Genomic DNA, 57,671 nt, shown 5'->3' with positions numbered 1-57,671 from the left:
TGGTGGTGGATTTGCCGTTGGTGCCGGTGACCAGCACGGTGGGGCGGCCGCCGCCGAGGGTGGCCATGATGTTCGGGTCGATCGCGCCTGCGACGAGGCCGCCGATCATGCCGCCGGCGCCGCGTCCGGTGGCGCGGGAGGCTGCGGTGGCGAGGTTGGCTGCGGTCGTCGCTAGGCGTGCCCGGGCTCGGGAGATGGGTCCTTGCATGCGCACAAGGCTACTCTGCGGGGGTCATGTCTCCTAGTAGGCGGACGAATTCGTCGCCGGAGACGACGGGGATGTTTTTGCGGTCGGCGTGCATGGCTTTGCCGCGGAGTTCGGCGCCGTGGAGTTTGGCGTCGGAGACGGCGACGGAGGTTTCGCGGGTGAGTTTTTCGCGGTAGGTCAGGCCGGCGCGCATGGCGGCGTCGATGAGGTCGTCGGGGTTGCGGGTGATGTCGTCGGAGATGACGAATTCCATGCCGGGTTTGAGTCCGTCGTTGCTGAGTGTGCCGGGGTTGGTGGTGAGTGCGGGGGCTTTTTCGGCGTCGACGCGGATGGCGCTGCGTTGGAGGCTGAATTTGTCGCCTGTGAGGTCGGCGGGGTTGTAGGTGGCGGGGTTGTCGGCCATGTGGAGGTACATGGCGATGAGTTTGAGGGTTTGTTCGCGGGAGAAGTCGGCTTCGGGGATTTGGGCGCGTTCGAGCGAGGCGGTTGCGGGTGGGGATGCGACGCCAATCATGTTGGCGACTGCGTTGATGCGGGTGTCTGTGGGGATGTGGCCATTCCGTTGCGACGACGCCAGCACGTCCACAATCATCTCCGGCCGCGGCACGTGTCCGACGCGTTGGCGTCGTTTGTTGCCTCGGCCGCGGCGTGAGCGGTTGGCGCGGGCGGCGGCGTTCATGGCGCGTTTCGCCTCGGAGACGATGAAGCCCCAGGTGGTGGGGGCGTCGTGGACGATGAGGGTGCGGCCGTCGAGAAGTTTGTCCAGTGTGCGCAGGTGGCGGGAGAAGCGTGGCGCTTGGGCGAAGTCGTGTGGGGTGAGGCCGTGGGTGTGGGCGGGGCCGGGGTCGGTGCCGGGGTTGATCACGGCGTGGAAGTCTTCGCCGATGCGGCCGGAGGCGTCGAAGGTGACTGCGTCGATGGTGAGCAGGCGTGCGGTGGCCGGGTGGATGCCGGTTGCCTGCACGAATACTGCGACGAAGGGGTAGTCACTCATTGTTCAGAGGGTACTACGGCTCGGTGACCTCATACAGTGGGCGGTCGAGCGGGGCGTTGGATCGGACTTTGAAGCCGCCGATGGAGTATTCGTATGGGCGTGGGTCGGGCGCCGGGGCAGGTGCGGGTGCGGGGGCCGGTGCTTGCTCTTGTGCCGGAGCGGGTGCGGGTGCCGGGGCAGGAGCAGGCGCTGGTGCCGGCACGGGAGCGGGAGCGGGCGCGGGAGCGGGTGCCGGTGCGGGCACTGGCAGTTGTTGCTGTGGGGTGGGTACGCGCACGGCGGGGGCGCTTGGCGCAGCGGGCGATTCGGACGGCTCGGGCGGCTCCGAAGGCTCCGAAGGCTCGGTCGTCTCGGGCGTCTCCGACTCAGACGATTCCGACGATTCCGACGTGGTCGTGTTGGTGACGGTTTCGGGGAAGGGGGAGACGGAGCTTTGGTCTTCGCGCCAGGATGCGCTGATCATGGTGGTGCCGACGACGGTGACGGCGACGGCGATGACGGCGGCGCCTGCGGCGACGAGTCGGCTGGCGACGCTGCTGCGGCCTGCGGTGTCGAGTTCGGCGTTGTCTTCGGTGTCGGCTGCGAGGGCTGCGGCTTCGGCGTCGACGGTGGCGAAGAATCCGGTGTCGTTCTCGCGCGGCAGGGCGGGCAAAGATGGCAGGGGTGAGATGTTGAGGTCGCCGGTGTGTGGTGCGGCGTCGATGGTCAGCGTGTGGCCGTCGGCGGTGCCGCGGGCGACGACGGTGAGGTCGCGTGCGGTGAGGTTGGCGATCGTGTCCTCAAGATCCGGGGCCTCTAGCTTTGCGACGACCCGCCCATCGACCGACACGTCCCCACCCGGAGCGATCACTGCCAGGACTTGGGCGGGGTGCCGGTCGGTCTCAAATGGGCCCACCGCGTAGGTCTGGCCGCTGGGGAGGAGGATCCAGGGGGCGCGGGGTGGTTCGTTGGTGGGGATGGACAGGCTGGGGACGGCGAGGTCGAGGACGATGTCGTCGCCGTCGATGCGTGCGCGCACTTGGGGTGCGAAGCCGTGGCGGGCGATGTGGTCGAGGTCGGCGCGGCGTCCGGCGCTGAGTGTGCCAACCACGGCGTCACCGTGCAGTACCTCGAACCCGCCTCGGTCGAGGGGGTTGAGGGTGGCGGTGAAGGGGGTGGCGGTGGGGTCGTCGATAAGCGGGTGCTCAATGGGGACGTCAAATCCGCCACCGGGTACCGCGTAGGTTCGCATCCGTTCTCCTCACCGCCTGCAAAGGTGTGCCCAAGTATAGACCTCTTGGGCAGGGCGGCCTAGTTCTTGACGTAGGAACGGTTCACAGCCGACACGATCGCTTCAAGCGAGGCACGTGTGGTGGAGCCGGCGATGCCCACGCCCCAGGCGGAGGTGCCGTCGACGTCGGCGTAGATGTAGCAGGCTGCGTCGGCGTCGTCGCCTGCGGTGCGGGCGCGCTGCGAGTAGTCCTGTACTTCGAAGTCGATGCCGATGTGCTCGAGTGCGTTGGCGAACGCCGCGATTGGGCCGTTGCCGGAGCCCTGCACTTCTCGACGAGCCCCCTCGTACGACACCACCGCCGACACGCGCGTGTCTTCGCCTTCTTCTTCGGCGGCGTCGATGCGGTAGGACGCCAGGTCCAGTGGGGTGTCCAGGTCGAGGTACGTCTGGGCGAAGATGTCCCACATGTTCTTGGAGTTGACTTCGCCGCCTTCGGAGTCGGTGATGTTTTGCACCACGGCGGAGAATTCGGGCTGCATGGCCTTGGGTATGTTGATGCCGTGGTCGGTCTTCATGATGTAGGCAACGCCGCCCTTGCCGGATTGGGAGTTGACGCGGATGACGGCTTCGTAGGTGCGGCCGACGTCCTTGGGGTCGATTGGCAGGTAGGGCACTTCCCAGGTGGTGTCGCGCAGTTCGTCCCAGGTGACGTCTTCGCTGGTGGCGTCGGGGCGCACGGTTTGGGCGAGCGCGTCGAGGCCCTTGTTAATGGCGTCTTGGTGGGAGCCGGAGAATGCGGTGAAGACGAGGTCGCCGCCGTACGGGTGGCGTTCGGGTACGCGCAGTTGGTTGCAGTATTCGACGACGTCGCGGATGCGGGTGATGTCGGAGAAGTCGATTTGGGGGTCGACGCCTTGGGTGAGCATGTTCAGGCCGAGGGTGATCAGGTCGACGTTGCCGGTGCGCTCGCCGTTGCCGAACAGGCAGCCTTCGATGCGGTCGCCGCCGGCGAGGTAGCCGAGTTCGGCTGCGGCGACGCCGGTGCCGCGGTCGTTGTGGGGGTGCAGGGAGAGGATGACGCTGTCGCGGTGCTCCAGGTTGCGGTGCATCCATTCGATGGAGTCGGCGTAGACGTTGGGGGTGATCATTTCCACGGTGGCGGGGAGGTTGATGATCATCGGGTTGTCTGGCGTGGCACCCATCTTTGCGACGACCGCGTCACAGACCTCCTTCGCAAACTCCAACTCGGTGCCCGTGAAGGATTCGGGGGAGTATTCCCAGCGCCAGTTGGTGTCGGGGTAGTCGGCGGCGATGGTTTTGATCAGTTCGGCGGCGTCGGTGGCCAGGGCCTTGATCTGGTCGCGGTCCTTGCGGAACACCACGCGGCGTTGCAGTTTGGAGGTGGAGTTGTAGAAGTGGACGATGACGTTCTTCGCGCCTGCGCAGGCTTCGAACGTGCGGCGGATCAGGTGCTCGCGGGCTTGGACGAGGACCTGGATGGTGACGTCGTCGGGAATCATGTCCTTTTCGATGATCTCGCGCACGAAATCAAAATCCGTCTGGGATGCGGAGGGGAAGCCGACCTCGATCTCCTTGAAGCCCATTTCTACCAGCAGGTTGAACATGCGGCGCTTGCGTTCGGGGCTCATGGGGTCGATCAGGGCTTGGTTGCCGTCGCGCAGGTCAACCGCACACCACTGCGGCGCGTGGGTGATCTTCTTGTCGGGCCAGGTGCGGTCCGGCAGGGTGATGTCTTCTACCTCTTGGGCGAACGTCAGGTAGCGGTCGACGGGCATTTGGGAGCCGCGCTGCTTGTTCCAGGCGGGTTGGCCTTCGTTGCGTGGGCCGGATGGGGTTTGGATTTCGCGGGGCGCAAAGAAGTCGGACATTGTTTGGTTCCTTCATTGTCGGGGTGGGGGTGTCCACGGCCGGCAATGAGAAACTCCGCGACGGGGTGCCGGCCGTGTTAGTGGGCCTGATTCCCGCCGCGGCGTAGAAGGAGAAGCGTCCGTTGCGACATGCGTCACACCCTACATCACTTTATGGAGACGCGTGTGAGGAATGCCGCCGAGATGAGCATCACGCTTATCGACGACCCCACCAACACGTACCCAAGCACCGACTGGTGCCTGAAGCTTTCACCCAGCAACGTCAGACTGAGCGAGAACGCCAGCAGGGGTTCGACGATCTTGGAGGCTGGCAGGGAGGTGGCCAGGTTGCCGGCGGCGAAGGCGTATTGCTGCACGATGGTGCCGGCGGTCGCCGCGACCAACATGGCCCACAGTTGCCAGGAGGCGAGCAGTCCAGAGATGCCGCCGTGGACGAACGCGTCCACCGCCACCTTGGAGAACACGGCCTGGAAGCCGAACATGGCGCCGCAGATGATGCCGTCGATGAGTGCGCGGGTGTTGGGGCGTCGTCGAGAAGCAATGGCCAATGCGAGTATGGAGACCACCGCACCGACCCCCACCACGGTGGCCCACTCCCAGGTCGCGGGCTCGCGCTCGCCGGGGATGGGGCGGCCGAACACGATCACACTCGCCACACTCGCGGTGAGGACGATCGCCCAAAACGCCTCCGCCTGGTGCATCCGGCGATGCTCCGCGCGCGCCGAAAACACCAGCGTGAGCATGAGGGAGAGCGCCAGGATCGGCTGCACTACCAGCAGGGTGCCAAACGCTAACGCCGCGGCCTGGAAACCGTAGGCGAGAAACGCCAGCCCCATCGACGCCCACCACGCCGGCCGACGCATGGATTTCACTACCGAACTGCCGTCACGCATGATCCGGTGGCGCCACACGGTGCCCGCCGCCATCGTCGCCGCCGAAAGCAGCGCGAACACAACGGCGAGAAAAATACTATGCACGGTGAATGATATTAGCGAGAGACGCCAACCAACGCTTTTGGGACGCTATTCTTGACCGTTGGAATGCACGAAGGATCCGTGGGAGGCTGACATGGCACTGATTGTCCAGAAATACGGAGGATCTTCGTTAGAAAGCGCCGAGCGCATCAACGCGGTCGCCCGGCGCATTGTGGAGACGCGCCGGGCAGGAAACGATGTGGTGGTGGTCTGCTCGGCAATGGGTGACACCACCGACGAACTGCTCGACCTGGCAGCACAGGTCAACCCGACCCCGCCGGCGCGCGAGATGGACATGCTGCTCACCGCAGGCGAGCGCATCTCCAACTCGTTGGTCGCCATGGCGGTCGACGCGCTGGGGGAGAAGGTGCAGTCCTTTACCGGCTCCCAGGCCGGCGTGATTACTACGGAGCGCCACGGCAACGCCCGCATCATCGAGGTCACGCCCGGGCGTGTGAAGGAAGCTATCGACGAGGGCAACATCGCCATCGTCGCCGGCTTCCAGGGCGTGAACCGTGAAACGAAGGACGTCACCACCCTCGGCCGCGGCGGCTCCGACACCACCGCCGTCGCGCTCGCCGCCGCATTGAACGCCGACGAGTGCGAGATCTACTCGGACGTCGACGGCGTCTACACAGCAGACCCGCGCATCGTGGCCGACGCCCGCAAACTGGACAAGCTTTGCTTCGAGGAGATGCTCGAGCTGGCCGCCAGCGGTTCCAAAATTCTTGTACTGCGCAGCGTCGAGTACGCGCGTGCCTTTAACGTGCCCCTGCGGGTGCGCTCGTCTTACAGCAACGACACCGGCACCCTGGTCGCCGGAGCATTGGAGGATATCCCCATGGAAGAAGCAGTTCTCACCGGTGTGGCCACCGACGACTCGGAAGGCAAGATCACCATCCTGGGCATTACCGACGAGGTGGGCGAGGCCGCCAAGGTGTTCCGCGCGCTCGCGGACGCTGAGGTGAACATCGACATGGTGATCCAGAACATCTCCAACATCGAGGACAACAAGACGGACATCACCTTCACCCTGCCGAAGGCCAGCGGCGCCGCCACCATGGAACTGCTGCGCGCCATGCAGGTCAACGAAGGTTGGGACGACATTACGTACGACGATGAGATTGGCAAGGTCTCGCTCGTCGGCGCTGGCATGAAGTCTCACCCGGGCGTGACCGCTGATTTCTGCGACGCGCTGCGCGACGCGGGCATCAACATCGAGATGATCACCACCTCCGAGATCCGCATCACCGCCGTGGTGCGCAAGGCTGATGTGGCTGAGGCGGCGCGTGCGATCCACACGAAGTTTGACCTCGGCGGCGACGAGCCGGCCGTGGTGTACGCAGGCACTGGACGTTAAGGAGTTTTGCAAATGACCACGCTTGCAGTTGTTGGCGCGACTGGCCAGGTTGGTCGCGTGATGCGCGACATCCTCACCGAACGTAACTTCCCGGCCGATACGGTGCGCTTCTTTGCGTCGCCACGCTCTGCCGGTACGACGATTGCGTTCCGTGGCGAGGACATCGTCGTCGAGGACCTCACACAGGTCACCGAGGAGTCCGTCGCGGACGTCGACATTGCCCTGTTTTCCGCCGGTGGTTCCACGTCGCGCGAGTGGGCGCCCGTGTTCGCCGCAGCTGGTGCGACCGTGGTGGATAACTCCTCGGCGTGGCGCAAGGACACCGACGTCCCGCTCGTCGTGTCTGAGGTGAACCCGGAGACGGTGAAGAACCTGGCCAAGGGCATCATCGCCAACCCGAACTGCACCACCATGGCTGCGATGCCGGTGCTCAAGCCGCTTCACGACGAAGCCGGGCTGCGCACCCTCCGCGTCTCCTCCTACCAGGCCGTCTCCGGCTCGGGGCTCGCCGGTGTGGATGCGTTGGCCAACCAGGTCGCCGAGTTGGGCGACCCGCACGTGCTGGTGCGCGACGGCGCCACCGACAAGAACAAGGATTTCGGCCCGTACGTCGCCCCGATCGCGTTTAACGCCCTGCCGTTGGCGGGCTCGATTGTCGACGACGGCACCCTCGAAACCGACGAAGAACAAAAACTGCGCAACGAATCCCGCCGCATCCTGGACATCCCGGAACTCAAGGTCGCAGGCACCTGCGTACGTATCCCGGTGTTCACGGGTCACACGATGGTGGTGCACGCGGAGTTTGAGAAGGAGATCACCCCGGAGCGCGCCGCCGAGGTGCTCGAGGGCGCGCCGGGCGTGCGTGTCGTCGAGGTGCCCACCCCGCGCGAGGCAACGGGTATCGACGACTCCCTTGTCGGCCGCATCCGCCAGGATCAGACCATCGACGGCAACCGTGGCCTTGTGTTTGTGGTCTCGGGCGACAACCTGCGCAAGGGAGCCGCGCTGAACACGATCCAGATCGCCGAGCTGCTGGTCTAGCCGCTAGAGGCGGCGCTCCTCTTCCTCGCGCTCGGCGGCTTCGGCTGCCTCCTCGGCGGCGATCATGTCGTCGACGGTGCTGTCGTTCCACGGCTCGTCCGGGTTCGCCTTGTACTCCTCGGCCGACACGGGCTCCGTGTAGGAGATGTAGACCAGGTCGGAGGGGCTTTCGCGGTCTTCTTCGTCGTAGTCGATCTCGTCGTCGTCGAGAAGCTCTTGCGCAACTTCCTCCTCGAGTGCCTCGACGAGTTCCTCCTCATCCACGTTGGACTTGGACGTGATGTAGTCGAGTTCGCGCTCCTCGTTCTTGGTAAAGCGCTCGCTCGGGTCCATCTTCTTGCGCGTCAGTTCGAGTGCGCGGCGGCGACGGTCGCCTTCCTTGCGCAGTTTCGGGATGCCGCGAAGCCACGCCAGGGTCATCACGGTGATCAGCAGGATGCCCAGGTAACCCAGGATCGGGTAGACGGTGGACACCAGCGACTGGAAGCCCACAAACGACAGCGCGAAGCCGATCAGGCAGGCGGCGACGAAGATGAGGCGGAATCGTTCTTCGCGGCCGCGGGCGAGGCGCTTGCCCAGGGCGTAGAACATGCTCAGCGAGGTGGCGAAGATCATGCCGAAGATGACTAGGGCCATGATGGTGCCCATGGTCGGGTTGATGTCGGTGATCAAGGTCAGCAGCGGCATGTCGTCGCCTTCGACGGTCTCGATCTTCACCAGCAGCGACAGCGCCAGCAGGATCAGCATGACCAGGTAGCCCACGCCGCCCAGCAGGCCGCCGAGGCCAGCAGCGCGGGTGTCCAGTTGGTTACCGCCGATGACGATGGCCATGGACGTCACGCAGATGATGTTCAGGCCCGTGTAGTTCAGGGCGGCGACCCACCAATTCGGCAGTGACGTCTCCACGTTGGATGCGGCGATGTTGAGGGCGTCCCAGTCGGGGTGGCCGTTGACCAGGGTCCAGCCACAGCCGACGATGACGAAGATGAGCAGGAACGGGGTCAGCGCACCGATAGCGCCGGTGACCTTGTCCACGTCCAGCATGCCGAAGCCAAGCGTCATCAGCAGCATGAGCACCGCGCCGATCCACACGGGCAGGCCGAACTGTTGGTTGAGGTTGGCACCAGCACCGGCGAACATGACAAAGCCGATGGAGAACAGCGTCACAATGGTGGCGATGTCCAAGATCCAGCCCATGACTTTCGACGAAATCATGCCCAGCACTTCCATATGCTCCTTGGCTTGGAAGAACGAGCCGAGCTGGAGGATGGTTACGCCTGCGATCAGCATGAGGGCGGAGGAGAGGATCGCTCCCCACAGGCCCTGGGTGCCGAAGGCGGAAAAGTACAGCATGGCCTCCTGGCCGGACGCGAAGCCTGCGCCGACCACGGTGCCGATGAACGCGGCAGAGATAAGTAAGGCTTTTTTCAGCATGTAGATAATTTACTCGGTGCCAGCGATGATGTCGCGACGGGCACGCGCAACGCGGGACCGGATGGTGCCCACGCGCACGCCTGTGATCTTCGCGGCTTCCTCGTAGGTATAGCCCAGGACCTGCGTTAATACGAGTGCTTCGCGGCGTTCGGCGGGGAGTTCGTCGAGAAGCGAGCGCGCGTCGATAACGTCACCCCACGTGTTGGGGTTGTCGGGGCTGGGGTCGGAGGCGGCGACGGTTTCGTATTCGGCGGCGGACTTGCGGGGGCGTGCCATGTCGTGGCGGACGGAGTCGACCCAGGCGCGCCGCGCGAGCGAGAGCAGCCACGTGCGGGCGGATGAGCGTGCCTGGAAGCGCGGCAGGGAGCCGAGGACGCGCAGGTAGGTCTCTTGGGTGAGGTCGTCGGCGTGTTGGGGGCCGGCGAGGTGGGCGAGCAGGCGCCATACGTCGTCTTGGGTGAGGCGGATGAATTCGGTGAGCGCGGCTTTGTCACCGCGGCCGGCGCGTAGCGCCAGTTCGGTGATGTAGCCTTCGTCGTTCCTGCTCACAACCTGTAGAGATTACAGTTTGTCGGACACCGTCACGCCGTAGAGGGAGCGGCCCATGATGAAGGAGGCGACGGAGCCGACGATCCAGACGCCGAGGATGGCGATGATGGCGCGGATGAAGTCGTTGAGGTCGAAGCCGGTGGTGGACCAGGAGTAGATGAGTTTCGCGATGATCAGGATCGGAAACGCAATGACTACCAGGGGGCCGAGCAGGTTGACGCGGGTCAGCGCGTCGGGGGCGCGTAGTTGCAGGATGGTGGCTGCGATGACGCAGATGGTGGCCAGGATGACCAGGGCTGCGACGATGATTTCGGGGATGGTCATTAGCGGCGTCCTCTCGAGATGATGCGGGCCATGGAGATCGTTGGGACTACGCCGCAGACGATGCCGGCGAGGATCGGGATCTCGTAGGCGATGGAAGAGGTGTTCCACAGGGTCCAGACGAGGAAGATGGCGATCATGCCGTAGAAGACCATGTCGGCCATGACGGCGCGCGACAGTTCGTCTTTGGTCAGGATGACCGCTGCAAGGGAGATGAGTAGGCAGATGGCCATGATGATGAGGCAGGCCTGCATGATGGTGACAAACATTTAGCTCATCCTTTCTGCGGGCGGGACGGTGTCGTCGTCAGGCGTGGGGCCGTGGTCGACGTAGGGCTCCCAGGTGACGGTTGTTGGGTCGATGGGGCTATTGCGTAGCGACGGCCGCACGTGCTCCTCCATATCCGCCAGCCCAGCGATGATGTCTTCCGGGTCGGAGCCGAACGCGGCTTGCACCAGCAGGGTGATGGGGCCGCCGGGCTCGGTGGGGTGGCGCAGGCCCATGGAGAGGGTGCCTGGGGTGGCGGTGATGGAGGTGGTGAACCAGAACACTTCCCAGTCGGTGTGCAGGCGCATGGGGTAGTAGATGACGATAGGTTCGATCTTGGCCGCTGGGTTGAATGCCTTGAGGACGGCGTCGAGGCCGGCGGCGAAGATTTCTTTGATGATCCAGCAGGTGTAGCCCGCGGCGTGGATGATGCCTCGCATTAGTTATCGCCTCCGATGGAGTCGTCGCCAAGTACGGCGCTGGTGTAGGCGTCGACGTTGAGTAGGTCGTCGACTGCGGTGGTGGTGATGTCCCACATTTGGCCGGCGAAGATGAACATGCCGAGCGAAAGGATCATGAGGACCGCGGACGGCAGCATGAAGCTCACGCGCACGTTGAGCGCTTCGGGGTAGTGCTGCATGGGTCGGCCCCAGAAGACGCGTTGCCAGAGGCGCATCATGGACAGCAGGGCGCCGAAGGAGGCGACGATGATGGCGGTGATGGCTACCCAGGAGCGCCAGTCGCCGGGTGTTGCGGCGGCGAGCACGATGGTGACTTTGCCGAAGATGCCGGAAAATGGCGGGAAACCGACGATGGAGAATGCGCCGGCGACGAAGACCGCAGAGGTCCATGGGTCGCGCCGGGCGATGCCGGAGAGTTTGGCCATGGTGCCGGTGCCGTAGGTTTCTTCGATCGCGCCGGAGTTGAGCACCAGGGCGGCGATGGTGACCATGTGGTGCAGCGTGTAGAGCAGGCCGGCGGCCAGGGCGTAGCGGGCGTCGTCGTTAGTGAATGCCAGCATGATGAGGATGAACGGCATGCCGTTGACCATCTGGTAGGCGAGCACGCGGCGCATGGTGGATTCCGCCAGGCCTGCGTAGCCGCCGATGATCATGGAGATGACCATGACCACGATCAGCAGGGTGTTCCAGCGTGGGTCCATGTCGAACATGATCACCCAGATGCGGAAGAGCATGTAGACGGCGACTTTGGTGTGCAGGCCGGAGAACAGGCCCATCACGGCGGCCGAGGTGGACGGGTAGGTGCGCGGCAGCCAGGTGTAGACGGGGAACACGCCAGCCTTCGCGGCAATTGCGATGACGACGATGCCGGCCGCCACCGTTGCCGGGCCGTTGCCCGCAGCCACACCTTGCAGGGAGGCGAGGTTGACCACACCGGTCACCGCATAGAGGTAGCCCACGCCGAGCACCAGCATTGTCGACGCCGCCAGGTTGACCAGCACGAACATACGCGCCGACAGCAGGCGGTGGCGGGTGCCCGACATGGCGATCAGGCCGTAGGAGGGCAGGAGGCAGACCTCGATCATGACGAAGAAGTTGAACAGGTCCGCGGTGAGCAGCGCGCCGCACACGCCGGTGATCAGCACCAGCGACAACGGTGTGTAGAAGCGTGCTTGGGTTTCGCCGACGGCGATGGCGAACCAGTTGGAGGTCAGCGCCACGATCATGGTGGTCACGATCATCACCGCGGAGAACGTGTCCGCGGCGAACGAGATGCCAACGCCGCCCTGGTACAGGCCGATGACGTGGGCGATCGTGCCGTGCTCAGCGGTGTAGAGGTAGAGCCACACGCCCATTGCCAGGTTGATCGCCGGGATGGCGATGGCAAGCGTGTTGTTGAGCTTCCTCCAGGGGCTCAGCGCCGTGACCGCGGAGACGATCAGCGGTAGCGCAACGAAGATAGGCAGGATTGCGTCGACGGCCATTAGTCTTTCACCTTCAGATCATCGTTGGTGACGTGGCTGATCTCGCGTGCGCGGATCTCTTCCAGTTTCTTGGGGTTGAGGCGCGCGTTGCGGCCGGCGGTGGACAGTGCGGAGGGGCTGAGCCACATCTTGGAGTAGCCGGCGTCGGTGCCGGTGGGTTGCTCTGCGGTGTCGTCGTTACGCCCGAGCGATGCGAGCATAAGCAGGATCGTGGTGGTTGCCATTGCGATGACGATGGCGGTCAGCACGAATGCCTGTGGCAACGGGTCGCCCATGTCTTCGAAGGGGACGCGGGAGGGGAATGCTTCGCCGCGCCAGGAGCCCACGCCTGCGGCGAGCAGGGTGAGGTTGGAGGCGTGGCCGAAGAGGGACATGCCGAAGACGATGCGCACCATGCCGCGTTGGAGTACGAGGTAGACGGATCCCGCGACGAGGACCGCGATGGTAAGTGCCATGACCATGGGTTAAGGCTCCTTCGTGATAACCGGCTGCGGGTCGTGTGCCGGGTTGATCGGGTCGGGGTGTGCGTCCACCGGGTTTTCCGGCGGTAGTGGCTCGGGGATGGACGGCAGTGGGTTTTCGGCTTCGTCGCGCGAGTAGTCCAGGTCGGACAGGTCGGCGCCGGGGCGCAGGTAGCCGCCGAGTGCGTTGATGGCGGCGGTGACCATGCCGAGCACGGCGAGGTAGATGCCGAAGTCGAAGATCAGGGAGGTGGTCATGTGTTCGCCGGCGATCTCGCCGTGGATGGCGTACATGAACCCGCCTTCGATGAAGCCGAGGAAGCCGGAGGAGATTGCGATGATGATGCCCCAGCCGGTGAGTCGGATTGGGGTGAAGTTCTTCACCACGTCGGCGTCCGAGCCGCGGGAAAGGTAGTTGATGGCGAATGCGGTTGCCATGACCAGTGCTGCGACGAAGCCGCCACCTGGTGCGGTGTGGCCGCGGAAGAAGATCAGTACCGACAGCACGACGAGCACTGGGGCGACAAGCGCGGCGGCCTTGCGCAGCGGGATGGAGTTCAACTGCGATTGGCCGAACGGGCGCGGGCGTGTGCCGGCTTCGAACACGTGGCGTGGCATGGAGGCGACCACGGCGGCGATGACCACGGCGGCCATGCCGAGGACGGAGAGTTCGCCGAGGGTATCGAATCCACGGAACTCCACGATGATCACTGCGACGATGTTGTCGGCGCCGGTGAGATCGCCGCCTTCGGTGAGGTACCACTCGGCGAGTTCGGAGCGGCCGCGGCGGCCGGTCAGCCCGTAGACGCCGAAGAAGGCAACGACGCCGGCGAGCAGTGCGAATACAGCAGCGAGTGCTTTACGACGAGCCTTTGTCTCCGGGAACATGCGCGGCTGGTAGCGCAGCACAACCAGGATGACCACGACGGTGAGTGCCTCGACGAGGAACTGGGTCAGAGCCACGTCCGGGGCGCCGAGCATGAACATCTGCAGGGTCATGCCCACACCTACGGTGCCCAGCAGCACGGCGGAGGCCAAGCGGGAGCGGGTGAACACCATGCCAAGCACCGACATGGCGATGATGGCGAATGGGATGAGGTCCCACCACACGTCCAGGCCTTCGGCGCGGTCAGCTGGGGTCACACCGTCGATGCCGTCGGTGAGTGCGATGACGCACAGGCCCATGGCGGTAACGGATGCCAGTAGCGGGAAGAGGTGGCGTGACGGGTTGAAGCCGTCGGCCAGCTTGCCCAGGTGTTCACCGAAGTCGGACAGGCCGCGGGTGATCCGGAAGAGGACCTCGGGGCCGTCGGTAGGCAGGAGTTGCTTGTTGCGCAGTGCCTCGAAGACGGGTTTGCGGAAGGCAACTGCGAAGATCACGCCGGCGACCAGAACGATCAGGGAGACGATGAACGGCGGGGTCAGGCCGTGCCAGATGGCGAGGTGGGTGGTGAAGGTGTCGTCGCCAGTAATAGCGCGCACGCCTGCGGAGACGGGGTTGTCTACCCAGAACAGCATGAATGGCAGGACCGCGGAGGTCAGGCCTGGCAGTGCGGCCGGCAGCCAGAGGGCGACGGGTGCTTCGTGGACGTGCGACATGTCCTTCGGGCCGTCGACGAACGCGCCGAAGACAATCTTCAGCGAGTACAGGAACGTCAGGAATGCGGCAAACCCGGCGATGATGAGCAGGGCCATGCCGTAGGGCGCCTCGTGGAAGGCGTCCAGGATGGATTCCTTGGACACGAAGCCGAACAGCGGCGGTACCGCAGCCATGGAGGCGGCCGCGACCACGGTGGAGGCGAACGTGAACGGCATCTTGTCGTAGAGCTTGCCCAGACGTCGCATGTCGCGGGTGCCGGCCTCGTGGTCGACCACACCGATGAGCATGAACAGCGAGGACTTAAACAGTGCGTGCGCCAACGTGTGGGTCAGCGCGGCGGCCAGGCCGATGGGGGAGCCAACGCCGATGGCGGCGACGATCCAGCCGAGGTGCGACACAGTGGAGTAGGCGGTCAGGTGCTTCAGGTCCGTCTTGGTGATGGCAAAGCACGCCGACATGATCGCCGTGAACAGGCCGATGATGACCAGCAGGTAGTTCCAGGCCGCGACGTCCGAGAACACAGTGGAGAAGCGCAGCAGCAAGTACACGCCGGCTTTGACCACGGCGGCGGCGTGCAGGAACGCGGACACCGGGGTGGCGGCCGCCATGGCTTCGGGCAGCCAGAAGTGGAACGGGAACTGCGCAGCCTTGGTGAATGCGGAGAACGCGATCAGCAGTGCGACAACGACGGTGACGCGGTTGTCGCCCCACACGTCCGCAGCCAAAATATCCGTCAGGCGCGTCGTGCCTGCTTGGATGGCGGCGACCGCAAGGCCCGCCAAAAGCGTCAGGCCGCCGAAGAAGGTGAGGATCAGGGTGCGGTACGAGCCGGCCTCACCCGACGAGCCGGAGCGGGCGATCAGCATGAACGACGCGATGGAGACGAGCTCCCAGGCGATGAAGAGCAGCACGGCGTCGTCGGCAAGCACAAGCAACAGCACGGACAGCGTGAAGGCCGTCATGATGGTGTAGAAACTCGTGTTGCCTTGCTTTTCGGGCAGGTAGGCGGCGGAGTAGACGAACACTACACCGCCGATGACCAGCGCAAGCAGCGCGAAGAAGATGCCTAAGCCGTCGGCGCGCAGTGCGAACTCGATCGCGGAGCCGGTACCCATCACATCGCGCGCCCACACAAACGACCACAACAGGTCGCTGCCTTGGGAAACGTCGGTGAAGTTGGTGCCCAGCACACCTGCGGCAGCGAACAGTAACGCCGCGAGCGGGTACCCGGCTTTCCTGTCCATGACTCGCACCAGCAGCGGCGAAAGCACCACCGTTGCTGCAACGAGCCCGATGACGAGGGGGAGAGTCATGGTGAACCCTTTTCAAAGGTTTGTAAGGGATTGGCAATGAACGTTAAAGACAGTATCAAGCTGCACGAGCGGGCGGTGCGCCTCCCGCAGAACACATGTGACTGGTGATAAGAACAGTTGCATGAAATCGGACAACGCGTTGCGGTTGGTGTGTGCTCTGTTGGCGCTGGTGGTTGGCGTGTTTATGCCGTTATCTCCGGCGTCCACGTGGGCGAACGCCGCGCGCGATGCGGAGGTGTCCGGCGCCCCGCAGGTTGGTGCGGACAACCTTGGGGATGCACGCCGTGCAGCCGGTGAGGCGGGCCAGCAGGCGAAGGTGCTCAAGGAAGGCGCCAGCAAGTTAGCAGAAGGTGTTGGTGAGGCGCAGGGCCAGACCCAGCAGCTTCTCGACGCCCTCGCCGCCGCCCAGGCCGGCTCCCAGCAGTTGTCCGACGGCATGGTGCAACTCCAGGCAGGCACCGGACAGTTGGGGGCGGGCGCGACCCAGCTGGCGGATTCCATCGGCGAGGTGGTCAACCAGGTCACAGGTTTTGAGGCGGTGCGCGGCCAGGTGGTCGGCGCGATTGACCGCTCGCTCGCTGAGCTGAAGGATGCGAAGGATCCGGATGCGGTCCAGGCCCGCGACTCGCTCAAGGGTCTGCGTGAGCAAGCCCAGACCGCCCAGTTGCCGCCGGATGTGGTGGCGAAGATGAACCAACTGCGCGACGGTTCCCGCGACCTTGCCAACCAGCTCGCCGTTCCGGGATACAGCTACCACGACGGTATATATACAGCCACCAACGGCGCTGCCGAGTTGGCCGCGGGCCTGCGCGAGTTGCAGGGACAGACCGCACAGGCCACCGGTGGTATCGACGAGTTGGTCGCCGGCGTGCAAAAGATCGACCAGATGGCCGGCATGAACGCCGACAAAGTCTCCGCGGTACGTGCGGCCCTTCCGGTGCCCGCAGCCGCGCCGGGCACCCCGGGTGCGGAGCAGACCGGATCGACGCTTGCGCCAATTGCCGCGATGTTGCTCGCCGCGATGGCGGTGCTGGGCGGTACGGCGCTCGCAGCAGCATTTTGCCTATCGACGCGCACCCGCCGGTGGATCATCCTCCCCGGCGCAATCATTATCGCGGCGGCCGGCACCATCCTGGCCGGTGTCCTCGGCGCAGGCCTTGGCGCGCAGGAATACGCGGTGGTCGCCGCTGGACTGTTGGCTGGCACGCTGGCATCCGCGGGGCTTGCCGCAGTGTTGATGCGTTTGTGTGGTCTGGCTGTCGGGTTGGGGGTTGCCGCGGTGGTCGCGCTGACACAGACCGGTCTCGTCGGTTGGGTCTGGCGTACCGCCACCACCGCGCAGGTAGACGCGGTGTGGGCCGCGCTTTCGCAGGCAGTACCTATGCATTGGACAACTGTCGCGGTGTCTGCCGCCGGCAATGGCGGGGACTACCGAGGCGTGGTCGCCGCACTGTTGCTGTCCGCGTTGCTTGCCGCAGCGGGGCTGGCGGGGGTGTGGCGCCGAACCGCCGAGCAAACCGCCACCTAGACATGCGTCCGGTACGCCTCTAAAATGTGATGTCATCTATTGCTTAGCTGTCTGGGCTAAGCGAAGGTTACAAAACAGCTACCTGATCGAGAAGCCGCTTTCACGGCCCCGTCGAGTGGCTTAACAGAGGAGTATCACATGGCCGAATCATCTCGGCGTTTTCGTAAGTCAACGTCTACTAGCATCGCGGCAACATCTGCGATTGCGCTCGCGCTTGGTGGCCTGAGCGTCGTCGGCCCGGGCCCGCTGGCACCGTACGCCGCGGCTGCCACATTGTCCGGCGGCATCCGCGACAAGTCCGGCGCGGTAGAGAAGGGCGCCCAGAAGGCCTCCGACCTGCCGGCCGGATCATGTGTTGTTTCAGAGACCGACACCGCTAACCACAGCCAGGCTGGTTTCAGCTGGAACACCCTAGAGCCAGGTACAGATAGCCCCGACAAGACCCTGTGGGGCTTAAGCGTCTCCTTTGATAACTCGAAGGACCGCACATTCGCCGATTGGTCCTTCACCAATGGCGCGAACCTTGGCAAGGTCTTGGGTACCGGCAATGTGCCTTCCATGGAGGCCGGCCAGACCTTCCTTGACAAGAGCGTCACGCACAAGGCTGACGAAAGCATCGAAATTACTGGTTCTCGCGACCAACGAAACCTAAATCTCTACGCAGATCTCACTGCTGAGAAGGTCAAGCAGTTCGCTTCGGCCACTGCCGAGAATCCCGTGCGCTACGCCTGGCAGAGCAACTACAAGAAGGACAATCCTTCGGGCCTGAAAGCCACGGAAGGTGACAGCTCTGTATTCAGCGCTACTGTAAACCCGTGGCCGAGCGAGAACATTGAATGTAACCCGATTACGGTGTCGTGGGAGAACTGGGAGAAGCACGTCATCGTGCCCGGTGACGAAACCAAGGTCGGTACCGTCAACATTCCTGCTGTGCAGAACGACGGCGAGGACGACTCCATGTCCCGCATGGTCGTGGAGGCCTATGACGGCAACGGCAAGTTCATCGGCACCACCGACCCGGAAGCCTCCGGTGGTACGCAGAACCTGCGTATCGACGAAAAGACCGGTGACATCTACTTCACCTGGCCGGAGTACCGCGGTACTGACCTGGCGACCGACAAGAACGTCAACTTCTCCGTTCTGGCGAAGCCGCGCAGCGTGGACCAGCTCAAGGCTGCTGCTGACCACAACAACGAATGGGGCAAAAATAAGGCCTTCGACAGCTCCAACTCGCTGAATCGCTACAGCAAGGCGAACGTCATCGACTCCAAGGCGTTCTCGCTGGATGACACCGAGTACCACGCCCCGAAGTACGACAAGACGGACGCGTCGATCATCTCCGGCGTCGATAGTGCTACCGGTCCGATTGCTACCGAGCCGCAGAAGGTCACCTTCACCCAGACCCCTGACCTGATCAAGGAACTGGCGAAGAAGAAGGATCAGAAGGGGTTCGAAGCTAAGGCCACTCTTGACGAGAAGTACGTCTACGAAGGCTGGACCGTGGAGATGGACGAGGACTACAACGTCACCGTCACCGCCCCAGAGAACCCGAGGCCGGGCACCTTTGCTCAGGTCCAGGTTGTGGTGGAGTACTCGAACGGCTCTACCGACGTACTTCAACTCATGGTGGTTGTTGATCCAAACAACACCCAGGTCACTGACCTGGTACGCCCGGGCCTGACCAAGGGCAAAATCGGTGAGGACCTCACCGCTCAGGTGGGCACCAAGTCCATCATGAAGGGCCACAAGCCAGTCCACCCGGCCAAGTTCGAGATCGACGAGTCCACCGTGCCTGAAGGTTGGAAGGTCACCGTCGATGAGACTGGCAAGGTCACCGCGAAGGCGAACGACACCGTCGCACCGGGCACCGTCATCACCCCGAAGGTGAAGGCGACCTACCCGGATGGCACTACAGATCCGATTGAGGTCCAGTTCCAGGCGGTCGTCGACATCAAGATCCCTGAATACGACACGGTGACGAAGAAGCCGAACGAAGAAGCCTCGCAGACGCCAACGCTCCCTGAGCGTGGCTTGAGTGGTAACACGACCGACGAGGCTCCGTTCAAGTACACGCCTGACAAAGACACCATGGAGATCGCTAAAAGAGTCAGCACTGTTGACGAAGAAACCGGCGAAGAAAAGGTGACGTGGACGTGGCCGTTTGAAGACGAGGGGGGCAAGTGGACCATCACGCTCGACGAGAAAACCGGTCGGATCGACACGAAGATTCCGCGTACCGCGCCCGAGGGGCACAAGCTTGATGTCCCGGTCCTTGCGCACTACAGCGAGGAAAGCGAGGCAGATCCGCAGGACGTTAAGGCCACCTTTGTGGTACTGCGTGGCGACAATGCTCCAACATACGACGTACAGGTCACTGGCCCGAACCAGGCTGTGAACCATAACGTTCAGGACGCACCAAAGGGCTCCAAGTACTCCTTCGGCATCGACGAGAACGGCGCGCCGATCACTGAGCAGGAAGTTGACGGTTGGAAATACAAGGTTGATCCGAACACCGGTGTTGTATCTTCCACCCCGCCGGCAAACTCCAAGCCGGGTGACAAGAAGACCATCAACGTCACGGTGACCACCCCGAACGGCTTGACCCCGCTGGTGCCAGTCACCACCGTGGTGAAGCTGACCAACAGCTGGGAAGCTGAGCCGGTTGTTCCGTCACAGACCGTCTACCCGGGTGATACCGCAACCTCGCCGATCTCCGTCGAGAAGCCAAAAGAGATCAACCTTCATCCGGACAAGCCGTTCACCATCGACCCGGAGGGCCTCGAGGCCACCGGCGAGAACAACGAGTTCGGCAACCCGACCTACACGGTGAAGACCGACAACGGTGACTGGATCGTCGGCCTGGATGACAAGGGCAACGTCATCTCCACTTCCCCGGATACCGCTGAACCGGGCGACAAGATCGACGTCCCGGTCATCGTGACCTACGAGGACGGCTCAAAGGACAACACCACCGCGACGGTCAACGTCGTCGACGTCCCGGAGCGTGAGCTTCCGTTCGAGGTCGAGTACAAGTTCTCTGATCAAATCCCTGCCGGCAAGTACAAGGTGGAAACCGAAGGCAAGCCTGGCAAGGAGAAGATGAACAAGGACCGCAAGTGGGAGCGCGTCGTTGATCCGGAAACCAAGAAGCCGATGGACCCGGTCAACGAGGTCGTCCTCATCGGCACCAAGCCTGCCGAGAGCGTCAAGGACGTCAAGTGGACGTTCCCGATTCCGTACCCGACTGAGGTTCGCGAGAATCCGGAGCTCAAGCCTGGCGAGATGAAGACCGTCCAGGAAGGTGAGAACGGCGAGAAGACCTACACCGCCAAGTTCACCTCCAAGGGCTCTGAAGCACAGGTTGCTGAGGATGAAACCACCAAGGAGCCAGTCACTCGCATCATCGAGGTCGGCCCGGGCATCCCGGATGAGGAGTTGACCAGCAAGAAGACTCAAGAGGTTCCGTTCGAGATCGAGTACGTCTACGACGACAACCTCGAGTCCGGCAAGCAAGTTGTCGACGAAGAGGGCGTCCCGGGTGAGCAGACGATTACCTCCACCCAGAAGATCAAGGACGGCAAGCCGGACGGCGAACCGAGCATCAACATCGAGCAGACCAAGGCCCCGAAGAAGGCCAAGATCCGCATCGGCACCAAGACCACTGGTGAGAACACCGAGACCTACAAGGCTGAGGCCCCGTACAAGGTCGTCGTTAAGTACGACCCGAACATGCCTGCCGGTGAGTCCAAGGTGACCACCAAGGGTGAGCTGGGCGAGAAGACGGTGACGATCAAGCGTGACATCACCAACTCGAAGCCTGGCGATCCGCAGATCACTGAGAAGATCACCAAGGAGCCGGTAGATGAGGTCATCACCGTCGGCACCAAGCCGTCCGAGGCCTCCGAAAAGGTCACCTGGACTGCCCAGGTTCCGTTCGACGTTGAAACCCGTCCGAACCCGGAGTTGAAGCCGGGTGAGATCAAGGTAGCCCAGAAGGGCGAGCCGGGTGAGAAGACCTACACCGCAGATTTTGCGGCCACGGGCGACCAGGCAACGGTCACGCCGGAGGAGAAGCAGACCAAGGATCCGGTTAACCAGATCATCGAGTACGGCCCGGCGGCCGAGGACACCTCTGTGGTGACCAAGGTTGAAAAGCCTGTTCCGTTTGAGACTGAGATTGTCTTCGACAACACCCTTAAGGAGGGTGAGCAGGTCGTCGATCAGCAGGGTGAACTTGGCACTGAGGTTGTCACCTCTACCCAGAAGATTGTCGACGGTAAGCCGTCCGGCGATCCGAAGGTGACCTCTGAGCAGACGAAGGCTCCGAAGAACGCGAAGATCCGTGTTGGCACCAAGACCACCGGTGAGACCAAAAAGACCGTTGAGTCTGAGGTTCCGTTCGGTGTGAAGATCGAGTTCGACCCGAACCTGCCTGCTGGTACCTCTGAGGTTGTCACTGAGGGCAAGCCGGGTAAGAAGACCACCACGGTGACCCAGAAGGTCACCAACTCTCAGCCGGATGGCGAAGCCACCGTTGAGGAGAAGGTCACCGAGCAGCCTGTCGATCAGGTGATCAAGGTTGGCACCAAGCCAGCCGAGGCATCCGAAAAGGTCACCTGGACAGCACCGGTTCCGTTCGGCGTTGAGACTCGTCCGAACCCGGAGCTGAAGCCGGGTGAGATCAAGGTCGTCCAGAAGGGCGTACCGGGTGAGAAGACCTACACGGCTGACTTCACTGCTAAGGGTGACCAGGCGACTGTGACCCCTGAGGAGAAGCAGACCAAGGACCCGGTCAACGAGATCATCGAGTACGGTCCGGCAATCGAAGACGGTGAAATTGTCACCCAGGTGAAGAAGCCGGTTCCGTTCGAGACCGAGATCGTCTACGACGATACCCTGGAATATGGCACGCAGAAGGTTGACCAGCAGGGCGAGCTTGGTGAAGATGTTGAGACCTCCACCCAGAAGATCGTCGATGGCAAGCCTTCCGGTGATCCAAAGGTGACCACTGAGCGCACCAAGGAGCCGGTCAAGCAGATCATCCGCGTTGGTACCAAGAAGGCAACGACTCCGCCGACCGACGAGCCGACCCCACCGGTCGAGCCGAAGGAAGTCGAGCTTCCGTACACTACGAAGATCATCTACGACGAGACGCTCGAGCCTGGTCAGGAAATCGTGGACCAGGAAGGTGCGAACGGCAAGGTCGAGGTGACCGTCGAGAATGGTCAGCCTTCGGTGAAGGTCGTGAAGGAGCCAGTCGAGAAGATCATCCGTGTTGGCACCAAGCCGCCGGCTGGTCAGGAGTGGAAGGAACGGATCCCGTTTGAGGTGAAGGTCAAGCTTGACCCCACCATCCCGGCGGGTGAGCACAAGGTTGAACAGGAAGGTAAGCCCGGCCTGGTTCAGCACAACTCTGACGGCACCGAAGAGACGCTCGTTGAGAAGCAGGATCACGTCATCCTCATCGGCACCAAGCCGGCCGACCCGACTGACCCGGAGAACCCGGATCAGCCGACGCCTGAAGGTGAGCTCGATATCAACGTCCGCTACACCACCCGGATCGTTTACGACCCGAACCTGAAGCCAGGCGAGGAAGTCGAAGATGTTGCTGGTAAGGACGGCCGCTACACCATCAAGGTTGTCGACGGCAAGCCTGTCGCCGAGATGGTGGAGAAGCCAGTCGAGCGCGTAGTCCGCGTTGGCACCAAGCCGCCGGCGGGCACCAGCTGGACTGAGGAGATCGCCTACGACTACGAGGTCATCGAGGACTCCGAACTTGAAGCTGGCAAGCACGAGGTTGTGCAGCCGGGTAAGCCTGGCGAGCGCATCCACCGTGAAGACGGCAGCTTCGTCGAGGTTCCTGCGCAGAAGCTGATCATCAAGGTTGGCACGAAGAAGCCGGCTGATCCGAGCGAGCCGACCGACCCGAGCAAGCCGACCGACCCGTCGACGCCTGCCGATCCGAAGGACCCGCAGGGCTCTTCCGATAAGGCGAAGCGCTGCGTGGCCAACGCGTTTGCGAAGAACAGCCCGATCCTGTGGCTGCTGCCGATCGGCGTCCTCGCCGGCATTGGCTACGGCGTGAACGAGGCGTTCGGTCCGCAGATCCAGAAGGCATCCGCGGAGCTCAACGCTCGCTTCCAGGAGTCCATGCCGAAGCACGATTGGGGCCACGGTAGCCGCGGCCGCCAGTGGGAGCAGCCTGAGTGGGCTCGCGAACTGCAGATGAAGGCAGACGCCATCAACCGCCAGTTCGCAGGCTACGGCGAGCAGCTCCAGCCGCTGGGTATTGCGCTTGGTGTCATCGCTGCAGCCAGCCTCACCGGTGTGCTGATTGCACAGGCCTGCCGCGAAGAGGGCTTCGACAACGGCATGACGGTGCTGGGCTCCTCGGAGCGTGTGACGTCCTCGGGCGAGACGGGCTCGTCGTCAAGCAAGGGCTCATCGGAGAACGCAGGTTCGTCGGAGAACGCAGGCTCCTCCAGTAAGTAGTCTGAACGCGTAAGCGAAGGGCGGTACCCGGTTGGGGGCCGCCCTTTTCGCATCTGCAGTTACCTAAAATTCACCTGAGCGTTCCTTATTAGAAATTTGCTGTGTTTAGGGTGTGCAGCGGTTCAAAAACCGTTTCATATTCTTCGGCTTCTCGTTATAAGGAACCCAACATGCGTTTCTCGCTAAAAGCAGCTACCGCGGTAGTCAGCGCTTCTGCGTTGGCTATTGCGAACCTGCCTACCTCCCTCGCACAGTCGGCGGAGCAGTCCTTCAACGGCAAGGACACCTGCATTTCCATCGATTCCAACGGCAACATCGTCGCCCCGCAGCCGGGTGACTGCACACAGTTCGGCAAGGGCGGCCAGGGCAACACCGACGCCCAGGCACGCAACGTCATCTTCATCCTGGGCGACGGCATGGGCCACCAGGAGATCACTGCTGCTCGTAATTACCTCAAGGGCGCTAACGGCCGCTTCGAGGGCCTCGACGAGCTGACCGCGGCAGGTGCTTACACGACCTTCGCTATCGGTGAGGATGGCAAGCGTCAGTACGTCACCGACTCCGCCGCGTCCGCAACGGGCTGGTCCACCGGCACGAAGACCTACAACGGTGCGCTATCCATCGATATCACCGGCAAGCCGCACGAGAACCTGCTGGAGATGGCGAAGAACGCCGGTATGCGCACCGGTAACGTCTCCACCGCGGAGATCCAGGATGCGACCCCGGGCGCGATGCACTCGCACATCTCCAAGCGCGGCTACTACGCGCCGTCCGGCGACGCGAAGCCGGTCAAGGGTGCTGAAGCTCGCGAAAACGGCGGTCTCGGCTCCATCTCCGAGCAGATCATCGACACCCGCGCCGACGTCACCCTGGGCGGCGGCCGCAAGTACTTCGACGCCGAGGTTCAGCAGGGTGGCGAGAACCGCAACCCGTTCCTGACCGACAAGAACGACGGCGGCGCCGACTGGGAGGCCGGCAAGTCCGTCCGCGAAAACGCGATTGCCAAGGGCTACCAGGTTGTCGACGACAAGCAGGGCCTCGAGGGCATCACCGTCGCGAACCAGGACCAGCCGGTGCTCGGCCTGTTCCACGACAAGAACATGACCCGCAAGTTCGAGCAGACCGTGCCGGTGAAGTCCGACGGCACCACCGAGCCGGAGGTCTGCAAGGAAGCTGATCGCGGCGACGAGCCGTCCGCAGCCGAGATGACCAAGAAGGCCATCGAGCTTCTCGACGACAAGAGCGCCGACAAGGGCTTCTTCCTCCAGGTCGAGTCCGCATCCATCGACAAGGCAGACCACGCAGCCGACGCCTGCGGCATGATCGGCGAGACCCAGCAAATCGACGAGGTTATTAAGGAAGCCCTCGACTTTGCCAAGGCGGACGGTGAGACCATGATCGTTGTCACCGCCGACCACGCGCACACCGCGGAAATCATCCCGGACGGCCGCCCGTCAGTGTCCGCCGTAACTCGCCTGAAGACGCCGAAGGACGGCACCACCATGTCCATCGGCTTCGGCACCCAGCCGTGGCTGGATGAGAACGGCAACCCGGTCTTTGACAAGAAGGCCAACGGCGACCCGTTCGACACCCCGAACTTCTCCATGATGCACACCGGCACCCAAGTGCGCATCGCAGGCTTCGGCCCGGGCTCCGAAAACGTCAACGGCCAGCTCGACCAAACCGACGCCTTCTACGTCATGGCGAATGCGCTCGGCCTCAACGGTGGCACCGAGGGTGGCCAGGAGCCGTGGAAGATCAACAAGGGCAACAAGGTCATCTCGCTGGCCAACCGCTCGAAGGCGAAGCCGGGTGACGAGCTGTGCTACCTCGTCTCTGCAGGCGAGGCCCCGAAGGTCGGCGACTGTGCCCAGTTCGGCACCGAGGGCCAGGGCATCGACAACGCCAAGGCGAAGAACGTCGTCCTGCTCATCGGCGACGGCACCGGCGACTCCGAGATCACCGCAGCGCGTAACTACCTTAAGGGCTCCGCAGGCCGCTTCGAGGGGCTCGACGACCTCGACTACACCGGCTACCTGACCACCTTCTCCCTGGACAAGGAAACCGGCCTGCCGAACTACGTCGGTGATTCCGCTGCGACCGGCACCGCCTGGAACTCCGGTGTGAAGACCTACAACGGCGCGGTCGGCGTGGACAACGCCGGCAAGCCGGTTGCCACCCTCGGCGAGATCGCAAAGGCCAAGGGCCTGAAGATCGGTAACGTCACCACCGCCGAGATCCAGGACGCTACTCCGGCAGCCTTCGCTGCACACGCAATCAAGCGTTCCTACTACGCACCGTCTGGCGACAAGAAGGTCGCAGAGGGCGAGCAGCTGCGTGAAAACGGCGGTCTTGGCTCCATCTCCGAGCAGATCGTTGACCTGCGTGCAGACGTCACCCTCGGTGGCGGCCGCAGCTACTTCAACACCGAGGTCGTCCAGGGCGGCCAGTGGGGCGAGAACGGTAACACCTGGACCGCAGGTAAGACTGTCCTGGAAAACGCGAAGGACAATGGCTACCAGGTTGTCACTAACGCCTCCGAGCTCGACGCGATCGCAGAGGCAAACGCCGACAAGCCGGTCCTCGGTCTGTTCTCCGAGGGCAACATGCCGCGCACGCTGAACCAGTCCATCCCGACCACTGACGGCGGCGATCTCGAGCCGGCCACCTGCGTGGCTAACCCTGAGTTCACCGAGGAGACCCCGCGTCTGGCAGCAATGACCTCCAAGGCGCTCGAGCTGCTGCAGAACGACAACGGCTTCCTGCTCCAGGTCGAGTCCGCATCCCCGGACAAGGCTGACCACCAGGCTGACGCCTGTGGCCTGATCGGCGAGGTCGGCCAGCTCGACGAGGCCGTCCAGGCTGTGCAGGACTGGGTTGAGAAGACCGGCGAGGAGACCCTGATCGTCGCCACCGCCGACCACGCTCACACCGCACAGATCACCTACGAGAACCAGAACACCGCTGGTCGCGTCACTCAGCTGACCACGGTTGAAGGCTCCACCATGGCCGTCAACTTCGCCACCTCCAAGACCAACGAGGACGAGGATGCGCTCGGCGGCCAGCAGCACACCGGTGCGCAGCTGCGTGTCGCAGCCTCCGGCCCGGGTGCCGCGAACCTCACCGGCCAGATCGACCAGACCGACCTCTTCTTTGTCAGCCTGAACGCGCTGGGCATCGATCCGGTCAACCACAATCTGACCTTTGAGAACAAGATGCAGCCGGTGGAGGAGACCACCGACGAGAACACCGCCGCCGGCTCCTCCGTCGACTCCCCGGCGCTCATCGCCACCCTGGCCATCGCAGGCATCGCGGGCCTCATCTCCTTGATTGCCCTGCTGGCCCCGTTTGCTGTCGACCGCGCCCTCGGCCCGATCGCGAAGTTCTAGCCAGAACTCGAAACCAAAAATAGCCACCGAGAACAAGATGTGTTCTCGGTGGCTATTTGCTAACTGCCAATCGGTGTGGGGAGATTGGCTAGCCTTCACTTTCCGAGATGGCTTCGGCTGCAGCAATGTAGCCAGCGATCATTGTCTTACCTACGTTTGACAGCGCCTCGTCGGACGGGAGAAATGATGGATCGTGCAGAGACGCCGTTTCGTTGTCGCTGTCTGCGACACCGACAAAGCACATAAGGGATGGGCAGATCTCTCCATAAAATGAGAAGTCGTCGGCGCCCATCGAACGCATCGTCTCTGCATTCGCGATGCCGAGGGAAGCGGCGTAGGCATCGAATTTCTCTGACAAAACTTCGGCGTTTACGAGCTCTGGTTCGCCTGGTTTGTATTCCACATTGACGGTGCAACCATATCCAGTTGCGATACCGGTTGCCATCGTGCGGATTGCCTCAACGATGTGCTCATTAATCGCAGATGTAGTGCTGCGGACAGTAGCGAAGATCCGTCCCGATCGTGGCAAAACATTCGCTGCACCCTGTCCTACCGCGATAGTGCCGATGCTTACCAAAGCAGGTGACATTGGGTCGGCGATCCTGCGTACAACCTCCGAGATGCCTACAGCGATTTGCGCCGTGGGAACAGCAGCGTCACACCCGTTGTGTGGGTACGCGCCGTGACCTCCCTTACCGGTTACCGAGATTGCAATCTCGCCAGCAGCAGCATTGACAAATCCAGAGCCTGCGGCAACTGCACCCGTGGGAATTGAGGGGTGAACGTGTGCGCCGATGACATGGCGGACGCCGAGTTGTTGAAGTTTTCCGGACTCTGCGATGTCGAGCGCACCGGATGGGTACGTTTCCTCACGCGGCTGCAGGATTGGTACAAGGCCATATGGCAGATCGAGGTTCTTCGCTGCTCTGATCACACCGGCCAAGGCTGCAAGGTGTACGTCGTGACCACAGGCATGCATCGCATCGTTTGTTGATGACCATTCCACCCCCGTCTCCTCTGTTACCGGCAGTGCGTCTAACTCTCCTCGGATGCCGATGGACGCACCCTCTGTCGGCCCGATTCGGCCGACCGCGCCAGTTTGAGCAACCGGCTCGAGTCGTACGCTCATCGTTTCGATCATCAAGTCAGTAGTGGGCTGTTCTTCGCCACTCACGAAGGGAGAACTGTGAATTTGTTTCCGTAGCTCCACGACATCGCTGAGGTACTTGTTGAATTCAGAAACCCACTGTTCCGCCAGCTGTTGAAGGTTTTCGCGCATCCTTAGCTTGGCTCCTTTTCGTTGCTGCTAGTTGTAGATACACCGTACAAGCGCTGTGCGTTTTCGAATCCGATCATTTGCGCGACGCGGATGCATTCATCGATTGGCCATCCGTTGTGTTTGTGAAACTCTTCAAGCACTGACAAAAGTCCTTCACGGAACAGCAAAGTACCGATGTAATAAAGCTCGGGTAGGCCGAACGCATCTGTACTGAACAGAATCTTGCCGAAAGGTGCCAGTTCCAGTGACTCCGCAATTACTGCGCGTGACCGGGCACCGGTGTAGTTGATAGCCAGTCCAACATCGAAGTACACGTGTGGGAAAACATCTGCAAGGTAGCCCGCCTCTCGATGGAACGGATAGCAGTGCAGCAGGGTGAAGCGGGCACCGGATTCTAGAGAGGCGCGGAACAGATTCGTGAGTAGTAGCGGATTGCAGCGATGCAAGTCCACATCGTCGTCACCGTAGCCGATGTGGAGTTGGATCACCTGCGCACGATCGATGGCGAACCACAGCAAATGGCGAATGAGAGTGCTGTCCTCTAGTCGAAGCTTCCCGGAGGTTCTTACAAACCTTTCCGCCGCTGCAAGTACCTCCTGTTCAGAGGGGCGATCTGCATCGAAATCGAGACCAGTTCGGTATGCAGCGATGGACTTCACACCAGCTGCTGTAACAAGATGCTCGTCAAGCGTTACTCCGAGCTGGGTGAGGAATTCAGTGGCTTTGTCACCAACGGCTTCACCATCACGAACAGCTTCTGCCACTTGCTCTGCGACACGCTCGAGTCGGACAATCTCGTAAACAGTGCCTCCAGATGTTCGTCGAAAAGCATCCGGGTCAGTGATCGTGTCAGCGGCATGTCCGGTCTCCACGCCGAACTCCGCGATACCGGTCCTGCGGATGAAGCGTTTGTTGACTTCTTCTGATTCGAGTTCAGCACGGGCGGCGATGTAGTCGTCAGGACTTGCGAACGGATCAAGTCCCAGAACCGGTGCACACAGGTTGCGGACCTGGAAACCGATCTGCGAGTCGAACCGTGTCGTACCTGGAGTGGCCGCGCTTGAAGACTCAGAGATGAGCGCCTCGAATTCCTCGCGGGTTAGAGTGTCTGTGACCACGCCATGGCAATGGTGATCAAAGAGGGGGATCCGATCGATAGCATCTTGCAACTCGTTGTTAGTAGACATTCGCGTAAACCTCACACTGCTCAACGATGCTCTTGTCCTTCAGATGCTGGATCTCGTCGCGCTTGACCTTCAAGAATGTTTCTACCCAGGCATCTGAGAACCAAGAGCGTACGACCTCGTTTGTTTCAAAACGGTCTAGGGCTTCTTTAAGGCTCGCAGGTAGGTTTTCGTTGTCCTGCGATTCGAGCTCAGAGTAATCGTCGCCAGTCACTACCGGCACTGGGTCGAGGTTTTCCTCTATTCCGGCCATCCCCGCTCGGATAATCATGCCCATCAGGATCCAAGGGTTAGCGCCGATATCGCCGCCGCGGAATTCGAAGTGGAACTGTTTATCCGGTGTGCGTCCGTCGGCTTCGTTCGTCGGACAAATGCGTACCAAAGCCTCACGGTTCTGTTCGCCACAGAATGCTTGGGCAACCGACCAATTGTGTGGCTTGAGGCGCTCGTAGCTAACTGTCAATGGGGCAAATAAGCAGGTCATCGGCGCAGCGTACTTAACCAGTCCCGCGTTAAACTGACTCGCAATGCGCGACATCCGTCCGGGTCCGTCCGGATCAAATGCGACAACTTCGCCGTCGGTGCCGTACAACCCGTAATGGACATGAACTCCAGAACCGCCCTCGGAGGCAACCGGAACAGGGGAGAAAGTGACCTCACGGTCGTAGGCCTTAAAAACAGTGCGGACAATATCGCGAACCAAAATTGCACGATCCGCAGCAGTAACAGGGTCTGTCGGCTTGACAGTCAGCTCGTATTGATACGGCGCATACTCCGGCAGCCAGCATTCTGGGTTTACACCTGCGTTTTCCAGAACATTGAAGAGTGCACTCCCCACTGGCTCTCCGTCGACGAAGCTAGCGAACGAAAATGGGTGTGTCGCTTCTTTCGCGTGGCGTTCGGTGAACTCATGCTCAAACGCTGCGGTCATGACTAACCCATGTCGGTCGCGAAGCTCGTCGACCGCTTCCTTGAGGAAGTTACGAGCGCAAGATTCCCACGGAGTGCCATCGGTGTTGATCAGGTTTGCGAAGCTCAAAGAAAACGTTGGGATTTCCGGGATACCGGCGATTTCATAGGTTGCATCAGCATCTGCCACAAGACGAATATCACCAGTGGCATCGTAGGGAATTCCATCGACAATGTGACCGAGTGGCCCGATGCCTAGATTCGCTGGAACCCAGCCAACGCTCGCACCTTTTTCAAAATCTTTGGTGCTTATCGCCCGTCCTTTAGTGCGTGCGGAGATATCTGTGGTTGCCAGGAACGTGAACGTGCCGTTGTTGTGGATGCTCATGCGTCAATGTCTTCTTTCGTAAGTTTCTGCCCAATGTTCTGGGCAAGCTTGGGATTGAGGATGATGATTGAGAGGCCCAACAAGCACCACGCGCCAGAGAGCCAGGGGAAATATGTGTACGGTGCAACCTGTCCCACGACTTGGATGAGGTAAACGTAAACGAGGTAGCCCAGCGCCAAGATTGGGAAAACGATTTCCCAGACGGGAATGGAGGATTCCTTTTTCAGGATGAACCGGATCGCGCCAACAGAAGCCATGCCATAGGCGATGACCATGCACAGCGTCGCAATAGTTGCGTACCAGTAATAGACCTCAACATTGGTTCGGCCAGCGAATGCCATTCCAAGCGCAAACACCAACGCGATAATGTTGGTCGCCCATACTGCTTGTTTCGGAACACGAGTGTGCGGATCGCGGTTTGCAAAAACGGTCGGGCCGAAACCATCGCGGGCGAGAGTGTAAATGAGGCGTGACGTCGCAGTACTCGAGCTGAGGAACGCGCCAAATGCCACCGAGAACGCAATGACAGAGATCAGCACCGCGAACCATTGGCCGATGTACGCGGAGCCGAGCTCGGTCAGTGTCGACGATGCACCTGCGAAGCGTTCAACGCCGGCTTCGTCAGTGCCGAAACCGATTGTCTGAGCAAACATGACGAATACATAAATGACACCGCCGGTAACCACCGCGAGCAAGAGAGCCTTAGGGACCGTCTTTTTCGGCTCCGTTGTTTCCTCCCCGAGTGAGGAACCAGACTCAAATCCGGCCCAGGACAAGAAGGCGAAAACCGATGCGGTCATGATCGCGGACCATGAGTTTCCTGCAGGAGTGAGTGCTCCAAGATCAATCGATGTTTCGTACGGCGCTGTGCCGGCACTTACCTTTGACAGGATCACGACGGAGAGAATCAACATGGCGATGATGCCGATCAGGCCGATTACCAGTGTGACTCTCGCGGCCGAAGTGGAGTTTCGCAGGTTGAGGTACAGTCCTAGCGCTCCGATGAACAACGGAACCAAAATGCCGACGAACTGTGAAGATCCGGAGGAGAGCTCCGTCAGCATCGCTTCGAAAAACACCGAGCATGCGCCGAGGATGCATGTAGTCATGAAAATGTATGTGCCGAGCAACGCGAAACCACTAAAGAACCCGGCTTTTGGTCCGACTGTCACGCCAGCGAGGGCGTACACCGAGCCAGCGTGCGTAACTCGTTGCAATAGCCGTACAAAAGCGTAAGCAACGAACACTGCGCCAGCGAATGCCACTGCGAATGCGAACGGAACGGCTTCGCCGACAAGCCCCGCCACACCGATGCCGTTCAGTGACATTGCCATCACCGGGGCCATGAACCCCACCGAGATGGCAGTCACCTCCCATGTAGAGAGCATTTTCCGCTCAAGAGGAGGAGAAATATCTGCAGTTGTCGTCATCGATCATTCCTTCCAAAAAGCGGGATGAACGAATGCTACAAAAACTATGACTTAGGTCGCAGTAAATCATTGAATATGATTCAAAGCACACCAGATGCGAGATAGTAAAAGGCCCTGCCTCCAACGTGGATAAGGAGACAGGGTCGGTTTGGGGGGAGAACTACATGCCCAGCATCGGCAATGTGATGCCGAAGTGGGGCAGCGCGAAGACGAGGCCTGCCATCACCAGCAGTGCCGCAATCACCCCACCGACAATGGCCGGCACGTTCACGTCCGCCTTGGCGGTGGGGTATTTCACATCCGCCTGCATGCCCTTGGCGCAGGTTTCGGCGGCGGTGGCGTTGGCGTCGTCGATAAGCATGCGCTTCGCAGCGACCTTGCCGGACGGCGTTTCCGCCCACGCCTTGTACACGTCGCCATCCTTCGCGGTCAGCGGCGTCTCCATGTGCTTCGTGTCCGGGCCAACGCGCCACGAATTCGTATCAATCGCCTCCAGCGTGCGATTCACAGTCGGCTCCGACTCCTTCATCGTCTTCTGCGCATCCGCATACTTTGCGACGAGCCCCTCCGGCAACAACTTGCCAAACTCCGCCTTCTCACCCTTGAGCGCCTTCTCGTTCTCCGCGACAACGCCCGGGTAGACCTGCTCGACCGCAGCGATGAGGTCACGGGCCTGCTCGTAGTCACCGATCGCCTTGGACTCGTCGAACCACGACTCGATGAAACGCTTCTCGGCCGGCGCAAGCTTCACGGTGCACACGCCGTCCTTGTCCTTTGCGGCGACGGTGGCGGCGTTCGCCGGGGTGGCTGCGCCGGTCGCGGCGACAGCGCCAAGTGCGAGCGTTGCTGCAGTCGCGTACGCGGCGATACGGGTGGTGGTGCTGGTCATGGTTTTCCTCCTCGGAGTGTGAGTGTGTGTACGGGCTGTACAACCTCAGTGTCCAGGAAGACGTGTTGCGACAGCGTTAACGCGCGATGGTGGGGGCGTTGCCGGGTAGGATCCTGGGCGAAAACACCGTGTCAGAAGCAATGTGATGAACCAGGGGTGAATGGAAATTTCACAAATGCAGTTAGCCGCTTTGCTAGGCAATGGAGTTTCTCCATTGGAACCATCACCGGTCGATTACATTTTTATGTTGCTCACGTTGGTGGCTGTGGTGCTACTAGTTACCAGCTTGGTTGTATTTTTCAGGCAACCTAACAGACGACCTAACAGACGATGGTCGGATGTCTGGATCGTGCTCTTTCTGGTGTTCATACCCGTGGTAGGGCCGTTGGTGTATCTGCGGCATGTGCGGTCCAGCAAAAAGAGCGACAAAAAATCGTAGATGTGTGAGGCAAGGCCTAGTTTTGGGTTAAGCGTGGGGGCGTGGCCTGGGCAAAATAAAGAGTGGCCCCCGCATCCCACTGAAGGGATGAAAGGCCACTCAAGTTTGAAGCGCGCAACCACTTGCGCTTTCCGGGACTGCGAACTTAATCCCAGCCGGCTCGAGAGGTGGTGGGTTTTAGCCCAAATCCCTCGAGAACCCCAGTATAGAACTGGCATCAGTTAAATCAAGCATTTTCTGACCCAATCGTCACAATATAGAAACCGTGAGACTGGCGAAGATGGAGGATACGGGCACTCGATCAGGGAGCGAAAAAATCTTCGTGGCGCTGCCGACACGGACTATCGAATGCGAAAACCCGCCTCGGAAGGCGGGTTGTGTTGGTCGGGATAACAGGATTTGAACCTGCGACCTCTTCGTCCCGAACGAAGCGCGCTACCAAGCTGCGCCATATCCCGGTGGTATCTCGGACTGTTGTCCGCGGTACTCGAAACACAATACCCCTGGGGTTCGGTTTGGCCAAAACGGCAGGTTGTGTGCGTTTTGTTGCCGGTGTGGGGGCGTGGCGGTGGCGCGGTGGCGGTGTGGCGGCGGCGTGGCGGTGGCGCGGTGCGGCGCGGTGCGGCTTGGATCCAGCGCCACAAAAGACGATATCGGGATTTGCGTCCTCGTTTTTGCAAAAGCCCAGGTCGCGTTCCGGGAAAATCGCCAAATCCCGATATCGTCTTTTAGGCAGTTCGCGCGACCTGCGGCGGAGCAGGCAGAGCAGACGGAGCAGACGGAGCAGACGGAGCAGGCAAAGCAGCGGAGCGGCAGACGAACGGACGGGCCGACCAGCCCGCAACCGACCACCCCGCAACCGACCACCCCGCAGCCGGTCTACCCGCGCTCGACGACCCGGATCAGCGACGCGGACGGCGGGCAGAACAGGCGTACGGGCGCGTACTTGGACTGGCCGAGCCCGTTGGATACCTCCATCCACATGCGGCCGTAGCGGTGGAGGCCGGAGGCGCGTTCGCGGTCGATGTCGGCGTTGGTGACCAGGGCGCGGCCACCGGGTAGGCAGATCTGGCCGCCGTGGGTGTGGCCGGCCAGGGCGAGTTGGTAGCCGTCGGCTTCGAAGGCGTCGAGTACGCGCCGGTAGGGGGCGTGGAGCAGGCCGATGGCCAGGTCGGCGTCGGGGTTCGGCGAGCCGGCGATGGATGGGTAGTCGTCGAGGTCGTGGTGCGGGTCGTCGACACCCGCCAAAGCAAGGCGCACGCCGGAGGCTTTGAACTCCAGGCGGTTATGGGTGGCGTCGTGCCAGCCGCGCTCCATGAACGCCGCGCGCATGCCCTCCCACGGCAGGTCCACGTACGAGGGCTCGCGTTTGGCACCGGTGAGGTACTTCAGGGGGTTGACGGGGCGCGGCGCCCAGTAGTCGTTGGTGCCGAACACAAACGCGCCGGGGCGGTTGAGCAGCGGGCCGAGGGCGTCGAGCACCCAGGGCACGCCACCAAGGTCCGACAGGTTGTCGCCGGTGTTGATCACCAGGTCCGGGTCGAGCGCATCCAGCCCGGAGACGAACTCCACCTTCTCCTTCTGTCCGGGGATCATGTGGAGGTCGGATACGTGGAGGATGCGGAACTCGTTACGCTCGCGCAACACGCCTGGCTCCAGCAGCGGCAGGGTGTATTCGCGCAGTTGGAAGTTGTTGCGTTCGGTGAACCCCCAGGCGAGTGCGGAGGCTCCGGCGGCGAGGGTGGCTGCGGCGGCTTTCTTCAACGTCTTCACTCGCACCACTGTAATCTCGCAGGCATGAGTGCATTGAAAGACCAGATCCGCGCAGACCTCAAGGAAGCCATGAAGGCGAAGGAGAAGGAGCGCACCGGCACGATCCGTATGTTGCTGGCGGCGATCCAGACCGCTGAGACCGAGGGCACGAAGCACGAGGTCGATGATCAGGAGATTCAGAAGATCATCGCGCGTGAGATTAAGAAGCGCCGCGAGTCGGCCGAGATCTACCAGACCAACGGCCGCGACGATCTCGCTGAAACCGAGCTCGCCGAGGCGAACATCCTCGAGGCGTACCAGCCAAAGCAGTTGACGGACGATGAGCTCGCAGTGCTTATCGACGACACCGTGGCCGAAACCGGCGCCACCTCCATGGCGCAGATGGGGCAGGTCATGAAGGCCGCCACCGCCAAGGCCGCCGGCCGTGCTGATGGCAAGCGCATCTCCGAGGCTGTCAAGGCCCGCCTGAGCTAGCCAGCCGCGTTAGTTGTTGCCGAAGGCGTTGGCGATGGCGTCGCGGGCGTCGTTAAGCGATTGCTCGATGCCGCTGAAGTCCGGCGCCGGTGGGGCAGCGGGGCTCGGGGGAGCAGACGGGGACGGGGATGGGCTCGGCGCGGTGCTGGAGGGGGCCGAGCCGTCCGAGACATTCAGGGTGATGGTGGAGCCGCGCGCGAGCGACTCGTCCGCCGGGGTGATGGACACAACCTGGCCGGCCGGGGCACCGCCGCCCGGCACCGTCTTCAACACGACCTTGTAACCCTGGGCCTCCAGCTGGGATTTCGCGGCGGAGGAGTACTGGCCAACCACGGAGTCCACGGCCGCGCGGCGCGCACCGGTCTGGTACTTCGCGCTCGCCGCCGGAAGGCCTGAGGCCGCGCCGGGCACACCCGCGGCGGCCTGGAACCAGGTGTTGGCTGCCTCGTTGCCGCCGAAGAGGTTGCCCACGCCGCACTGGCGGACCGGGGCGGTGCACAGCGGGGTGGTTTGGGTGCCGTCGTTGAAGATGTACGGCGCCGCAGACATGCCCAGCGTGAAGCCGAGGAACGCGGAGGACTGGTGCGACTCGGTCGTGCCGGTCTTCGCGGCGGTGGGTGCGCTCCAATGGTTGCGTTTTGCGGCGTCGGCGCCGGTGCCGTCGACAATGTCGTGCGACATGCCGGCAGCCAAAGCGGCAGCGATCTCCGGGTCGATGGCTTGCTCGCAGGCGGGCCGGTCGATGAAGACCTCACGGCCGTTCTTATCGGTCACGCTCGCGATCGGGTTCGGCTCACACCAGCGCCCGTTGGAGGCCAAGGTGGCGCCCACGTTGGACAGTTCCAGCGCGTTGACGGCCAAGGGGCCGAGGGTGAACGAGCCCATGTTTTCTTCCTTGGCGGCCTGGGCGATGGAGCGGCCGTCCCCAAACGAGTTGTCGTCCTTGTAGGAGCGCAGGCCCAAGCGAACCGCCAGATCCACGACCGGGGCAACACCGACGGTCTGAATCAGCTCAATGAACGTGGTGTTCGGCGATTGTGCAAGCGCGTCCTGCAAGCTCATCTTCGGTGCATAGACGCCGGCATTTTCTACACAATATGCACCCGGCGGACAGTTCGCGGCGCCGCCTGCGCCCATGCCGTACACCACGGAACGCGCCGGTGTGTTCAGCATGGAGTTCAGCCCGTAGCCCTGCTCAAGCGCGGCGGCCGCGGTGAAGATCTTGAATACGGAGCCTGCACCGTTGCCCACCAGCGACACAGGCTGCGGCAGGATCGTCTGGCTTTGGTCCAGGTCCAGGCCATAGAAGCGGGAAGACACCATCGCCTTGATGTTGCGCGAGTCCGCGCCGGGCTCCACAATGTCCAACACCTGCGCCACGCCTGCGGTGTGCGGGCTGACGTTGTTGCGCACCGCGTTAAGCGCGACCTGCTGGATGTTCGGGTCCAACGTGGTCTTGATGGTGTACGACCCGTTTTTGATGGTGTCCAGGTCCAGGCCCTTTTCCGCCAGGTAGCGCAGGGCGTAATCGCACATGAAGCCGTTGTCGCCAGCGGTGATGCAGCCTTCCGGCAGTGTCTTCGGCTTGTCCAGAATGCCTAACGGTGCGCCCGCCCAGCGGTCGGCCTCGGACTGCTCGATGTAGCCCTGAGCGGCCATGTTGTTGAGCACTACGTTGCGACGACGCACCGCCCCTTCCGGGTTCGTATACGGGTTCAGCGCCTCCACCGACTGCAGCAGACCCACCAGCATCGCAGCCTGTGCCGGGTTGAGCTTGGCGGCGCTGGTGTCAAAGTAGGTCCGGGCGGCGGCCTCGATGCCAAAGGAGTGCTGACCAAACGACACCAGGTTCAGATACCGGGTAAGGATCTCGTCCTTCTCCAGCGTCTTGTCTAGATCGGATGCCATGCGCATTTCGCGCAGTTTGCGGGGGATGGACTGCTCGGTGGCGGCGAGCGCTTCTTCTTCGTTCTCAGCATCGATGAGCCACAGGTAGTTCTTCACATACTGCTGGTTCACGGTGGACGCGCCCTGCTCCACACCGCCGGCCAGCACGTTGGTCACCAGCGCGCGGGCAAAGCCCTGCATATCCACGCCCTCGTGGACGTAGAAGCGGCGGTCCTCCGTAGAAACCAGCGCGTCCTTGGCGTACTGCGAGATCTGCTCGCTGGGTACCTCGTAGCGGCGCTGTTTGAAGATCCACGCCATGGGTTTGCCGTTGACGTCCGTAATCGTGGTCACGCCCGGCACGTCGCCGTGGGTGAGGTCGGAGAGGTTGGACTGCATGGTCTCGTCGGTACGCGCAATTGCGGCACCCCCAAGACCTGCGATCGGCGCCAGGCATAACGCCATGACGAGCGCTGATGCGACGACGGCGACCAGCAGGTTTCCTAAGCTTTTCAGGGCAGACACGCCAACACCTTAATTCAATCTGTGGCGTGGGGGAATACCATGCTCCCCCCAAAAATGTGATGCATTCGACATGGAATTTCCTGTGTGATTCCATTTACATGGGATCGCTAATATGCGGTCGATTGTATAAAAGGAGTCCGCTCCGCTTCCGGATAGGGATAGGACGTCTAAGGAGACGCACGATGACCACGAGTTTGAAAAAGGCACCGGCAACCAACCTGCGACCGACCACCTCCAAGAAGTGCGACTCCACGGGAACACTGGTCTTCGACCGTGGCGAGTGGGTCACCCAGGCCCAGTGCCGCGGCGGCGACCCGGACGCACTCTTCGTCCGCGGTGCCGAGCAGCGCAAGGCAGCAGCCATCTGCCGCGCCTGCCCGGTGATGACTGAGTGCCGCGCAGACGCACTGGATAACAGGGTGGAATTCGGCGTATGGGGAGGCCTGACCGAGCGTCAGCGCCGCGCAGTACTGCGTAAGAACCCGCACGTGAAGGACTGGGCAACCCACCTGTCCAGCGGCGGCGAAATTATTGGCCTCTAGGTAGGGTGAATCCCATGAAGAAATGGGAATACGCAACCGTTCCGCTGTTGTCGCACGCCACCAAGCAGATTCTGGATTCTTGGGGTGAGGACGGCTGGGAACTCGTCGCAGTCACCCCGGGTCCGAACCCGGACAATGTTGTCGCCTACATGAAACGAGAGGTTGAGTAAATGGCACAGTGGTCTGAGCGCCTGAAAGAACTGGGCATTGAACTTCCGACCGTGGCCGCACCCGTGGCCGCATACGTCCCAGCAACGCGCACCGGCAACCAGGTGTGGACGTCCGGCCAGCTGCCGTTCGTGGACGGCAAGCTGCCGGCCACCGGCAAGGTTGGCGCCGAGGTATCCCAGGAGGATGCATACGGCTACGCCCGCCAGGCTGCGCTGAACGCGCTGGCTGCAGTGGACGCACACGTGGGCATCGACAACGTCGCCCGCGTGGTCAAGATCGTGGGCTTCGTGGCCTCCGATCCGGCATTCACGGGGCAGCCCGCCGTGATCAACGGTGCATCCGAACTGGTGCAGGAGATCTTCGGCGAAGCCGGTGCACACGCACGTTCCGCAGTCGGTGTTGCTGTCCTTCCGATGGACACCCCGGTTGAGGTTGAGATTGTCGTGGAGCTCGAAGGCTAGTTTGCCCATCGGCGCAGCCGTGACGGGGTAGGGTGGGAGCCATGAAACATCCCGCATACAGCCAGCTGCGCCCTGTGACCCCCAACGCCGCGGTGGTCCTGGTGCCGAACCCCAGCTACGCGGCGCTCGAGGGCACGAACTCTTGGGTGATCCGAGGTGAGGGCGACGAGGCGAGCATCGTCGTCGACCCGGGCCCGGCCGATGAGGGCCACCTCAACGTGCTGCAGGCAAAGGCCGACAAGGTCGCCTTGATTCTGTTGACTCACCGTCACCACGATCACGCAGACGGCGCGGAACGGTTCCGCCAGCTCACTGGCGCACCGGTCCGCGCCCTTGATCCGTCCCATACCTCCGGCGCTGAGCCGCTCACCGACGGCGAAGTGATCTCCGTTGAGGGGGTTACCCCGCGCGTGAAGGTCGTCGCTACGCCGGGCCACACCAGTGACTCTGTGTGCTTCTTCGTCTACCCGGGCGAAGACACCGACGGTAAGCCGGAAGGCATCATCACCGGCGACACCATTGCGGGTCGCCACACCACCATGATCTCTGAGACCGACGGTGATCTGGGTGCGTACCTGGACACCCTGGAAATGCTCGAGGAAAAGGGCAAGGGTGTCATGCTGCTTCCAGGCCACGGCCCGGAAGGTGAGGACCTGTCTGCGTACGCCCGCAAGTACATCGATCGCCGTAACCAGCGCCTGGATCAAATCCGTCAGGCACTGAAGGAGCATGGCGATAACGCGGACATCAATACGCTGGTCGATGCGATTTACGACGATGTCGACCCGGTCCTGCGCGGTGCCGCAGAGCAGTCGACTCGTGTGGCGCTGCGTTACCTCAACGCCAAGTAGCGGATTCTCGACCCGCCGCGGGCGCCTCCGTTAGCGCGCGCGGCGAGCGAGGTGCTCAGTGTTAACAATGAGCACGCTTTTACCCTCCAGGCGGATCCAGCCGCGGTGAGCGAACGTGGCCAATGCCTTGTTCACCGTCTCACGCGACGCGCCCACAAGCTGGGCGATCTCTTCCTGGGTCAGATCATGGTTGACGCGGAGCGCGCCACCCTCATGTACACCGAAGCGGTTTGCCAGCTGCAGCAAGGTCTTGGCTACGCGGCCAGGCACGTCGGTGAAGATCAGGTCTGCCAGCGACGCGTTCGTGCGGCGTAGGCGGCGGGCCAGCACGCGCAGCAGCTGCTGGGAGATCTCCGGGTGGTTGTCGATCCACTCGCGCAGCATGGTGGAGTCCATGGTGGCGCAGGTGACGTCCGTGACGCAGACTGCGGAGGAGGTACGCGGGCCGGGGTCGAAGATGGAGAGCTCGCCGAACATGTCGGACGGGCCCATCACGGACAGCAAGTTTTCGCGACCGTCCGGCGCATGGCGGGCAAGTTTAATTTTGCCTTCGACGATGATGTAGAGGCGATCGCCGGGCTCGCCTTCGTCGAAAATCGTGGTGCCCTTCGGGAAATCCACGGTGTCCATATCGTTGATCAGCGCGGCGACCGCGTCAGGGTCGACGCCCTGAAAGATGCCGGCGCGGGCAAGAGTGTCTTGAACGCCTTCCATGAGTCCTCCTCAGACTGTCGCTCACGCATTCTGCGTGGGATTGGTCACGAACGGTGCCATTAGCGGTGACCGTCACACAAACTGGAACTCTACCAGCTCAACTAATCAGTGGGATAGTCTTTCCGCGACTGGGAACTGTGCTAGCCGATGACCGCTGCTTCCACACGCTCCATGCAAAGCGGAAACACCCCAAGCACAAGCGGAATCAGCGCCACAAGCAAAAAGGTCATACCCATAGTGTACGGCTAGCATGTTGGACATGGCCGCTTCGACCTCTCCATTGAAACATCGCCGCCCAGGTGCTCATCCCGCCGCGAAGGGGAAAGAGACTCCGATCGGGCGTAAGCGCAGGGCACGCCGTATTAACCGCACGTTGGCGGCAGCGTACCCGGATGCGCACGCGGAGTTGGACTTTACTAACCCGCTGGAGTTGCTCGTTGCTACGGCGCTGTCCGCACAGACCACGGACGTACGGGTGAACATGGTCACCCCGGCGCTGTTTGCCAAGTACCCCACGGCCGCTGACTACGCGGAGGCCAACCAGGCAGAGGTGGAGGAGATTATCCGCTCGACCGGGTTTTACCGCTCCAAGGCGGCGAACCTGATCGCGATGGGCCAGAAGCTGGTCACCGATTTCGGCGGCGAGGTGCCCGAGAAACTCGAAGACCTGGTCACGTTGCCGGGCGTGGGGCGCAAGACGGCGCATGTGGTGCGCGGAAACGCCTTCGGCTACCCGGGGCTGACGGTGGACACCCACTTCCAACGCCTGGTCAAACGCATGATGCTGACGGAAGAGACGGATCCGGTGAAGATCGAACACGCGATCGCGGAACTGATCGAGCGCCGCGAGTGGACCATGTTCTCCCACCGCATCATCTTCCACGGCCGCCGCGTCTGCAACGCCCGCAAACCGGCCTGCGGCGCTTGCCCGATCGCGTTCGACTGCCCCTCCTTCGGCGTCGGCCCAACCGACCCGGAGGAAGCCGCCGAACTGGTCACCGGCCCTGAGCGCGACCACATTTTGAGGATGGTGGGCCTGTGAAGCGCACAATCTGGGTCAGCGTCGCCGCGATCGTTGCGGTGACTCTTCTGGTCATTGCGGGTGCCAGGGCGTTGCTTGTCGACGACGCCACGCCCCCGGCTGGCGACGGTGTCGTCGAGAAGCAATCTGCCCCGGTGACAGGACGCCCGGACTGCCCGGAAGGTGCGATCGGAGGTGTGGATCTGGCGTGCCTAGGCGGCGAGGCCACCGGCGCGCAGCAGGAGATCACCGTGGCCAACGTGTGGGCGTGGTGGTGCGAACCGTGCCGGGCGGAGTTGCCTGTGGTGGAGGAGTTCGCCCGCGCGCACCCCGAGTACACCGTGGTGGGCGTGCACGCGGACCGCGATGGGGCGCGCGGCGCGGCGTTGTTGGAAGACCTCGGCGTGGACTTGCCGAGCTTTGAGGACGACTCCAACGTGTTCGCCGGCACGCTCGGCCTGCCGCCGGTGGTGCCGCTGACCGTCGTGTTCCGAGGCGAGGAAAAAATCGGCGTGTTTGCCAAGGAGTTCACCTCAGCCGAGGAGCTGGCCGAGGCCGTGCGCGGGGTGCTGTGATGGTTGCGGTGCGGCCGGAACGGGCACCGGTGTGGCTGCGGGGGCTCGTGGATAAGCTGCGCGCTGGCGAGGGCGATGCGCGGGTCAAAGCGATGCTGGGCCCGCGCGTGCCGCAAACGCCGGGGGAGGACCAGGCGGCGGTGCTCATCGTGTTTGCTGGCGACCCGGAGGCGGAGGAACTGCCGGAGGACGCCCGGGTGCTGATCACGCACCGCACCCCGTCTATGCGCAGCCACTCCGGTCAGATGGCGTTTCCGGGCGGGCACATCGACGCCACAGATACAGGCCCGGTGGCGGCGGCGTTGCGCGAGGCGTACGAGGAGACCGGGTTGGCCCCTGAGCGGGTTGTGCCGCTGGCGGTGATGGGGCAGGTGAAAACCGGTGGCAGCCGCAGGCTGGTGCGCCCCGTGGTGGCGTACGCACCCGACCCGGGTGAGGTGTACCCGGCAAGCGAGCTCGAAACCGACGACGTGTTCTTCGTTCCCATCCGGGACTTGGTGGATCCGGCCAACCGCGCGAAGCTCGGCTGGAAGCACTGGACCGGTCCGACATTTTGGGCCCGCGACTATCTCATCTGGGGTTTTACCGGAATCCTGCTGGCGGTCGTGCTGGAATTAGCCGGCTGGGTGCGCGCCTGGGACGAGCGTCCGGGCGATCTTTACGAGGCGCTGGCCCGATCCCGCAACCGCGAGCTGTAACATTTGCGGAATGCACCTGGTCGTTGACGTTCTGCTTGGGCTTGCCGTCGTCGCTGCGTTTGTCAGTGGCTGGCGCCAAGGTGCGTTTTCGGCTGTGATCTCCGCAATCGGCATCATCGCGGGCCTCGTGGTGGGGCTGGCGGTGGCGCCATTGCTTCTCGACGTCACCGAGTCCCAACCCATCCGCATCACGCTGCTGCTGTCGGTGGTGGTGCTCTTCGTCGGCCTGGGCAACCTGCTCGGCGTGACCCTTGGGGGCAACTTACGGGCGCGGGTACGCAGCCGCCTGACCCGCTTTGTGGATTCAGTGGTGGGCGCACTGTTCCAATCGGTCGCACTGGCGCTGGTGGTGTGGTTTATCTCAATCCCGCTGGCGTCGGCGGTGCCTGGCGAGTTGGGCGACGGGATCCGCAACTCGCACATCCTGGCCAAAATCCACGACACCGCTCCGGAGAGCGCCGGGAAACTGCCCGCGAAATTCGCAGCGCTTCTCGACGAGTCCGGCCTGCCCCCGCTCGTTTCCCCCTTCCAATCCCCGCACGGCGCCCAGGTGGACGCACCCGATAACGCGGCGCTTCGCCCCGAAGTTGTGGAGGCGGCCCGCCCGAGCGTGGTCCACGTCATGGGCGATGCAGAAAGTTGCCGCCGCCGGCTCATGGGCTCCGGCTTCGTGTTTGAGGATGGCTACGTGCTCACCAACGCGCACGTCGTCGCCGGCACCGAGCGTGTCTCCCTGGACACCGTCGTCGGCGTGAAGCCGGCGGATGTGGTGCTCTACGACCCGGATACCGACATCGCGGTGTTGCACGCCCAGGGCTTGGGTCTGCCGCCGCTGCGTTGGGCTGCACGCGAGCTGCAGCGTGGCGACGACGCCGTGGTCATGGGCTACCCCAAATCCGGTCCCTTCGAGGCCGCACCGGCGCGAATCCGCAGCCAACTGACCATCGCAGGGCCGGACATTTACACCACCGGTCGCGTGGAGCGTGAGGCCTACACCATCCGCGGCGACATCCGCCAGGGCAACTCCGGTGGCCCGCTGCTCACCCCGGCAGGGGAGGTCGCCGGTATGATCTTCGGCGCGTCCCTGGATGCCTCAGAAACGGGTTACGCGCTGACTGCACACCAGGTGCAGCAGCGCGTAGGGGATGTGACCAGGCTGAACGGTGTCGTCGATACGCAAGCCTGCGTCAGCGGTTAGCGGCTGGTGTAGAGCCCAGCCTCGTTTTTGGTCAGGTTCTTCTGAGCATCGCCCGGCTTCAGGTTCTTCAACTCGTTGACCGAGCTGATGGTGCGCTCCGGAGCCTTGATCTTCTTGACCTTCTTCAGGCCAACCAGCGCGAGCAGACCAGCCAGGGCGATCATGATGAGGAAGACGATCAGGAATGCCCAGCCACGGTGCATCCAGGATGCGAGCATCTCCGCAAACGCGAAGAAGAGGAAGAACGAGGAGTACAGCGCAATCACGCCGGCGACGCCGAACAGGCCACCGCCAACGGCGCCCTTCTTCACCTCGCCCATGACCTCAGCCTTGGCCAGCTCGATCTCGCCGCGGACCAGGGTGGACACCTGCTCCGACGCGTTAGAGATCAGCGTGCCGATGGACTGCTGGCCCGGCACCGTCACATCAGTATCGCGCAGCGGAATCGAATCCACCTTGGCGGTTACGGCGGTCGAGCCGCTGGTGTACAGACCTTCGTTGCTCACTGTTTACTCACCTTCCTGGGTGGCTATGCATGAGGCACCCTGGGAAGGTGCCTGGAATTCTCCCAACGATGTTAGCGACACATCACAGTGTTTGCCTGAATCGGGGTGAAACATAACGTCACGCGCTGCGGCGCTTGTCGCCAGATTTGCCGGACACAGCACGGGCGATGAGCACCCCAGCCACCGCCAACGCCGTCACGCCGGCGATCACGCTCGCGCCGATGCCCACCTCGCGGGCGTTCGGCATCTGGATCAGCGGCTCCGGGTCTTTAAAGGTCCGCACCTGCCAATCGTGTGACAGTGCGTGCTTGCGAAGCGCCCGGTCCGGGTTCACCGCCACCGGGTTGCCCACCAGTTCCAGCATTGGAATGTCCGTGGCGGAATCGGAGTAGGCGTAGCTGCGCTCCAGGTCGTAGTCGTGGTCGGCGACAAACTGGCGCACAGCCTCCGCCTTCGCCCCGCCCTTGAGGTAACGGGTGATCTCACCGGTGAGCTTGCCGTCCTTCTCCGCGAGTTCGGTAGCCACGACCGTGTCTACGCCGAGTTCGCGCGCGATCGGCTCAACCAGAATTGATGCAGAGGCGGAGATGATGATGACGTCGTGGCCTTGGGCGCGGTGGTCGTCGATAAGTTCGCGCGCTTCGGCGTAAATCGCGGGCGTGACCACGGTGCGCATCGTTTCTTGGGTGATGCGCTGGACGTCCTCGATCGACCAGCCTTCGACGAGTTGGGCGAGCGAATCGCGTGTGGCGTCCATTTTTTCGCTGGAGTGGCCGACGAGCATGTACTGCGCTTTGGTTAGGTAGAGGTCCCACGCCTCTTGTCGCGTGATCATTCCGTTGTTGCGGAATTCTTTGCCGAAGGCGAAGGCGGAAGACGTCGCGATGATCGTCTTGTCTAGGTCGAAAAACGCCGCCACCGGCCGTGTGGGAGACATGCTTTAGCAGTCTAGCCCCACTTTGCTGGTGGGGCAGTGTAGGCCCGCTGTGAAAGAAGTGAACATTTGGGACGAGTTGTCCACAGGTGATTCGTTGAAATGTCACTTAGATTGCGGGTTGTCCACAGGGTGGTTGCCACATTTGCGCTGGTGAAAAACACTATTGGCATGACACGCACACACCCGCACACCGGCCCGATCGTGGTCGCGGTTGCCGATCCCGCCACCCACTCCGAGGCCGTCCACCTCGCCGCCGCGACCGGCCGCCAGGTCATCGACACCGCCGATGCGGCCGAGCTCGCCCGCCACGCGCCCAGAGCATTCGCCGTGCTTATCGACGACACCCGCGCCCCCGACCTTTCCCCACCCCACGCAGCGAACGTCTTCCGCGTCGGTGGGGAGCTGGTCGATTCAGCCGAGCGGGTCTTCGTCCTGCCCGCCGAGGCCGCGGACCTCCTGCGCGCCATTGGCGCCCTTGCCGTGCAGCCCACGGCGGTGGCGGCGCGCGGGAAGGTGATCACCGTCGTGGGCGCATCCGGTGGGTCAGGGGCGTCCACCCTGGCGGCGGCGCTGTGCCGGGTTACGTCACGGGGTGATTCGGCAACGCTGCTCGACGGGCACTGGCTCTCCGGCGGGCTCGACCTGCTGCTTGGCATCGAGCACGTCCCCGGCGCGCGGTGGGGCGAGATCGACTTCGGCGAGGGCACCATTGCGCGCACCGACGTGCGCCGCGCGCTGCCCGCCACCGCCGACGACATCGCGGTGCTGACCTTTCCGCGCCAGCGCGTGGCGGACCCGTTCCGGCTGGAGGCGGCCGCGTTGGAGCACGTCGCCGGCGCCGTCGGCGGGGCAGGGCTGACGGTGGTGGATGCGCCCGCCGCGCTGATTCCCGGCCGCAGCGACCTGGTCGTCGTGGTGGTCGTGCCCGAGGTGCGCTCAGTTGCCGCCGCGACCCGTATCGTCGCCGAGTGCGCCGCCGCCGGTCTGCCGTGTGTGGTGGTTGTGCGCGATAGCGCCTGGGCCGCGCTTACCGACGAGGAGATCGCGCATACCACCGGCGCCACCGTGCTCACCCACCTGCCACACGTGCGCGGGCTGACTCGCACGGTGGAGAAGTCCGGCCTGCCCGCGCGTGTGCCCCGTTCGCTAGCCGCCTGCGCCAATGCGGTGCTCGAGGAGGTGGCCTAAATGATCGACCGCGACCTCATCGCCCGCGTCAAGCGCCGCCTCGCCGACGAACCCACCACCCCGGAGCCTGCCCGCATCGCAGCCCTCATCCGCGAAGAGGCCGTGGTGATCAGCGACATCGGCGTGCTGGATGTGATGCGCACACTTCGCGACGACACCACCGGCACCGGACCCCTCGAAGCACTGCTTGCCGACGACACCGTCACCGACATCTGCGTCAACGGCCCCAACTGCGTCTACGTCGACTCGGGTGCGGGCCTGGAACGCTCCGCGGTGCGCTTCGAATCCGAAGCCGCCGTGCGCCGCCTCGCCTCCCGCCTGGCCGCCAGCTGCGGGCGCCGCCTCGACGACGCGCAACCGTTCTGCGACGGCCACATCACCCGTGACGACGGCACCCTCCTGCGCTTCCACGCCGTGCTCGCCCCAACCGCCCAGGCCGGCACCTGCATCTCCCTGCGCGTGCTGCACACCGCCTCGGCCACCCTCGACGACCTGGTAGCGCGCGGAGCGCTGGGTGGGGAGGTTGCGGAGGTGCTACGTGGGGTCGTCGCAAAGCGAAAAGCGTTTGTGGTTGTCGGCGGCACCGGCTCCGGCAAGACCACGCTGCTGTCCGCCCTGCTCGCGGAGGTCGACCCGGCCGAGCGCATCGTCGCCATCGAAGACACCCTGGAACTCACCCCCGACCACCCGCACGTGGTCAACCTGACCACGCGTGGGGCGAACTCCGAGGGTGCCGGTGAGATCACCATCGCGGACCTGGTACGCCAGTCGCTGCGCATGCGGCCCGACCGCGTCGTGGTCGGCGAGATCCGCGGCGCCGAAGTCGTCGACCTGCTCGCCGCACTCAACACTGGCCACGACGGTGGCGCCGGCACCCTGCACGCCAACTCGATCGCCGAGGTCCCCGCCCGCTTCGAAGCGCTCGCCGCGCTGGGCGGGCTGGATCGCGCCGGGCTGCACGCCCAACTCGCCGCAGCTATCGACGTGGTCATCGTGGTCAAACGTCACCCCGACGGCACACGCCGCCTCCACCAGATCGGCGTGCTCGAAGGCCAACCCGTGCGCGCCAAGGTGGTGTGGGACGCCGACGCCGGCCGCGCCGACGGTTACGAGGAGCTCCTGTCATGACCACGCTGTTGCTTCTCGCCGGCGCCGCTGCCTGCCCGCCGCCTGCCCCGAGTGCTCGCATCGCGCCACGCTCGTTGGCTGTTCCACCTCGCGTTGCCATCCCGCTGGGCATCGGTGCCGTGGTGCTCGCTGCCCTAGCGTTCGACCGGGCCAGCCTGGTCATCGCGCTAGCGATGGGTGCGGCGACGGTGGTGTGGGTTGTAGATACCCAACGGCGCGCCCGCGTCGCCTCCAAGCGCACCGAAGCGGTTGCCACCTTCCTCGGCCACCTTGGCACCAACGTCGAAGCCGGCGCGCCACTGCACGCCGCGTTAGAGCGCACCGCCGAACACGCACCGCGCGAGATCGCCCGCGACGTCGCACACCTCATCCACCACGTCAGCACTGGCACACCGCTTGCCGCCGAGACGGACGAGTTCGCCCGCATCGCCCCGCTGTTCGCACTGTCGGCCAGCAGGGGAGTGCCGCTGTCGCGTCTGGTCGCCGCCGCGCGCGACGACATCGACCACACCCGACGCCACCGCGCCGCCACCAACGCCGCGCTTGCCGGACCCAAAACCACCGCGGTTGTGCTCGCCCTGCTGCCGTTCGCCGGCCTGCTCATGGGTGCGGCGATGGGTGCGAACCCGCTCGCGCTGCTCACCGGGGGAGGCCTCGGCGGAGCGCTGCTCACTGTCGGCACCGCGCTGGTGTGCGCCGGTGTGATCGTTTCCCAACACATCATCCAAGGAGCCACCACATGATCGCCGCAGCCCTGCTCATCGCCATCGCGCTCGCCGTCAGCCCCACGCAGCCCGCCCGGCGCGTCACCCGCCAGGTGCCGCCCACGCCGAAGACCCCGCGCGACGGACCCGACTACGCGCTGCCGGACCGCTGCGCCGCCGACATCACCCTGTTCGCGGCCTGCTTCGAGGCCGGCCTGCCGGTCAGTGCCGCAGCCGCCGCGGTAGCCGAAACTCACGACGGCGACCGCAGTCCGTGGCACACCGTCGCAGCGCTGCTCGCACTCGGGGTCGAACCTGAGCGCGCCTGGTCGGAACTCCACGCCATTCCCGGCGGGGAGGACTTGGCCAGCCTCGTCGCTATGACGCACGCGTCCGGCGCGGCGCTGGCACAAGGGTGCGAACGTATCCCTTCAAACCTGCGTGCCGATGCCGCCGATCACGCCAAAGCCAAAGCGGAACGCGCCGGCGTACTCATCGCCATCCCGCTCACCGCGTTTTTCCTCCCGGCGTTTTTCGTCCTCGGGCTCGCGCCTGTGGTGATCAGCCTCGGGAGCAACCTCATCAACTTCTGAAAGGAACAATCATGACCCGCATTTCCACCTTCTTCATCCAGCGTTTGCGTAACGACGCCGGAATGTCAACCATCGAATATGCTTTCGGTTCGTTGGCGGCAGCTGCCCTTGCCGGGGTGCTGTATCTCGTGGTCAACGGCGACGGGGTCGTTTCCGCCATCGAAAATGTGATCACCAGCGCGCTGACCAACACGCCAGGCTGATGACCACGATTGAAACGGCGCTTTCGCTGGCCACGCTCGTGGTGGTTACGGCTGCGATCGTGGGTGGCATTGCCACGATGTCCGCCTACATCGCTGCCGTGGACATTGCCGGTGCCGCCGCCCGGGCGCACGCGATGGGCGTGGATTACACCCCGCCGCGCGGCGAGGTGAGCATGCACGAGTCCGCAGGCCTGGCCACCGTTACCGCCGCCGTACCCGCCCCGATTGGCACCATGCGCGCCACCGCGGTCTTCCCCGTGGAGTTCTAATGCGCAGATTGCTTATCGACGACACCGGCTCCGCCACCGTCACCACCACAGGCATCATCACCGCAGTGGTCTCCTTGGCCCTTGCGGTGGTGGTCACCGGGGCCCGCACCGCCGACGCACACCGCGCTCGCGTGGCCGCGGACCTTTCCGCCGTCGCCGCAGCCACCGCGCTCTACCGGGGTGCTGACGCCTGCACCTGGGGCAACGAAACCGCCAGCAACAACGGCGCCGAGGTCACCTCGTGCGAGTTTGCAGAGGGCGACGTCATCGTAGCGGTGCGGATGCGCCACGCCGAAGCGACCGCCCGCGCCGGTCCGTAGTGGCTCGCCGGTCAGCCAGTCATGCTCACCAGCGCGCCGAGCAACTTCAGAGCGGCGTGCTTGTCCAGTGGCTGGTTGCCGTTGCCACACTTCGGCGATTGCACACACGACGGGCAGCCGTCCTTACAGCCGCAGGACCGCACCGTTTCGTAGGTTGCGGCGATCCACTCGTGGAAGCGGGCGAAGCCCTCGTCGGCAAAGCCCGCCCCGCCCGGGTGGCCGTCGTAGACAAACACCGTGGGCAGCATCGTGTCCTGGTGCAACGCCGTGGACACGCCGCCGATGTCCCACCGGTCGCACGTGGCCAGAAGCGGCAGCAGGCCGATCGCGGCGTGTTCCGCAGCGTGCAGCGCGCCGGGGATCTCGCCAGCCGTAATACCCAGTTTGTCCAGCACCATCGGGTCGATCGTGTACGCCACCGCGCGGGTGACTAGGCGCTGTTCGGGCAGGTCGAGGGGGATGTGTTCGGAGACGGTGCCGTCGGCAAGCCGGACGACATAGCCGGTGACACGGTCGATGACCTCCACGTCCACACTGGCCACCCACAGCCCCGGCGACGGGTTCACCAGATCTGTCGGCTCGCCAAGGATCGTGATGTCGGTCGTGGAGCGCGCCTGCGTGGAGTAATCCGGCCGCTCCGGCGCCACCAACGCCACGTAATCGTCCAGGTTTAGCGACTGCACCACGAAGTATTCGCCCTGGTGGATGTACACCGCGCCGTCGTGCACCTGGCTCATCGCACGCCCCGCATCTACGGTGCCCAACAGCCGCCCGTCGGTTACATCGACGATCATGACTTCCTCACCCACGCCTCCGCGAATGCTTACCGACGAATGCGCCGCCTCCGGAGTCACCTCCCCCTCCAACTGGGGTACCGCAAACCAGCCCTGCGGACGGCGGCGCAGCAACCCCTCGGCGGTCAGATCGTTGACGTCGGTGGCGTTGAAGGCGGCGACGTCGTCGTCGCTAAGCGGACGCTCCACCGCCGCGCAGTACATGTGCCCGCGCAGGATGTAGGGGTTGGCCGGGTTGAACACGCTGTTTTCCACCGGCCGGCCGAGCAGCGCCTCGGGGTGGTGGACCAGGTACGTGTCCATCGGCTCGTCGCGCGCCACCATCACCACCACCGAGCCCTGACCGCGCCGGCCCGCGCGCCCGGCCTGCTGGTGAAAGGATGCCACCGTGCCCGGAAACCCCGCCATGACCACCGCGTCCAAGCCCCCGACGTCGATGCCAAGCTCAAGCGCGTTCGTCGTGGCCACGCCAAGCAGATCGCCGTTATCCAGACGCTGCTCGAGGGCGCGGCGATCCTCCGCGAGGTAGCCGGCGCGGTAGGAGGCGACACGCTCGGCGAAATCCGCCCGGCCCGCCACCACCAGGTCCTCCTGCGCGCGCATGGCCACCGTCTCCGCGGCGCGGCGCGAGCGCACAAACGTCAACGTGCGCGCACCCTGCAACAGCAACGTCGACATGATCGACGCCGCCTCCGTCGTCGCCGGGTACCGCACCGGCGCGCCGTTTTCGCCCTCGGCGCCCTCGATGAACCCCGGCTCCCACAACGCGATGGTGCGCTCGCCGGTGGGCGCACCATCCTCCGTCACCGCAACAACCTCGTGCCCGCACAGCCGCGACGCCTGGCCCGCAGGATCCGCCGCGGTCGCTGAGGCGAAAATCAGCGTCGGCTCAGACCCGTACGCCTTCGCAATACGCAGCAACCTGCGTAACACCAACGACACGTTTGCGCCGAACACACCCCGGTAGGTGTGGCACTCGTCCACCACCACAAACTTCAAATGGCGCAGCAGCCGCGCCCAACGCTCGTGCGCACCCAAAAGACCCGCGTGCAGCATGTCCGGGTTCGTAAACACGTAGCGGGTGTGCTCCCGGATGCCCGCCCGCGACTCCTGTGGCGTATCCCCGTCATACGGCGCCGGGTGTACCGACGACAGCGCCGCATTCCCCCGCGTCATGGCAAGCGTTGCCTGCAACTGGTCCGAACCCAACGCCTTCGTCGGCGTCAGATACATCGCGCACGCCTTCGGATCCGCCGCCAACGCGGACAGCACCGGCAACTGATAGCCCAACGACTTTCCCGACGACGTCCCCGTCGCCACCACCACATCCCGGCCCGCCCACGCCAACTCCGCGCACTGGGTTTGGTGGGCGTAGGGGAGGGTGACGGCGTCGTCGATAAGCATCTGCTTCAACCCCGGCTCCACCCACTCGGGCCACTGTCCAAACACCGCGAGACGAGCCGGCTCATGCTCCACATGCGTCACCGTCGCAGCAGGGAAACGCTGCGCAAGCACCGAAACGAGCTCATCGCCAAAACCAGAAACCATGATGGTGAGCCACTTTAGCCGGGCCAAAGCAGTGCCCCCGACAACAAATCGTGGCAGACTGGGCAACGGTCACAGATTTTGTGTGCGCCTCATCAGGTGCTCGCGAGGATTGTGCACGCGGGCACCAGGACCAAACAGGCCCTGGTGGACGACAAAAACATGCAACATTTTGAAAGGTTTCACCATGGCAACCGGAACTGTTAAATGGTTCAACGCCGAAAAGGGCTTCGGCTTCATCGCACCCGACGACGGCTCCGCCGACGTCTTTGTCCACTACTCCGAAATTCAGGGTTCCGGCTTCCGCACCCTCGAAGAAAACCAGCAGGTCGAGTTCGAGGTCGGCGAAGGCGCCAAGGGCCCACAGGCCCAGCAGGTTCGCGCCCTCTAAAACAGCCCTCTAAAACAGCGCGAACAAACCCCCGGACGGTACACCCGCCTGGGGGAAATTTTTACGCCTACACCGCGCTAATTCCGCGGCGAATATCAGAACGCTCGAAGATCTGGTTCTGCAGCTTCTGAATCACAAACCCCACAAGCGAACCCAGCACTACACCCAGCACCATGCCCAGAAGCGGGTACTGCTGCAGGAGCGTGCCGCCCAAATACCCCATGCCGACACTCAAACACGCCCACAAAATCACGCCGATGGTGTCGAAAAAGAAGAACTTAAACCAGTTGTAACGCACCGACCCCAGCACAATCGTGGCCACCCAACGCGCCCACGGGAGGAAACGCGCAACAATAATCATCGCGCCCGCACCCCGGTTCATGTTGGCCCGCACCCACGTAATTGCCTGGCCAGCCTTCGAATCCGGATCCAACCGATCCACCCGGTGAATCAACTTCGCGCCGAGAGCGAAACAAATATTGTCGCCGATAATCGCGCCGATAATCGCCGCGAAGATCACACCCCACACATTTGGCACACCACGCGACGCGGAAAACGCACCAGCCAGATTCAACACGGTTTCAGACGGCACCACCGGCGCCAACGCATCCGAAACGATCAGCAACACGACGAGTGGGTAAAAGATCGGCAACCCCATCAACGTATGCAAAAACTCAATGAGTGAATCGACCACGCTGCGTCCTCCTTTCCACCCCAACAACTCCGCGCCAGGGCACCAACGCAGTGTAATGCCAGGGGCGAGAAAATCCCCCGTCCGTATAACCATGTGCTAGTTGTCTGATAAGAATGAGGAAGTTTTACCGCTCATACGCTTAGTGGGAATCGAGGAAAGGTCAGCGTGACTGCAAACGGCAAGACTCTCGTGATCGTGGAGTCCGCGACAAAGGCGAAGAAGATACAGAAGTATCTCGGCGACGATTACATCGTGGAAGCATCGGTGGGCCACATCCGTGACCTGCCGGGCCGCGCCGCCGACATCCCCGCGAAGTACAAAAACGAGCCGTGGGCAAAACTCGGCGTCAACCCGGAGAAGGGCTTCGACCCGATCTACGTCGTGTCCGCTGACAAGAAAAAGAAGGTCACCGACCTGCGCGCCAAGCTCAAGCAGGCCGATAAACTCCTGCTGGCAACAGACCCGGACCGCGAAGGTGAAGCGATCGCGTGGCACCTGCTTGAAACCCTTAAGCCGAAGGTGCCGGTAGAGCGCATGGTGTTCAACGAGATCACCGAATCCGCCATCCGCGAAGCCGCCGAAAACACGCGCGAACTCGACATGGATCTTGTCGACGCCCAAGAGACCCGCCGCATCCTCGACCGCCTCTACGGCTACGAAGTTTCCCCCGTGCTGTGGAAGAAAGTCATGCCGCGACTGTCCGCCGGCCGCGTCCAATCCGTGGCCACCCGCGTCATCGTCGAGCGTGAACGCGAGCGCATGGCGTTCATCGCCGCCGAATACTGGGATTTAACTGCTTCGCTCGCCCACTCCTCCGAAGAATTTGACGCCAAGCTCGTCTCCCTCGACGGCAAGCGCATCGCCCAGGGCCGCGACTTCAATGACCGGGGAGAGTTAGTGTCGGATGCGGTGGTCGTCGATAAGCAAAAAGCGCATTCGCTTGTCGACGACCTCGGCACCGCACCGATGCACGTCACCGCAGTCGAAGAAAAGCCCTACACGCGCAAACCATACGCGCCGTTCATGACTTCAACGCTGCAGCAAGAAGCCGGCCGCAAACTCCACTTCACCTCCGCACGCACCATGCGCATCGCGCAACGACTGTACGAAAACGGCCACATCACCTACATGCGTACAGACTCCACCTCCCTGTCCAAGCAGGGCCTCGACGCCGCACGCGCCGCAGCACGCGAGCTCTACGGCGCCGACTACGTCTCCGCCAAGCCGCGCGTCTACGACCGCAAGGTGAAAAACTCCCAGGAAGCCCACGAGGCGATCCGCCCCGCCGGCGAACGCTTCGCCACCCCCGGACAGTTGGCAGGCGCGCTGGACGCCGAAGAGTTCAAACTCTACGAACTGATCTGGCAGCGCACCGTCGCCTCCCAAATGGAAGACGCACGCGGCAACTCCACCAAAATCACCATCGCCGCCGACGCTGCCGGTGAGGCTTGCGAGTTCACCGCAACCGGCCGCACCGTCACCTTCCCCGGCTGGCTGCGCGCCTACGCCGACCGCCAGTCCAACGAAACCCGCCTGCCGCAACTGGCCAAGGGCGACGAACTGGCCACCAAGTCCGTCACCGCCGACGGCCACACCACCAACCCGCCTGCGCGCTACAACGAAGCGTCGCTGGTGAAGAAGATGGAAGAACTCGGCATCGGCCGCCCGTCCACCTACGCGTCGATCATTAAGACGATCCAGGACCGCGGCTACGTCGTCGTCCGCGGCAACGCACTCGTGCCGTCCTGGGTGGCGTTCTCCGTCGTCGGGCTTTTGGAAAACAACTTCGACGCACTCGTGGACTACGACTTCACCTCCTCCATGGAAGACGAACTCGACGAAATCGCCCACGGCAACCAAGACCGCACCAAGTGGCTCACCGGCTTCTACTTCGGCGACGCCGACGCCCGCGAATCCATGGCGCAAGCCCTCGCACGCCGCGGCGGCCTGAAGCACATGATCGAGAACAACCTCGAATCCATCGATGCGCGCGCCGCAAACTCCCTGACACTTTTCGACGACGCCGAAGGCCGCCCCGTCGTCGTCCGCGTCGGCCGCTACGGCCCCTACATCGAGCGCGTCATCGGCGAGAAGGACGGCGAGCCCGAATACCAGCGCGCCAACCTGCCCGAATCCGCAACCCCGGACGAAATCACACTCGAGATGGCCGAGAAGCTCTTCGCCACCCCGCAGTCCGGCCGCGAACTGGGGGAGAACCCCGCCAATGGGCGTGTGGTCGTCGCAAAGGAAGGGCGCTTCGGCCCATATGTCACCGAGCTCGTGCGTGACGACGAACGCGCCACCGCCGAAGCCCGCGCCGAAGAAGTCATCGCCGCCGAGCGCGCCGAAGAGGACAAACAGCGCGCCGAAGAAGGCAAACGCGCAAAGAACTGGGAAACCAAAACCGCTGCCGCGCAGAAGGAAAAGCGCATGGCGCAGCTGGTCGACGAGCAGTTGAAGCCCGCCACCGCCTCCCTCTTCGCGTCGATGGAACCGGCAACGGTCACGCTCGAGGAAGCACTGAAACTGCTGTCGCTGCCGCGCGAAGTCGGCGTCGACCCCGCCGACGGCGAAGTCATCACCGCCCAAAACGGCCGCTACGGCCCATACCTGAAGAAGGGCAGCGACTCGCGCTCGCTCGCGTCCGAAGACCAGATCTTCTCCATCACCCTGGAAGAAGCCCGCCGCATCTACGCCGAACCGAAACGCCGCGGCCGCGCCGCCGCCAAGCCACCATTGAAGATGCTTGGCGACAACGACGTCTCCGGCAAACCCATGACCGTCAAAGACGGCCGCTTCGGCCCATACGTCACCGACGGCGAAACCAACGCGTCACTGCAACGCGGCGACACGCCAGAGACGATGACGGACCAGCGCGCCAACGAACTGCTCTCCGCCCGCCGCGCCCGCGAAGCCGAAGACGGCGGCAAGAAAGCCACCAAGAAAAAGGCGACAAAGAAGAAGGCAACCAAGCGCGTGACCAAGCCGAAGCAGACCACAAAACGCGTGGTCAAAGCTCGCAAGCGCTAGGGATTGCACAATATAGTGGACAATTCCTTTACAAGGGTTGTGCTGTGCGCTTAGCGTGCATGGCATGACATTTCGCGAGATTCTCGAGGCCCTGGCGCACGCCGACATCAGCGTGCTCCAGGGTTTCGACGAGTCCGCGCCCGCCTTCGCCGCCCTCGATCCCGCCCTGAAACGCAAGTGGGCGCAGGCGCACGCCACCTACTTCGGCGCGACGAAGTTCACCCGCAAGCAGGCCGACGCGCGCCGCTTGGCCGCCGGAATGCCGCTCGACCAGATCTGTCTGCTCGAGCGAAAACTCGCCGCCGTCGCCGACCTTGCCGAGCGCTGGCGTCTCCGCCTCGAACTGTTGCGCTTCCGGGGCTCCTACAAAGCGCTGTCGCGGCGTATCGACGACACCATCACCACCCCGAAACCCACCCCCAAGAAGCAGTGCAGCTTCTCCAAATCCCGCTCTGGGATGCGCAACATGTCGCTGACCTACTCCGAGCGTGACATCGCCGATTTGGAGCACCTGCTGCGTTCGCTCATCGACCCGTCGCTGCCCGCCGCCGAGCAAATGGCCGACGCGCTTGTGAGCCTGCTGCGCGGCGCTGGCGGTGCTGGCACTGACGGTGCCGGCGCTGGCGTCGGCATGCCCTACGCCGCCCCGCGCCCCATCATCCTGGTGCCGCTGCCGGAGTGGACCCGCATCCAGTCCGGCCACGGCGACGAAGTTCAACTCATCCTTACTGACGGCACCACCATGACCGGCGCCGAATTCCTCGCCCGCGAGTTCGGCGCCGACCTCGAGGTCGCTGCGTTCCACCCTGCAGAGGGAGCGGTGAACCTGTACCGGGCGAAGCGCTTCGCTAACGACAAACAGCGCACGTTGGCGTCGATGATGTCGCCGACCTGTCCGGTACCCGACTGCCGTCACGGAGCCGATCACTGCGAAATCCACCACATCACCGCCTGGCGGCACGGCGGGGAAACCAACCTGGCCA

At 63.2% G+C, this 57,671-nt stretch carries 49 protein-coding genes and 1 tRNA gene (1 of these 50 running past the window's edge); 24 read left to right on the top strand and 26 right to left on the bottom strand.

The annotated features are described in order from the left end of the window. The 5 genes from HMPREF2656_RS05680 to HMPREF2656_RS05660 all read right to left on the bottom strand — a co-directional run. A protein-coding gene (locus tag HMPREF2656_RS05680) for a Mur ligase family protein (RefSeq protein ID WP_070421578.1) crosses the window boundary here: on the bottom strand, window positions 1-208 show its 5' portion. It extends 1,079 nt beyond the left edge of the window; 208 of the gene's 1,287 nt are visible here — the first part of the coding sequence; its start codon is at window positions 206-208; the stop codon falls past the left edge of the window. 10 nt (window positions 209-218) lie between these two features. Further along, window positions 219-1,202: an exonuclease domain-containing protein gene (locus HMPREF2656_RS05675; protein ID WP_070816075.1), complete on the bottom strand. Its 984-nt coding sequence runs from the start codon at window positions 1,200-1,202 to the stop codon at window positions 219-221. 13 nt (window positions 1,203-1,215) lie between these two features. After that, the gene (locus HMPREF2656_RS12820; protein ID WP_070816074.1) at window positions 1,216-2,433 is read right to left on the bottom strand and encodes a hypothetical protein; all 1,218 of its coding nucleotides are present in this window, start codon (window positions 2,431-2,433) and stop codon (window positions 1,216-1,218) included. A gap of 59 nt (window positions 2,434-2,492) precedes the next feature. After that, window positions 2,493-4,304: a 2-isopropylmalate synthase gene (gene leuA, locus HMPREF2656_RS05665; protein WP_070816073.1), complete on the bottom strand. Its 1,812-nt coding sequence runs from the start codon at window positions 4,302-4,304 to the stop codon at window positions 2,493-2,495. Between the two features lie 146 nt (window positions 4,305-4,450). Then, window positions 4,451-5,281: a DMT family transporter gene (locus HMPREF2656_RS05660; RefSeq protein ID WP_070614348.1), complete on the bottom strand. Its 831-nt coding sequence runs from the start codon at window positions 5,279-5,281 to the stop codon at window positions 4,451-4,453. A 91-nt stretch (window positions 5,282-5,372) separates the two neighbouring features. Between HMPREF2656_RS05660 and HMPREF2656_RS05655 the strand changes: the two genes are divergently transcribed. After that, window positions 5,373-6,638, top strand: a complete 1,266-nt coding sequence (locus HMPREF2656_RS05655) for an aspartate kinase (RefSeq protein WP_070816072.1) — start codon at window positions 5,373-5,375, stop codon at window positions 6,636-6,638. Window positions 6,639-6,650: 12 nt separating this feature from the next. Continuing rightward, a complete protein-coding gene (locus HMPREF2656_RS05650) occupies window positions 6,651-7,679 on the top strand; it encodes an aspartate-semialdehyde dehydrogenase (RefSeq protein WP_070816071.1) in 1,029 nt (342 codons plus the stop codon). Between the two features lie 3 nt (window positions 7,680-7,682). Here the strand turns inward: HMPREF2656_RS05650 and HMPREF2656_RS05645 are convergent, their stop codons facing one another. Genes HMPREF2656_RS05645 through HMPREF2656_RS05610 form a run of 8 tightly spaced genes read right to left on the bottom strand, consistent with a single transcriptional unit; the run spans window position 7,683 to window position 15,569 of the window. Continuing rightward, window positions 7,683-9,113: a YkvI family membrane protein gene (locus tag HMPREF2656_RS05645; RefSeq protein WP_070816070.1), complete on the bottom strand. Its 1,431-nt coding sequence runs from the start codon at window positions 9,111-9,113 to the stop codon at window positions 7,683-7,685. Window positions 9,114-9,122: 9 nt separating this feature from the next. Then, on the bottom strand, window positions 9,123-9,662 hold the full coding sequence (locus HMPREF2656_RS05640; protein ID WP_070614345.1) for an RNA polymerase sigma factor: 540 nt from the start codon (window positions 9,660-9,662) through the stop codon (window positions 9,123-9,125). Between the two features lie 12 nt (window positions 9,663-9,674). Then, window positions 9,675-9,986, bottom strand: a complete 312-nt coding sequence (locus HMPREF2656_RS05635) for a Na+/H+ antiporter subunit G (RefSeq protein ID WP_070614344.1) — start codon at window positions 9,984-9,986, stop codon at window positions 9,675-9,677. After that, window positions 9,986-10,252 carry a cation:proton antiporter gene (locus HMPREF2656_RS05630; protein ID WP_070421568.1) on the bottom strand — a complete coding sequence of 89 codons (267 nt, stop codon included), beginning with the start codon at window positions 10,250-10,252 and terminating at the stop codon, window positions 9,986-9,988. Before HMPREF2656_RS05630 ends, HMPREF2656_RS05635 begins: the two co-directional genes overlap by 1 nt. Beyond that, complete coding sequence (locus HMPREF2656_RS05625; protein WP_070816069.1) at window positions 10,253-10,690, bottom strand: monovalent cation/H+ antiporter subunit E; 438 nt, start codon at window positions 10,688-10,690, stop codon at window positions 10,253-10,255. Then, a complete protein-coding gene (locus HMPREF2656_RS05620; RefSeq protein ID WP_070771264.1) occupies window positions 10,690-12,195 on the bottom strand; it encodes a monovalent cation/H+ antiporter subunit D family protein in 1,506 nt (501 codons plus the stop codon). Before HMPREF2656_RS05620 ends, HMPREF2656_RS05625 begins: the two co-directional genes overlap by 1 nt. After that, window positions 12,195-12,656, bottom strand: coding sequence for a cation:proton antiporter subunit C (locus HMPREF2656_RS05615; RefSeq protein WP_070570765.1), 462 nt, complete (start codon window positions 12,654-12,656; stop codon window positions 12,195-12,197). Before HMPREF2656_RS05615 ends, HMPREF2656_RS05620 begins: the two co-directional genes overlap by 1 nt. Window positions 12,657-12,659: 3 nt before the next feature. Continuing rightward, window positions 12,660-15,569 (bottom strand): DUF4040 family protein, encoded by a 2,910-nt coding sequence (locus HMPREF2656_RS05610; protein WP_070816068.1) that lies wholly within the window; start codon window positions 15,567-15,569, stop codon window positions 12,660-12,662. Between the two features lie 121 nt (window positions 15,570-15,690). Between HMPREF2656_RS05610 and HMPREF2656_RS05605 the strand changes: the two genes are divergently transcribed. From HMPREF2656_RS05605 to HMPREF2656_RS05595, 3 genes are all read left to right on the top strand, one after another. After that, complete coding sequence (locus tag HMPREF2656_RS05605; RefSeq protein WP_070816067.1) at window positions 15,691-17,097, top strand: hypothetical protein; 1,407 nt, start codon at window positions 15,691-15,693, stop codon at window positions 17,095-17,097. Window positions 17,098-17,235: 138 nt separating this feature from the next. Further along, entirely contained in the window at window positions 17,236-23,589 is a 6,354-nt protein-coding gene (locus HMPREF2656_RS05600) for a G5 domain-containing protein (RefSeq protein ID WP_070816066.1), read from the top strand. 170 nt (window positions 23,590-23,759) lie between these two features. Next, the gene (locus HMPREF2656_RS05595) at window positions 23,760-26,978 is read left to right on the top strand and encodes an alkaline phosphatase (RefSeq protein ID WP_070816065.1); all 3,219 of its coding nucleotides are present in this window, start codon (window positions 23,760-23,762) and stop codon (window positions 26,976-26,978) included. Window positions 26,979-27,066: 88 nt separating this feature from the next. Here HMPREF2656_RS05595 and HMPREF2656_RS05590 read toward each other — a convergent pair whose 3' ends face one another. From HMPREF2656_RS05590 to HMPREF2656_RS05560, 7 genes are all read right to left on the bottom strand, one after another. Beyond that, window positions 27,067-28,257 (bottom strand): M20 metallopeptidase family protein, encoded by a 1,191-nt coding sequence (locus HMPREF2656_RS05590; RefSeq protein ID WP_070816064.1) that lies wholly within the window; start codon window positions 28,255-28,257, stop codon window positions 27,067-27,069. A gap of 2 nt (window positions 28,258-28,259) precedes the next feature. Next, complete coding sequence (locus HMPREF2656_RS05585) at window positions 28,260-29,444, bottom strand: amidohydrolase family protein (protein ID WP_070421559.1); 1,185 nt, start codon at window positions 29,442-29,444, stop codon at window positions 28,260-28,262. Continuing rightward, window positions 29,434-30,738 carry a type I glutamate--ammonia ligase gene (locus tag HMPREF2656_RS05580; RefSeq protein WP_070570775.1) on the bottom strand — a complete coding sequence of 435 codons (1,305 nt, stop codon included), beginning with the start codon at window positions 30,736-30,738 and terminating at the stop codon, window positions 29,434-29,436. Before HMPREF2656_RS05580 ends, HMPREF2656_RS05585 begins: the two co-directional genes overlap by 11 nt. Then, window positions 30,735-32,168 (bottom strand): APC family permease, encoded by a 1,434-nt coding sequence (locus tag HMPREF2656_RS05575; RefSeq protein ID WP_083319453.1) that lies wholly within the window; start codon window positions 32,166-32,168, stop codon window positions 30,735-30,737. Before HMPREF2656_RS05575 ends, HMPREF2656_RS05580 begins: the two co-directional genes overlap by 4 nt. 160 nt (window positions 32,169-32,328) lie before the next feature. Continuing rightward, window positions 32,329-33,057, bottom strand: a complete 729-nt coding sequence (locus HMPREF2656_RS05570; RefSeq protein ID WP_070816062.1) for a hypothetical protein — start codon at window positions 33,055-33,057, stop codon at window positions 32,329-32,331. A gap of 820 nt (window positions 33,058-33,877) precedes the next feature. Next, window positions 33,878-33,954 (bottom strand) — tRNA-Pro (locus tag HMPREF2656_RS05565). A 421-nt stretch (window positions 33,955-34,375) separates the two neighbouring features. Further along, a complete protein-coding gene (locus tag HMPREF2656_RS05560) occupies window positions 34,376-35,260 on the bottom strand; it encodes a metallophosphoesterase (protein WP_371440649.1) in 885 nt (294 codons plus the stop codon). A gap of 33 nt (window positions 35,261-35,293) precedes the next feature. Between HMPREF2656_RS05560 and HMPREF2656_RS05555 the strand changes: the two genes are divergently transcribed. Continuing rightward, window positions 35,294-35,743, top strand: coding sequence for a GatB/YqeY domain-containing protein (locus HMPREF2656_RS05555; RefSeq protein ID WP_070614334.1), 450 nt, complete (start codon window positions 35,294-35,296; stop codon window positions 35,741-35,743). A 9-nt stretch (window positions 35,744-35,752) separates the two neighbouring features. Here the strand turns inward: HMPREF2656_RS05555 and HMPREF2656_RS05550 are convergent, their stop codons facing one another. After that, on the bottom strand, window positions 35,753-38,155 hold the full coding sequence (locus tag HMPREF2656_RS05550) for a transglycosylase domain-containing protein (RefSeq protein WP_070421553.1): 2,403 nt from the start codon (window positions 38,153-38,155) through the stop codon (window positions 35,753-35,755). A gap of 182 nt (window positions 38,156-38,337) precedes the next feature. Between HMPREF2656_RS05550 and HMPREF2656_RS05545 the strand changes: the two genes are divergently transcribed. Genes HMPREF2656_RS05545 through HMPREF2656_RS05535 form a run of 4 tightly spaced genes read left to right on the top strand, consistent with a single transcriptional unit; the run spans window position 38,338 to window position 40,180 of the window. Beyond that, window positions 38,338-38,697 (top strand): WhiB family transcriptional regulator, encoded by a 360-nt coding sequence (locus HMPREF2656_RS05545; RefSeq protein ID WP_070453009.1) that lies wholly within the window; start codon window positions 38,338-38,340, stop codon window positions 38,695-38,697. A gap of 14 nt (window positions 38,698-38,711) precedes the next feature. Next, window positions 38,712-38,867: a Sp36 family protein gene (locus HMPREF2656_RS12815; protein ID WP_092101229.1), complete on the top strand. Its 156-nt coding sequence runs from the start codon at window positions 38,712-38,714 to the stop codon at window positions 38,865-38,867. Then, window positions 38,868-39,329, top strand: coding sequence for a RidA family protein (locus HMPREF2656_RS05540; protein ID WP_070483019.1), 462 nt, complete (start codon window positions 38,868-38,870; stop codon window positions 39,327-39,329). A gap of 41 nt (window positions 39,330-39,370) precedes the next feature. Continuing rightward, on the top strand, window positions 39,371-40,180 hold the full coding sequence (locus tag HMPREF2656_RS05535; protein WP_070421550.1) for an MBL fold metallo-hydrolase: 810 nt from the start codon (window positions 39,371-39,373) through the stop codon (window positions 40,178-40,180). A gap of 30 nt (window positions 40,181-40,210) precedes the next feature. On the opposite strand, the gene glxR is transcribed toward HMPREF2656_RS05535, so the two are convergent. Continuing rightward, window positions 40,211-40,894, bottom strand: a complete 684-nt coding sequence (gene glxR / locus HMPREF2656_RS05530; protein ID WP_070421549.1) for a CRP-like cAMP-activated global transcriptional regulator GlxR — start codon at window positions 40,892-40,894, stop codon at window positions 40,211-40,213. A 259-nt stretch (window positions 40,895-41,153) separates the two neighbouring features. On the opposite strand from glxR, the gene nth reads away from it, so the two are divergent. Genes nth through HMPREF2656_RS05510 form a run of 4 tightly spaced genes read left to right on the top strand, consistent with a single transcriptional unit; the run spans window position 41,154 to window position 44,386 of the window. Further along, entirely contained in the window at window positions 41,154-41,936 is a 783-nt protein-coding gene (nth, locus tag HMPREF2656_RS05525) for an endonuclease III (RefSeq protein WP_070570783.1), read from the top strand. Beyond that, window positions 41,933-42,490 (top strand): TlpA disulfide reductase family protein, encoded by a 558-nt coding sequence (locus tag HMPREF2656_RS05520; RefSeq protein ID WP_070816060.1) that lies wholly within the window; start codon window positions 41,933-41,935, stop codon window positions 42,488-42,490. Before nth ends, HMPREF2656_RS05520 begins: the two co-directional genes overlap by 4 nt. Further along, complete coding sequence (locus HMPREF2656_RS05515) at window positions 42,490-43,188, top strand: NUDIX hydrolase (protein ID WP_083319452.1); 699 nt, start codon at window positions 42,490-42,492, stop codon at window positions 43,186-43,188. Before HMPREF2656_RS05520 ends, HMPREF2656_RS05515 begins: the two co-directional genes overlap by 1 nt. 10 nt (window positions 43,189-43,198) lie before the next feature. Continuing rightward, entirely contained in the window at window positions 43,199-44,386 is a 1,188-nt protein-coding gene (locus HMPREF2656_RS05510) for a MarP family serine protease (RefSeq protein ID WP_070421547.1), read from the top strand. Here the strand turns inward: HMPREF2656_RS05510 and HMPREF2656_RS05505 are convergent. Both HMPREF2656_RS05505 and HMPREF2656_RS05500 read right to left on the bottom strand, forming a co-directional pair. Further along, the gene (locus tag HMPREF2656_RS05505; protein WP_070816059.1) at window positions 44,383-44,892 is read right to left on the bottom strand and encodes a phage holin family protein; all 510 of its coding nucleotides are present in this window, start codon (window positions 44,890-44,892) and stop codon (window positions 44,383-44,385) included. The genes HMPREF2656_RS05510 and HMPREF2656_RS05505 overlap by 4 nt on opposite strands. A 118-nt stretch (window positions 44,893-45,010) precedes the next feature. Then, a complete protein-coding gene (locus tag HMPREF2656_RS05500; RefSeq protein ID WP_070816058.1) occupies window positions 45,011-45,829 on the bottom strand; it encodes an HAD family hydrolase in 819 nt (272 codons plus the stop codon). Window positions 45,830-45,979: 150 nt separating this feature from the next. Between HMPREF2656_RS05500 and ssd the strand changes: the two genes are divergently transcribed. Genes ssd through HMPREF2656_RS05465 form a run of 7 tightly spaced genes read left to right on the top strand, consistent with a single transcriptional unit; the run spans window position 45,980 to window position 50,234 of the window. Next, on the top strand, window positions 45,980-47,017 hold the full coding sequence (gene ssd / locus HMPREF2656_RS05495; RefSeq protein ID WP_305764529.1) for a septum site-determining protein Ssd: 1,038 nt from the start codon (window positions 45,980-45,982) through the stop codon (window positions 47,015-47,017). Then, complete coding sequence (locus tag HMPREF2656_RS05490; RefSeq protein ID WP_070816057.1) at window positions 47,018-48,145, top strand: TadA family conjugal transfer-associated ATPase; 1,128 nt, start codon at window positions 47,018-47,020, stop codon at window positions 48,143-48,145. It begins immediately after the preceding gene. Continuing rightward, a complete protein-coding gene (locus HMPREF2656_RS05485) occupies window positions 48,142-48,888 on the top strand; it encodes a type II secretion system F family protein (protein WP_083279329.1) in 747 nt (248 codons plus the stop codon). The genes HMPREF2656_RS05490 and HMPREF2656_RS05485 overlap by 4 nt, the downstream gene beginning before the upstream one ends. Beyond that, a complete protein-coding gene (locus tag HMPREF2656_RS05480; protein WP_070816056.1) occupies window positions 48,885-49,442 on the top strand; it encodes a type II secretion system F family protein in 558 nt (185 codons plus the stop codon). The genes HMPREF2656_RS05485 and HMPREF2656_RS05480 overlap by 4 nt, the downstream gene beginning before the upstream one ends. A gap of 11 nt (window positions 49,443-49,453) precedes the next feature. After that, a complete protein-coding gene (locus HMPREF2656_RS05475) occupies window positions 49,454-49,645 on the top strand; it encodes a DUF4244 domain-containing protein (RefSeq protein ID WP_070421541.1) in 192 nt (63 codons plus the stop codon). After that, window positions 49,645-49,914 (top strand): hypothetical protein, encoded by a 270-nt coding sequence (locus HMPREF2656_RS05470; RefSeq protein WP_070452979.1) that lies wholly within the window; start codon window positions 49,645-49,647, stop codon window positions 49,912-49,914. The genes HMPREF2656_RS05475 and HMPREF2656_RS05470 overlap by 1 nt, the downstream gene beginning before the upstream one ends. Beyond that, complete coding sequence (locus tag HMPREF2656_RS05465; protein ID WP_070816055.1) at window positions 49,914-50,234, top strand: Rv3654c family TadE-like protein; 321 nt, start codon at window positions 49,914-49,916, stop codon at window positions 50,232-50,234. Before HMPREF2656_RS05470 ends, HMPREF2656_RS05465 begins: the two co-directional genes overlap by 1 nt. Window positions 50,235-50,245: 11 nt before the next feature. Here the strand turns inward: HMPREF2656_RS05465 and HMPREF2656_RS05460 are convergent, their stop codons facing one another. Next, window positions 50,246-52,576: a DEAD/DEAH box helicase gene (locus HMPREF2656_RS05460; protein WP_070816054.1), complete on the bottom strand. Its 2,331-nt coding sequence runs from the start codon at window positions 52,574-52,576 to the stop codon at window positions 50,246-50,248. A 184-nt stretch (window positions 52,577-52,760) separates the two neighbouring features. Between HMPREF2656_RS05460 and HMPREF2656_RS05455 the strand changes: the two genes are divergently transcribed. After that, window positions 52,761-52,964, top strand: coding sequence for a cold-shock protein (locus HMPREF2656_RS05455; protein ID WP_070421537.1), 204 nt, complete (start codon window positions 52,761-52,763; stop codon window positions 52,962-52,964). A 67-nt stretch (window positions 52,965-53,031) separates the two neighbouring features. Here the strand turns inward: HMPREF2656_RS05455 and HMPREF2656_RS05450 are convergent, their stop codons facing one another. Then, a complete protein-coding gene (locus tag HMPREF2656_RS05450; RefSeq protein WP_070816053.1) occupies window positions 53,032-53,658 on the bottom strand; it encodes a DedA family protein in 627 nt (208 codons plus the stop codon). A gap of 165 nt (window positions 53,659-53,823) precedes the next feature. Between HMPREF2656_RS05450 and topA the strand changes: the two genes are divergently transcribed. Together topA and HMPREF2656_RS13065 are read left to right on the top strand one after the other, a co-directional pair. Then, entirely contained in the window at window positions 53,824-56,688 is a 2,865-nt protein-coding gene (gene topA / locus HMPREF2656_RS05445) for a type I DNA topoisomerase (protein ID WP_070816052.1), read from the top strand. A 64-nt stretch (window positions 56,689-56,752) separates the two neighbouring features. Further along, window positions 56,753-57,671 (top strand): HNH endonuclease signature motif containing protein (locus HMPREF2656_RS13065; RefSeq protein ID WP_070816051.1); only part of this gene is annotated, 919 nt, incomplete at its 3' end.

The sequence above is a fragment of the Corynebacterium sp. HMSC034B08 genome (assembly GCF_001835805.1).
Taxonomy (GTDB): Bacteria; Actinomycetota; Actinomycetes; order Mycobacteriales; family Mycobacteriaceae; genus Corynebacterium; species Corynebacterium coyleae.
The sequence above is the reverse complement of the archived record's forward strand: the minus strand, read 5'-3'. Positions and strand labels throughout refer to the sequence as shown.

What these genes read in the sequence shown, in the direction of transcription:
- HMPREF2656_RS05650 (WP_070816071.1), top strand. Translation starts at nt 6,651, where the DNA reads ATGACCACGCTTGCAGTTGTTGGCGCGACTGGCCAGGTTGGTCGCGTG.
- HMPREF2656_RS05515 (WP_083319452.1), top strand. Translation starts at nt 42,490, where the DNA reads ATGGTTGCGGTGCGGCCGGAACGGGCACCGGTGTGGCTGCGGGGGCTC.
- HMPREF2656_RS05675 (WP_070816075.1), bottom strand. Translation starts at nt 1,202, where the DNA reads ATGAGTGACTACCCCTTCGTCGCAGTATTCGTGCAGGCAACCGGCATC.
- HMPREF2656_RS05590 (WP_070816064.1), bottom strand. Translation starts at nt 28,257, where the DNA reads ATGCGCGAAAACCTTCAACAGCTGGCGGAACAGTGGGTTTCTGAATTC.
- HMPREF2656_RS05600 (WP_070816066.1), top strand. Translation starts at nt 17,236, where the DNA reads ATGGCCGAATCATCTCGGCGTTTTCGTAAGTCAACGTCTACTAGCATC.
- HMPREF2656_RS05580 (WP_070570775.1), bottom strand. Translation starts at nt 30,738, where the DNA reads ATGAGCATCCACAACAACGGCACGTTCACGTTCCTGGCAACCACAGAT.
- HMPREF2656_RS05605 (WP_070816067.1), top strand. Translation starts at nt 15,691, where the DNA reads ATGAAATCGGACAACGCGTTGCGGTTGGTGTGTGCTCTGTTGGCGCTG.
- HMPREF2656_RS12815 (WP_092101229.1), top strand. Translation starts at nt 38,712, where the DNA reads ATGAAGAAATGGGAATACGCAACCGTTCCGCTGTTGTCGCACGCCACC.
- HMPREF2656_RS05535 (WP_070421550.1), top strand. Translation starts at nt 39,371, where the DNA reads ATGAAACATCCCGCATACAGCCAGCTGCGCCCTGTGACCCCCAACGCC.
- HMPREF2656_RS05485 (WP_083279329.1), top strand. Translation starts at nt 48,142, where the DNA reads ATGACCACGCTGTTGCTTCTCGCCGGCGCCGCTGCCTGCCCGCCGCCT.
- HMPREF2656_RS05470 (WP_070452979.1), top strand. Translation starts at nt 49,645, where the DNA reads ATGACCACGATTGAAACGGCGCTTTCGCTGGCCACGCTCGTGGTGGTT.
- HMPREF2656_RS05555 (WP_070614334.1), top strand. Translation starts at nt 35,294, where the DNA reads ATGAGTGCATTGAAAGACCAGATCCGCGCAGACCTCAAGGAAGCCATG.
- HMPREF2656_RS05475 (WP_070421541.1), top strand. Translation starts at nt 49,454, where the DNA reads ATGACCCGCATTTCCACCTTCTTCATCCAGCGTTTGCGTAACGACGCC.
- HMPREF2656_RS05610 (WP_070816068.1), bottom strand. Translation starts at nt 15,569, where the DNA reads ATGACTCTCCCCCTCGTCATCGGGCTCGTTGCAGCAACGGTGGTGCTT.
- HMPREF2656_RS05615 (WP_070570765.1), bottom strand. Translation starts at nt 12,656, where the DNA reads ATGGTCATGGCACTTACCATCGCGGTCCTCGTCGCGGGATCCGTCTAC.
- HMPREF2656_RS12820 (WP_070816074.1), bottom strand. Translation starts at nt 2,433, where the DNA reads ATGCGAACCTACGCGGTACCCGGTGGCGGATTTGACGTCCCCATTGAG.
- HMPREF2656_RS05630 (WP_070421568.1), bottom strand. Translation starts at nt 10,252, where the DNA reads ATGTTTGTCACCATCATGCAGGCCTGCCTCATCATCATGGCCATCTGC.
- HMPREF2656_RS05635 (WP_070614344.1), bottom strand. Translation starts at nt 9,986, where the DNA reads ATGACCATCCCCGAAATCATCGTCGCAGCCCTGGTCATCCTGGCCACC.
- HMPREF2656_RS05595 (WP_070816065.1), top strand. Translation starts at nt 23,760, where the DNA reads ATGCGTTTCTCGCTAAAAGCAGCTACCGCGGTAGTCAGCGCTTCTGCG.
- HMPREF2656_RS05545 (WP_070453009.1), top strand. Translation starts at nt 38,338, where the DNA reads ATGACCACGAGTTTGAAAAAGGCACCGGCAACCAACCTGCGACCGACC.
- HMPREF2656_RS05585 (WP_070421559.1), bottom strand. Translation starts at nt 29,444, where the DNA reads ATGTCTACTAACAACGAGTTGCAAGATGCTATCGATCGGATCCCCCTC.
- HMPREF2656_RS05510 (WP_070421547.1), top strand. Translation starts at nt 43,199, where the DNA reads ATGCACCTGGTCGTTGACGTTCTGCTTGGGCTTGCCGTCGTCGCTGCG.
- HMPREF2656_RS05540 (WP_070483019.1), top strand. Translation starts at nt 38,868, where the DNA reads ATGGCACAGTGGTCTGAGCGCCTGAAAGAACTGGGCATTGAACTTCCG.
- HMPREF2656_RS05625 (WP_070816069.1), bottom strand. Translation starts at nt 10,690, where the DNA reads ATGCGAGGCATCATCCACGCCGCGGGCTACACCTGCTGGATCATCAAA.
- HMPREF2656_RS05575 (WP_083319453.1), bottom strand. Translation starts at nt 32,168, where the DNA reads ATGACGACAACTGCAGATATTTCTCCTCCTCTTGAGCGGAAAATGCTC.
- leuA (WP_070816073.1), bottom strand. Translation starts at nt 4,304, where the DNA reads ATGTCCGACTTCTTTGCGCCCCGCGAAATCCAAACCCCATCCGGCCCA.
- glxR (WP_070421549.1), bottom strand. Translation starts at nt 40,894, where the DNA reads ATGGAAGGCGTTCAAGACACTCTTGCCCGCGCCGGCATCTTTCAGGGC.
- nth (WP_070570783.1), top strand. Translation starts at nt 41,154, where the DNA reads ATGGCCGCTTCGACCTCTCCATTGAAACATCGCCGCCCAGGTGCTCAT.
- HMPREF2656_RS05500 (WP_070816058.1), bottom strand. Translation starts at nt 45,829, where the DNA reads ATGTCTCCCACACGGCCGGTGGCGGCGTTTTTCGACCTAGACAAGACG.
- HMPREF2656_RS05655 (WP_070816072.1), top strand. Translation starts at nt 5,373, where the DNA reads ATGGCACTGATTGTCCAGAAATACGGAGGATCTTCGTTAGAAAGCGCC.
- HMPREF2656_RS05465 (WP_070816055.1), top strand. Translation starts at nt 49,914, where the DNA reads ATGCGCAGATTGCTTATCGACGACACCGGCTCCGCCACCGTCACCACC.
- HMPREF2656_RS05645 (WP_070816070.1), bottom strand. Translation starts at nt 9,113, where the DNA reads ATGCTGAAAAAAGCCTTACTTATCTCTGCCGCGTTCATCGGCACCGTG.
- HMPREF2656_RS05490 (WP_070816057.1), top strand. Translation starts at nt 47,018, where the DNA reads ATGATCGACCGCGACCTCATCGCCCGCGTCAAGCGCCGCCTCGCCGAC.
- HMPREF2656_RS05460 (WP_070816054.1), bottom strand. Translation starts at nt 52,576, where the DNA reads ATGGTTTCTGGTTTTGGCGATGAGCTCGTTTCGGTGCTTGCGCAGCGT.
- HMPREF2656_RS05620 (WP_070771264.1), bottom strand. Translation starts at nt 12,195, where the DNA reads ATGGCCGTCGACGCAATCCTGCCTATCTTCGTTGCGCTACCGCTGATC.
- HMPREF2656_RS05570 (WP_070816062.1), bottom strand. Translation starts at nt 33,057, where the DNA reads ATGACCAGCACCACCACCCGTATCGCCGCGTACGCGACTGCAGCAACG.
- HMPREF2656_RS05480 (WP_070816056.1), top strand. Translation starts at nt 48,885, where the DNA reads ATGATCGCCGCAGCCCTGCTCATCGCCATCGCGCTCGCCGTCAGCCCC.
- HMPREF2656_RS05455 (WP_070421537.1), top strand. Translation starts at nt 52,761, where the DNA reads ATGGCAACCGGAACTGTTAAATGGTTCAACGCCGAAAAGGGCTTCGGC.